Below are 46,373 nucleotides of genomic sequence, written 5' to 3'. Positions count from 1 at the left end.
GATCCAATCCGGCTTACGCTCCACCGGTGTGGCCGCATTGCGCTGCTCAATGCGCAGCAATTTCCGGCCATCTGGAAAGGTGGGAGAGGACGACTGAATGGCCATGAAGGAACTCCATAATTCAGGTGGCACTTTGGGTGCCACGATGATTCGGGTTCCTCCCCGCTCTGTATTGGACCTGAGAGTTTCCGCAGACCCTGCTGTTACAGGGTGCCGCTTGCACCGTCGGTGAGTCCGGGACCGGACTGCTTTCCAGAGTTGCCTCGCCGCGGCGGTACGTGGGCCTGAGAGATTCCTGGGGAGGATTTGCTCCTACGGCGCCTGCTGAACGTACCGGCAGGACTCTCCCGCCGCAGATCAAAAGCATGTATGACTTGTCGTGATACTGATCACACGGTAGCCCCTGACTKGACGGCACGCAAAAGTTACGTCATGTGAGTCACATATTTCCTCGCCCGGCCGGCGTCCCGCGCGCCAGTATGGGATGGCGGTGAAGCGCCCAGTGTTGCAGCAGACCGCCAAGCGCAGCTAGGGCTGCGGCTGCGGTCGTGGTTCGGCGCGCCGGGCGAAGGCCGGGGCATGCTCGGGCCGCGGACCAAAGGCAATAAACCGGGGAATGATGGTGCGGACCGCCGGAACGCGCCGGGCCACGAAGAGCGCCGCGGCTGGAACTTTTGTCCGCTTCCCGGACATGATCGGGCCGAAGATTGCCCGCTGCATCACCCTCTGGGCGGTCTGCACAATGACAGTGGGCAACCGGCGCCGTCGTTCGACTTTCTTGAGGTCTGCCGTGGTCACATGGCCCCGGAGCAGTGCGGGGGCAAGGGACTCGGCGGCGGCCGCGGCGTCCTGGATCGCGAGGTTGATTCCGACGCCGCCGGCCGGGGACATGGCATGCGCGGCGTCGCCGATGCAGAGCATGCCGTTGATGTACCACCGGTGCAGCCGGTTCAGGCGCACGTCCAGCCAGTGGAGGTCATCGAGGGAACGGATGGCGTCAACGCGGTCGGCGAGGTCCGGGCGCAGCGCCGCGACCCGGCGTCGGAATCCCTCGACGCCTTCGGCACGGATCCGGKCGTCGGTGCCTTTCGCGGCGAGGTAGCCCATTTGGTAGTAGTCATCGCGGAACAAGGCCAACAGCGCCTCGCCGGGTCCGAACGCCGGCACGAGCCCGGCCACCTCGCCCGCTTCGGAAGGATTCCGGGGCAACCGGAACCACCAGGTGTCGAAAGGCACCGGAAACTCCTTCGGCGCCAGGCCGGCCTCGGTTCGCAGCACGGAATGGCGGCCGTCCGTCGCGACGACCAGGTCCGCCAGGAGTTCGCCCGGAGTGCCGTCCGGGGTCCGGAAGCGGACTCCGCGGACACGCCCCCCGTTGCGGACCAGCCCGGTGGCGGTATGGCTCATCAGCAGGGTGAACCCCGGCTCCTCKGCCGCGGCGGCGCCGAGGAAATTCAGGAAATCCCATTGCGGCATCATGGCGATGTAGTTGTACGGCGGCGGCAGGGCATCAAAATCACCCATGGTCACGGGCGGCCCGCCGGGGACCGGAAAAGCGACATTCTTCAGGCGGCTCTGCGGCAGCCGGCGGAATTCCTGGCCGAGGCCGAGTTCGTCAATCAGCCGGATGGTGGAGGGGTGCACCGTGTCGCCGCGGAAATCCCGCAGGAAGTCCGCATGCTTCTCCAACACCGTGACCCGCACCCCGGCCCGGGCCAGGAGCAGGCCCAGCATCATCCCCGCAGGTCCGCCGCCCACCACCGCGCATCCGGTCTTCTCCATGGCCCCCACGCTACGCCTGCGAAGGGCGCCGCGGGAGTGGTTTTCGCGTCGGTTTTTGGTGTGCGCTACGGCTTCAGACCGGCGCTACGGGGATCCACGTAGCGCCGGTCCGAAACCGCAGCGGCGGCCCGGCAGGAGGGCTCAGAGGCGGGTCAACAACGTGAAATCGCAGCCACCCTGGCGGAAGTGTCCGCGATGACGCTATGAGCGCGTGGCGACGCTAGCCCCATTCGGGGGCCGGCGACAATAGAAGGCATTCCATGATGAAGCGCGCTTTGCCTATTGCCCTGTTCTATGTTTTCGGACACCGCGTCTGCTGCGGCGAAATTCCCGACTGGACCGCCCGCGTTGGCCAGAAGTGGGACACGTTTGATGTCGCGCCGTACAACCTCTACAACGTCATCTGGCGGGCTCAGCACTGGGTCTTGCAGAACTGCGACGACTAACGGGCCGATAGACAGCCTCCGCGCGTAGGAACTGCCCCGGCGCCTGTCATGGGTCCGGGGCTTTTCTTTACCCGCGAGGGCGGCCGGGGCCTATTCCGGCTCCAGGAAGTGTTCGGGGGAGGACAGCCGTGAGTACAGTGCCCAGGGTCGTAATCAGGGTGATGATGACAGCATCGCTCATGGCGCCGCCGGTGTGGTGCCCACGCGCTCCTCCACGGCGGCGTGGGGGTGTCATGGGTGCGGGAAAACTGCGGAAATATTGCGTGTAGACTCACGGCACCGCACATGGAGTGCGGAGCAGCATTCTTTGGGGGGAACGTGGCTGAGAAACTCACACATTTGGATGACCGACACGATCGGGTCGTTGAGCACTACGAAATGCCGGCGCTTATCGAGCGGATCCAGAGTGTGTTGGATGTCAACGGCGTCCTGACCGTTGCGGACTACCGGAGAGAACTCGCGGCAGCCCGCAACGATGCGCAGGAGCACTCGGCCAGCTACGACGCCTAGGGCACGTAGGCGAACGGGATATTACGGGCTCCCTGCGGACTGGTGCCATTCAGTCGGCAGGGAGCCTGCTCTAAATCCTCTAGAATCCTAGGCAAAAGGGCTCAGAGGCGGGTGTCGAAGGAGTCGCAGAAGACGTTCTCGTTGAACGTGCCCTGGAACTCCGATTTGCCCTGGATTTTCTCGATGGCAGCCCKGATGGCCTCCTGCGTGCCCGCGTGGGCGTGGATGGCCGTCTTCACCATCGGCACGTCAATGAGGTGGTTGGGCTGACTGAGCGAGACGAACACCGTGGGGACCTCGGTGGCGTACCAGGGGATCTCGGCCGCCATGGGCGTTGACCACTTGATCCGGATGGCCGCCTCCTGGGCGAAGCCTTTCACGTTGGCGAACACGAACGCGGCGTCGTACTTCTGCGCATAATCCCCCGTGGCTTCCTCGGAGATGACGGACATGAAGTTCACCCCGGTCTMGCCGGCAATCTGGCGCTGCTCGGCCGTCTTGAAGACATGGACTTCAAAGCCGGCTTTTTCGAGCTMGTCGCGGACCACGTCCAGGTAGACCAGCGGGTCGGCACGGGTGAAGTCCGCGCCGCCCGAAATGCCGTAGAGGCGGATGCGTTTGTGCGTCCGGGGCGTGATGGGCAGGTTGCCGGCCGTGTCCTTGACCAGGGTCACGGTTTTGTCGGCGATCTCCGCGGCAATCGCCCGGTGGGCCGCACTCCCAATCAGCTGCAGCGCTTCGACCGGCGGGACGAGGGTTTCCCGCGCGGCCTTGTGCAGGCCGAGCGAGGCCTTCAGTCCCAGAATCCGGCGCAGGGCGTCCTGCAGCCGCGCTTCCGTGATGACCCCGGACTTGTACCCTTCGAGCATGTACCCGAAGTCCTCGGCCGGGTTCCGGAAGAACAGGAACATGTCGCACCCGGCGGCAATGGTGGCAGGGACGAGCTCGCTGCGCTTCATGGCCTGGGTGAGGCCGATCATCTGGGACGCGTCGGTGAGGACGAGCCCGTTGAAGCCGAGCTCGCCGCGGAGAAGGTCCTGCAGGAGCTCCGGCGCCAGGGTCGCGGGCAGGATGTCCTCCGCCGCCAGCCCGGGGTGGAAATGCCGTGACAAGTCCGGCGCACCGATGTGGCCGACCATGATCGACTGCACCCCGTGTCCGATCATCTCCCGGTACACGTGCCCGTAGGTACGGTTCCACTCCTCGTAGCCGAAGGTGTTGTAGGACGTGACCACGTGCTGGTCCCGTTCGTCCAGACCATCACCCGGGAAGTGCTTCATGGCGCACGCAGTGGGCGATTCGCTGATGCCGTCGAAGTATTCCTTGGCCCGTTCCACCACGATCTCCGGGGTGTTGCCGAAGGCGCGGGTGGAGATGACGGTGTTGCGCCAGTTGTAGTGGATGTCCACGATCGGCGCGAAGGCCCAGTTGCAGCCCAGCGCCGCTGTTTCGACGCCGGCTACCTGGCCCATTTGCCGGGCGATGCCCTTGTCCGGATGTGAGCCGGCCTGCAGGTGCGTCGACACGAACGTTCCGTCGTCGCAGCTTCCKGCTCCCCCCATTTCCGGGTTGGAGGCCACCAGCAGCGGGATGCGGGTCTTGGACTGCGCGTAGCGGATGTGTTCCTGCACGGCGGCGGCGGGACCGGGCCGGTAGCGCATGCCGCCCACGTGATACTGCTCCAGGACACCGTCGAGGTATTCCGGGGAGTAGTCGTTGTTGTGGTTGATGAACAGCTGCCCGATCTTTTCCTCGAGCGACATCGAGCCGATGGTCGAGTCCACCCACGCGACGGCGGCGGCGTCGAGGTTGAACGGAGCAGCCTTCAGGTCCACAAGGAACCGGGTGGCATCGACCTGCCGGCCGCCAAGGCCCGCTACAGCTTTGTCAACGATCTGCTGCACTGGCAGGGCGATGTCCACTACTACACTCGCTTCGTCGGGTTGGAGTTCTTCGAGGGTTTCCAGTTGGGAGTCCAGCAATGAGAGCGGCATGAAGTGGCCCGGGCGTGCGGCCATGCGGCTGCCGAGCAGTTCCCGGGTTCCGTGCAGGTGCACGAACACCACGGAGGAGTCGCCGTGGCGGATGATGTCGCGGTAGGCGCGTTTGAGCGCGCTGCACGCGATGACCAAGCCGGAATCTGACGCCGCGAAGCGCCTGCCGACCTCGGCCAGCCACGGTGCCCGGTCGGCGTCGTCCAGCGGGGTGCCCGAGGCCATCTTGTCGATGTTGGACTGCGGGTGCAGCGAGTCGCCGTCGAGGAATTCGGCTCCAAGCCGGTCAGCGATGGCGGTACCGATGGTGCTCTTGCCGCAACTGGTCACGCCCATCACCACAATGTGGCGGGGGGCGGAACCGGCGGGGTTCAGCTCACTAGTCATGGCCCGATCACCAGTCATGAACGGTGCCGTMGACGAGACGGTTGTAGGGCAGGTAGGCCTGCTGGTACGGGAACGCGGCGGCGGCCTCTTCGTTGAATTCGACGCCGATGCCGGGCTTGTCGCCCGGGTGCAGGTAGCCGTCCACGAACGTCATGGACTGCTCGAAGACCTCGTTGGTCTTGTCCGAGTGCTGCATGTATTCCTGGATGCCGTAATTGTGGATGGCCAGCCCGACGTGCAGCTGCGCGGCGAACCCAACCGGGGAGATGTCGGTGGGGCCGTGGAAGCCGGACTTGATCTGGTACTGCGCGGCGAAGTCCATAACCTTCTTCAGCGGCGAGATCCCGCCGAAGTGCGTGGACGCGGCCCGCACGTAGTCGATCAGCTGTTCCTTGATGATGGTCTGGTAGTCGTACACGGTGTTGAAGATTTCCCCGATCGCCAGCGGGGTGGTGGTGTGCTGGCGGACCAGGCGCAGCGCTTCCTGGTTCTCGGCCGGGGTGCAGTCCTCGAGCCAGAACAGGTCATAGGGCTCCAGGGCCTTGCCGAGCTTGGCGGCCTGGATCGGGGTCATCCGGTGGTGCCCGTCGTGCAGCAGCGGGATTTCCGGGCCGAACTCGTTGCGCACGGCCTCGAACACGGTCGGCAGGTGGCGCAGGTAGGCGCGGGTGTCCCAGTCCTCCTCCTGCGGKAACGCGCCGCGGCCGGCGGGCTCGTAGTCATACCGCTCCCCCGAGGCCTGGGCCTGCGCGGCGACCCCGTAGACAGCCTTGATCCCGGGGATCGCGGTCTGGATCCGGATGGACTTGTACCCGAGCTCCAGGTGCTCCCGGACCGAGTCGAAGAGCGAGGGGATGTCCGCGCCGGAGGCGTGGCCGTAGGCGCGCAGCCCGTTCCGGGACGMCCCGCCCAGCAGCTGGTAGACCGGCATCCCGGCCAGCTTGCCCTTGATGTCCCACAGGGCCATGTCGACGGCGGCGATCGCGGCCATGGTGACCGGCCCGCGGCGCCAGTAGGAGCTCCGGTACAGGAACTGCCAGGTGTCCTCGATCCGGTGCGGGTCCTTGCCGATCAGCAGCTGCGCGACGTGCTCCTTCAGGTACGCGGCCACGGCAAGCTCGCGGCCGTTGAGCGTCGCGTCGCCGATGCCGGTCACCCCGTCCTCCGTGGTGATCCGCAAGGTCACGAAGTTCCGGGAKGGGCTGGTCACGRAGACTTCAGCGGCAATGATTTTCACAACAGGTCCTTATCTGGGTGGTGGGGTGGCTTAGTTGCTGGGTGCCAGCGGCGCGGCATCGGCGGTAACGGTGCTGGCATCGGCGGAAACTGTGCCGTCGGCGTCGTTCCGGGAGGTTCCGACGGCGATTCCGCCGGCGCTGCCGGCACCGGCGGTGCGGCGGGCCTGGATTTCGGTGAGGATCCGGGCGTGCATGGTGTCGGTGAGCGTGTACTTGGCCATCACGAGCACGGCCAGGATGGTCATGATGGCAGGCAGTGCGCCGGCGGCCAGCTGGATGCCGAAGACGGCGTCGGGGGTCTGGACGGCGCCGGATTTGTAGCCGCCCAGGGCCAGAGCATAGGCCGCGAGCGCTCCCCCGACGGCCTGGCCGGTCTTGCGGGTGAAGGAGAACAGGGCGTAGGTGATGCCCTCAGTCCGGACGCCGGTCTTCCATTCGCCGTATTCGACGGTGTCGGCTTCGAGGGCCCACACCACGATGTTGACCGCGAGGACGCCCACGAGGCTGATGACCAGGCCACTGAAACCGATCCACACCTGGCTTGCCGGGGTGAAGAAGACGATGGCGCCCCCAATGACCGTGACCAGCGACGAGAAGATGTAGACGCGCTTCTTGCCGAGGTTCCGKACCAGCTTGGGCATGAACCCGGCCAGCACGAAGGTGAGGACGAGTTGGATGATGGAGAGCGCGGGGTACAGGTCCAGCCGGCCCAGGACATCACGGAGGTAGTAGAGCTGGACCGAGGTGAGGGCCAGGTAGCCGGTCAGGAAGAAGAAGGAGCTCAGGCACAGCATCAGCAGCGGCCGGTTGCCCTTGAGCGTTTCCATGCTCTGTTTGAACGTGACGTTGGGGACGGCGCGGTGGACGCGCTCCTTCGTGGTCAGGACGGTAAATAAGTACAGGGCGGCACCGATGACGACGAAGACAAGGGTGATGGTGGTGAACGTTGCCTGCAGGTTGGCGCCCGGCTTGATCAAAGGGGCCACGAAGATGCCCAGGGCGGAGCCGACCAGCATCCCGCCGATCATCCGGGCCGAGCCCAGCTTGGCGCGCTCCGTGGGGTCCTGGGTCATGGCGCCGGCCAGCGAACCGTAGGGAATGTTGACCAGGCTGTAGGCCAGGCCCAGGGCCGCGTAGGTGACGTAGGCGTAGAGCAGAGTGCCGGATTCGCCGAGCGCGGGGATGGAGAAGGTCGCCACACTCAGCAGCAGCAGCGGGATGGAGCCGAACATGATGAACGGGCGGAACTTGCCGAACCGCTTGCTGTAGGTCCGGTCCACCACGCGGCCGGCGAAGACGTCGGCAAAGGCGTCGAAGATCCGCACTACCAGCAGCAGGGTACCGGCCGCCGCGGCCGAAATCCCTGCGACGTCCGTGTAGTACACGAGGAGGAACATCGTGGCGGTGGTGAATGCGAGGTTGTTGGCAGCATCGCCGGCGCCATAGCMGACGATGCTGAGCTTGCTCAGCTTTTTCATGAATGGGCTCCTTTACCCGTTGCCGGACCTGGGGTCCGGCGAAAAAATGTGCGGTAAGGCCTAGGCCTCGAAAGTGGTGTTCTTGGTGCCGGCCAGTGCCGTCCACCGCTGGCGCAGGGCATAGGCGGCGGGCTTGGGCCGCCTGTCCCGGGTGAAGACGCCCTTCTTGTTGCCGTCCACGCGCATGATGCCATTGGAGGTCTGGAAGTCCGCGAAGTTCCAGACCTGCTCGCCCACCATGGCGTCCACGCGGTCGAAGACCCGGTGGTACATGGCCAGGAACGCGGCCTGGTATTCCTCGCTCCAGGGCTGCTCATAGATCGAGTGGAAACCGGGCATGGTGTCCGGTCCGTACTCGGTCATGATCATGGGCTTGCCGTACTTGGCGTCCCACGCGCGCAGTTCCTTCTCGAGAGACTGCTCGGCAGTTTCGAGGTCGCCGTTGTTGAGGTACCAGCCGTAGTAGCGGTTGAGCAGGATGACGTCGAACAGGTCMCCGAGCAGTTCCTTGTCCGGGGTGTCGAACATGACGTTGACGTAGCCGACCGGGCGGGTGGGGTCCAGCTGGCGGGTCAGTTCCGCGAGGGGCGCGAAGTATTCGCGGGCGCCCTCTTCCGAKCCGTTGGGTTCGTTGGCGATCGACCAGATGACCAYGGACGGGTGGTTCTTGTCGCGGGCGACGAGCTCGGAAATCGCCTGCCGGTGGTTGGCGGCGGTGTTGGCGTCCACACCGCCCTCGACGTAGGTCTTCTTCGCAATACCGCCGAAGACGGCGCCGAAGCCCAGATKCAGCCCGACGGCGGCGGTTTCGTCGATCACCACGATCCCGTGCCGGTCCGCGAACTCCATGACTTCCTCGGCGTAGGGGTAGTGCGAGGTCCGGAAGGAGTTGGCGCCCACCCAGTCCAGGAGCTGGAAGTCGTTGACCATCTGGGCGTTGCTGTGGCCCTTGCCGATGGCCACGTGGTCCTCGTGCATACCGAAGCCGGTGAAGTAGAAGGGCTCGCCGTTGATGAGGAATTCCTTGCCGCGGACTTCCACGGTGCGGACCCCGACGGGCAGGGTGTAGCTGTCCAGCAGCCGGCCGCCGTCGCGGATCTCGGCGGTGAGGCTGTAGAGGTAGGCGGCGCCGGGCTTCCAGAGCACGACGTCGGCGATCGTCAGGGTGCCGCGGGGGCCGTCGGCGCGGGCAACCTCCGCGCCGTCGGCGTCCCGGAGGGAAACGGTGACCGTTTCACTGCCGGTTCCGCCGGCGGTGGCGATGGTGTAGTCGACGCTGCCGGCCGATCCCTCGAAGCCGGTGACCACGGTGATGTCATCGACCGTCACCGCGGGGGTGCTGAACAGCCAGACGCTGCGGTGCAGTCCGGCGTAGTTGTAGAAGTCGTGGAGGTAGCTCTGCTGGCGGCGGCCGTCCTCGGTGACGGTGATGGTGCCCGGCGGGATCGTGGCCTGGGTGAGCTCGTTGTTGACTGAGATGGTGAGGCGGAAGACCTGCCCGGGTGTCACGTGCTCGGTGATGTCCGCGCTGAACGGCATGTAGCCGCCGGTGTGCTGGGCCACCAGGGTGTCATCGACCCACACCATGCCCTCGTGGGTTGCGGAGTMGAGGCGGACGTGGATGCGCTCCCCGGCCCAGCCGCGCGGCACGCGCACGTCCCGCTGGTACCAGACGTAGCCGACGTGGTCCCTGATGGCTTTGTCCGGGAAGACGTCGTTGTAGCTGGCCGGGACGCCCATTTCCAGGTCCGAGTCCAGCGGCGCCTGGAACCATTCGTCCCGGTGGCCGGAGCGGTCAAAGTCCACCTTGAAGCGGTACAGGCCGTCGAGATTGACGATCTCGCGGGTTTCACTGGCCTGGGGCTTGAGCATCGTGGGGAATCCTTACGCGTCGTTGCGGGGCGGGCCTTCCGGTACGGCCGGCGATGCCGGTTGCCACCCGGTGGCCTCTTCGTCTGGATGTAATCCTAGTCACTTGGCAATCTTTTGGCAAGCGGTTGCCATAAATTTCTACTAGACCCGATCCGCCCCGTCCGGCACAGCACTGCCCKGGAACCGGCAAGGGCCGGCGTCCGGGCAGCAGTGCCTGGACAAGGTCTCCTTTACTCCGGGACAGCCGGCCCGGAAAAGGTTCCCCGGAGATTCTCGACGAGCTCGGCAACGGGACCGCCGGCGGGTGCCACAGTGTCCACGAGCTCCGGGGACAGCAGCGCGAGCAGGGCACGGGTGCTCTCCGCGCCGCCTAGCGCGCTGGCCGCGACCATCTCCGCCGCGAGCGGGTCCTGGAACCGGGCCGCCGAGGCGCTGAAATCCATCCAGGCGGCGATMATGCGGGCAGCCGCCGCGCCGGAACGGCCCCGGGCACGCTCGGCCAGCAGTACGGGAACCGCGCGCATGCGCAGCTTGGTGCTTCCGTCCATCGCGATCTGGGCCAGGTGGTGAGCAATCCGGCCGTTGCCGAAGCGCTCCAGCAACGCGGCGCGGTACGCGGGAATCTGCAGGTCGGGGCCGTGCAGGTTGGCTTCGGCCTCGTCCCAGAACCGTTCCACGGCCTGCCGGMAGAGCTCGTCCTGCAGGGCCTCGGCCACGGTGGCGTGGCCGCGCAGCTGCCCGGCGTAGGCCAGTAGCGAGTGCGCGCCGTTGAGGAGCCAGAGCTTGCGGTTTTCGTACGGCTCGATGTCGTCCACGAACACGGCGCCGGCGTCCTGCCAGCGCGKGCGCCCGGCGGGGAAGTCGCCGCTGAGGACCCAGTTGCGGAACGGCTCKGCCACCACGGGCGAGGTGTCCCGGTAGCCGCAGGCGGTCTCGACGGCGGCGATGTCGGCCTCCGTGGTCCGCGGCGTGATCCGGTCCACCGAGGTGCTGACAAAGCTAACGTTGGCCTCGATCCAGGCGGCGAGCCCGGCGTCCCAGGCGGCAGCCAGGCCGGTGACGGCCCGGCGGGCGACGGTGCCGTTGCTGGCGAGGTTGTCGCAGCAGACCACGGCAAGGGGTCCGGCCCCGGCGGCCCGGCGGCCGGCGAGGGCGAAGACCAGCCGGCCCAGCGGCGTCGCGGGGCTGCCGGTCCCCCGCGCGAGCACAGCCAGGTCCGCCTCGACGTCGGGGGCCCGGAGGTCCAGCCGGCCGTCGGGGCCAAGCCGGTAGGCGGCCTCGGTGATGGTCAGGGTGATGATGGCGGTGGCGGGTGCGGACACGAGTTMGGCGAGCCGGCCGACGTCGGCCCCGTCCACGGCGGCAACGATGCTGCCGATCACTTCGAAGGAATCCGCCGCGTCGCCGCGTTCCACGAGCGTGAACAGGCCGTCCTGCTCCGCCAGCGCCAGGGCCGCGTCCGGGCGTCGGCCGGTGAAGGAGGCGATCCCCCATTCCGCGGCGTCGCCGGCCCGGTGTGTGTACCACGCCTGGTGTGAGCGGTGGAAGGCGCCGAGGCCCAGGTGCACGATCCGCACCGGGGCCTTGGCCAAGGGACGAAGGCTGCGGTTCAGCCGCGGCAGGTCCGCCGCTGCTTCCCCGGTAACCGCCGTGGCCGCCGAATCTGCCAATCCGGCGGGGCCAGCGGMGCCGGCATTTTCTGTCATGGTCATAGCTTGAAAACCCTTCGCGGGGAGCCGTCGACGAGGTCGACGATGATGTCGTGGGCGCGGTCCTCGCTGATCCGGTGTTCCGCCACGAGGCGGGCCAGGAAGGAGGCCTCGATCCGGCGGGAAGCATTGTGCCGGGCGGGGATGGAGCAGAAGGCGCGGGTGTCGTCGATGAACCCCGAGGACCGGGAGAATCCCGCCGTTTCGGTCACGGCGGACCGGAACCGCAGCATGGCGTCCGGTGCGTCCAGGAACCACCAGGGCGCACCGAGGTACACCGAGGGGTAGAACCCGGCCAGGGGGGCTAGTTCGCGCGAGTAGACCGTCTCGTCCATGGTGAAGAGCACCAGGTGGAAGTCCTTGTTRTTGCCGAAGTCCTGCAGCACGGGCCGGATGGACTCGGTGTAGTCGATCGCGAAGGGGATGTCGTGCCCGGTGTCCGCGCCGTACTTGTTGAAGGTCTCCGTGTGGTGGTTGCGGAAGGACCCCGGGTGGATGGTCATGACCAGGCCGTCCTCCACGGACATCCGAGCCATCTGGTACATCATGTGGGCTTCGAAATCTTCGCGCTCGGCGGGGGTGGCTTCGCCGGAGCGGGCCCGCTCGAAGAGCCGTTCCGCGTCTGCGGCGTCCAGCTTGAGAGTGCGCGGGGTGCGCACGCCGTGGTCGGCCGACACAGCGCCGTGCTCCACAAAGTAACGACGCCGGTTCTCGAGGGCGGTGAGGTAGCCGGCAAAGCCGCTGCCGCCGTCGCCCGCTGCCCCGATGAGGCGTTCAACGTTGCCGCCCCAGGCGGGGTTGGCCGGGTTCAGGTAGGCGTCGGGCCGGAAGGTCGGGAGCACGCGGCCGTGGAAGGTGGCATCCCCGGCCAGGGCCTTGTGGGCCGCTAGGTMATCCAGGGGATCATCCGTAGTGGCCAGGACCTCGATGTTGAAGTCCTTGAACAGCTGGCGGGGGCGGAAATCTGCTTCCTGGAGCCGGGCGGAGATGGCGTCGTAGGAGGCATCGGCGGTGGCGGCGCTGATCTCGCGGTCCAGGCCAAAAACGCTGTGGAACTGATCGCGGAGCCAGTAGCCCGAGGCGGTGCCCTCGAAGAGCGGCCAGGCCTCGCAGAACGCACGCCACACGGCGCGCGATTCCGGCGCCGCCGCGGACGGGTCTGCCTGGGCGCCGGCCTGCGCGCGCAGCTGTTCGAGCGGCACGCCGCTGGCGTGGATCAGGCGGGTGACGTAGTGGTCCGGGCTGACCAGCAACGCCGCCGGATCGGGGAAGGGTGTGTTCTGCTCGAGCACGGCGGCATCGACGTGTCCGTGCGGGGAGATGATCGGAAGGTCCTGGACCCGGCCCAGGAGATCGCGGGCGATGCTTCGCGTTCCGGGATCCGCGGGCAGGAGCCGGTCTGGGTGGGCAGAAATCGACTGTGACATAGCTCAATGGTCGTCCCGCACTTGGCGCTTGTCAACCGGTTGCCAAAAATTGCCAAACAATTGCATGGGGCGTTTTCCGCGCCCTGGAGGGATTTTCGCGCCGGCACGGGACATCCGCCACCGGGATCCCGTGCCGCGGATGTCCCAGAGTGCAGCGGAATGCAGAAAGGGCAGCGGATTGCGAGGCGTCGGCGCCTACTTGGCCGCGATCAGCCTGCCGCTGGAGCCGCGCAGCACGAGCTCGGTTTCCACCCGCAGTGTCTCCGGGGTTTCCCCGCCGGTGCCGGCGAGGTGGTCCAGGAGGATCGTTGCCGCGCCGGACCCGCATTCGCCCAGCGGGGACCGCACGGTGGTCAGGGGCGGGGTGGTGAAATCCGCCCCGAAGATATCGTCAAAGCCCACGATGCTGATCTGGTCCGGGACCATGAGGCCGGCGGCTTGGAGTTCCTGCATMAGGCCGATGGCCAGGAGGTCGTTGTACGTCAGCACCGCCGTCGCACCGCTGGCCAGGACCTCGCGCGCGGACTGCCGGCCGCCGTCGACCGTTGGCTTGCTGGATTCGAGCCGCACGGCTTCCAGCCGGGACCATTCACAGGCGGAACGGACTCCGTCCCAGCGCCGCGCGGACATCCAGGACTGGGACGGCCCGGCCACATAGGCAACTTTCTTGTGCCCGTTCGCGGCCAGGCTGCGGACGGCCTCGCTGATCCCCTTATTGACGTCCGGGACGACGCACGGCACGCCGTCGACCTCGMGGTTGATCACCACCACGGGCTTGTCGCGGGCGAGCGCGCGGATGTCGTCGTCGTCCATCCGCGGGCTGGCGAGGATGAGCCCGTCCACGGTGGGCATCATCCGCCGGGCGGTGGTCAGTTCGGTGGCGGCGGACTCGGCCGAATCCGCGAGGACCAGGGTGTAGTCGCKGGCAGTGGCAGTGGCCCCGGCGCCGCGGATGATGTCGAAGAACGTGGGGTTCGTGATGTCGGCGACGATCAGGCCGAACGTGCTGGTCCGCCCCGTGGGCAGGGCACGCGCGAAGGGGTTCACGTGGTAGTCGAGCTCGGCCGCGGCGTCCTCGATGAGTTTCTGCGTCTTGGCGCTGACTCGCCCCGGCTTGCTGAGGGCCCGCGACACCGTGGACGGGTTGACCCCGGCGACCCTGGCGATGTCGTAGATGGTGGCGCTGGATTTCCCGTCGCGGGCATGCTTCTTGACCGGTGCTGGTGTTGCGGCAACGTCGGGCTTCGCGGGTTCAGTCACCGCCCCATCCTACCGATGAAACCGGGCCCAAGCAGCTCGCAGCAGGGGCCGTTTTGAGCCCGCAGAACGGCCCCTGCTGCGAGTCAGTTGGGCTGGGTGCACTAGACGCGCTCGGAGAACTTCCCCTCCCCGGCGATCCGCTTGTTGAGCTCGGTGAGGAACTCGTCCTCGTCGAAGTCCAGGCCCACTTCGCGGCCCGTCCAGCTGGAGAGGTGGATGGCGTTCGCCAGCCGGACACCCTTGATGCCGTCCGACCCCGGCGCCAGCAGCGGGGTGCCGTCCAGGATGTTGGCGGCGAAGTTTTCCAGGACACCCGCGTGCTGGGCGCCCCAGACGGACTCAAACTCGATGACCTCGGTGCTGTAGTACGCCCCAGGGTTGAGCTCCCCCATGAAGAGCTTCCGGACGTCATCCATGTCCATGCCGTCACTGAGTTCGCGCTCCGGCTTGTGCAGGCGGGTCACGGTGGCCGTTTTCGAGTTTTCGACCACGATCTTGCCCTGGTCTCCCAGGATTTCGAAGCGGTCGGTGCCCACGAGGTCGTGTGTTGCCGTGACGAAGACGCCGGTGGCGCCGTTGCCGTAGTCCACCACTGCGGTCACTTCGTCCTCGACGGCGATGTCACGGCGGAAGCCGTAGGCAACCTTGGAGTAGACAGACTTCGGCACGCCACAGATCCACTGCCACAGATCCAACTGGTGCGGCGCCTGGTTGACCAGCACGCCGCCGCCTTCGCCGCCCCAGGTTGCCCGCCATTCGCTTGAGTTGTAGTAGCCCTGCGGCCGCCACCAGTTCGTGATGATCCAGTTGGTTCGGCGGATCGCGCCGATTTCGCCGTTGTCGACGATTTCCTTGAGCTTCTGGTACAGCGGGTTGTTGCGCTGGTTGAACATGATCGCGAAGGACAGTTCCGGCTTGCCGGCGGCAAACTCGTTGAGCGCCTTGACCTGCTTGGTGTAGACGCCGGCGGGCTTCTCCACGAGGGCATGAATGCCGCGCCTGAGCGTCTCGATGCCCATCTCCGGGTGCAGGAAGTGCGGCACGCACGTGACGKCGGCGTCGACGTCACCGCTGTCCAGCATGGCGAGGTAGTCCTCGTAGAACGGAACGTCCGGGTGTGTCGCCGCAGCAAGTTCCTTCTTCGCCGGATCAATGTCGCAGATGKCGCCKACCACCATGTTCGGGACCAGTCCGTCCGCGATGAACTTMGCGTACATGCCACCCTGCTGGCCCAGGCCGATGATGCCGAGGCGTACTTTCTTACCCATGTGGGGGTTCTCCCTAATCTAGAAAAGGTTCGAGTGGCCCATGGCCACGAGGTTGTCGTAGGAGGTCTGGAGCGCGTCCCACACGGTGCGGCCGTACAGTTCGTCCTGCTCCACGAGCAGGTAACGGGCGCCGGCGGCCTGCGCGGCCGGGATGATCGCGGGGAAGTCCAGGTTGCCCTCGCCCACTTCGGMGAACTGGACCACGTCCTTGAAATCGGCCATGAAGCCCTTGAAGTCCCCGGTTTCCAGGAAGCCGAAGGCACGCTCGGGCAGCTGGCCGATCCTGTAATCCTTCAAGTGCACCATGGCCGTGCGGCCGGCGTACTTTTCCAAGGTGCGGACCGGGTCCAGGCCGCCGCGCTGGACCCAGTGGACATCGATTTCCAAGCCCATGGCCKGTGAGTTGGCGGCGATGATGTCCAGCATGTAGGTGCCGTCAAACTTCGCGAACTCGATGTGGTGGTTGTGGTAATACAGGCCGATCCCGTGCCCGGCCAGTCGCTCGGCGTACTCGTTGGCCTGCCTGGCGAAGTCCACCACGGCGCCGATCGACTTCATGGCCGGGAACGGCAGCATGCCGATCCGCAGGAGCTTGGCGTCAAGACGCTGCGCGTCCTCGACAATCTTGTCGAAGTGGTCCTTCAGGGAATCGGCGGGCATGCCCTTGGGGGTTTCCATGGCCACCGAGAGGGCGGCCACGTCCATGCCGAGCTCGGTCTGCGCGCGGTCCAGTTCCGCCACGTTCTCCGGCGTCATGGGGATCTGGGAGACCTCGACGGCGTTGTAGCCGATTGCGTTGACCTTCCGGAGCGTCTCGAACGCCCCGAGTTCGGCAAAGCTGTCCTTCAGCATCATCGCCTGCACGCCAATTCTGGCTGTTGTTGTCACGCCTGTTCCTCCATTGCCTGCCGGATCCTCGAGGAGAATCCGGCCGTTGTGTTCGTTTGCTGTTGTGTCCGTTTGCCGTGGTCTTTGCCTGAAGCGGCCCTTCAGGCGGGGACGCCCGCTTGTTCGTGCTGCATCCGCTGCGTTTCGAGCAGGCGGTACCGGTCCGCGCGGCGCTGTTCCTGGCGGTCCGGGTCCGGGACCGGGGACGCGAGCAGCAGCCGCTGGGTGTAGGGGTGGTCGGGGTCGGTGGTGACGACGTCGGCCGGGCCTTGTTCGACGATCTCGCCGCGGTACATCACGGCGACGCGGTGACTGATGTGCCGGACGACGTCGAGGTCGTGCGAGACGAAGAGGTAGGACACGCCGGTGTCCTTCTGGATCTGCAGGAACAGGTCCAGCACCCGGGCCTGCGTGGAGAGGTCCAGCGCGCTGACGGGTTCGTCGCAGACAATGAGCTTMGGCGAGAGTGCCAGGGCCCGGGCGATCGCGACGCGCTGGCGCTGCCCGCCGCTGAATTCGCGCGGCAGCCGGTTGATGGCATCGGACGGCAGGCCCACCTGGTMCAGGAGTTCCTTCACGCGCTTCTTGGCCGGCGCGGCTTCCATGCCCTGCACGCCMAGTGGTTCGGCGAGGATGTCGCCGATATCCAGTGCGGGGTTCAGCGAGGTGTACGGATCCTGGAAGACMACCTGTAGCTCCCGGCTCAGGACCCGCCGGTCCTTGCGGGTGGCAYGGCTGATGTCCTTGCCTTCGAAGCTGATCTTCCCGGCGGTCACCGGGGCCAGCCCAAGGATGGCGCGGCCCAGGGTGGTCTTGCCGGACCCGGACTCCCCCACCAGTCCCAGGGTTTCGCCCCGGCCGATGGAAATGTTGATGTCCGTCAGGGCCCGGAAGGGCTTGGCCCGGAACTTCTTGCTGGGGTACTCCACCACGAGCTGCTTTACGGTGAGCAGCGGCGCGCTCTCCACGGTGCTCATGCGACGGGCTCCTTCTGCAGGGTGGAAACGAGCGTGGACATGGGTTCCTTGCCTTCGAGCATCGACGCCAAAAGCGTTTGTGTATAGGGTTCCTGCKGATTGCGGAGGATGTCGCGGACGGATCCTTCCTCCACGAGCCGGCCGTTCTGCATGACGGCCACGCGGTCGCAGAGGTCCGCCACCACACCGAAGTTGTGGGTCACCAGGATGACGCCGATGTTCAGGCGCTGCTGGAGTTCGCGCAGCAGGTCCAGGACGTCCGCCTGCACCGTGACATCCAGGGCCGTGGTGGGCTCATCGGCGATCACGAGGTCCGGTTCGCAGCTGATGGCTCCGGCGATCAGCACGCGCTGGGCCATGCCGCCCGAGACTTCGTGCGGGTAGGCGTTGAAGGTCCGGTCCGGGTTGGCGATGCCGACGTCCGTGAGCAGTTTCAGGGCCCGTTTCCTGGCCTCGGCCTTGGAGATCCCGAGGACGCGCACCATGGGCGTCACCAGCTGGTAGCCGATGGTGAAGGCAGGGTCCAGGTTGCTCATGGGCTCCTGCGGAATGTAGGAAACCCGTTTGCCGCGCAGCTTGGACAGCCGCTCCTGGCTGACCCGTTCCTCGCCCGGGGCAACGGTGTAGTTGCCGTCGAACTGGATGGAGCCGCCCACAATGCGGGCGTTGTCCGGCAGCAGCCCCAGGATGGAGAAGGCGGTCTGGGACTTGCCCGAGCCCGATTCGCCCACAATGCCCAGGATCTCGCCGCGGTCCACGTGGAAGGAGACGTCGTCAACGACTTTCTTGATGGAACCGTCTGCCTGGGGATACCCGACGCCGAGATTGGTCACCTTGACCAGGTGGTGCTCGGTTCCGGCGACGACGGCGGCCACCGGCTTCCGGGACGGCCGCGCGMCGGAGGGTGCCGCCGTCGTGCCTTCCAGCGCGACCTTCTTCTTGCGGTGCTTGATCTTCTCGCCGTCTTCCAGGGCATCGCGGAGGGCGTTGCCGAGCAGGACCAGGCCGCCGATGGTCAGCGCCATGGCCAGTGCCGGCCAGAAGAGCAGGGTCGGGTTCAGGTAGACGTTCTTGAAGCCTTCGGAGAGCATGACGCCCCAGGTCGCCCTGGTGGGGTCGCCCAGGCCCAGGAACTCCAGGCCGGACTGGATGGCGATGGCCACGCCGGCGATCGCCGCGGTCTGGATGATGATGGGGGCCCGGACCACGGAGAAGATGTGGCGGGCGATGATGCTGAGGTCGGACAGCCCGGAGACCCGTGCGGCGTCAACATAGAGCTCGTTGCGCACCGACTGGACGGCTGTGCGGGTCAGCCGGAAATAGGACGGGCTGATCAGGACGCCGAAGGCAATCATGGACATCCACACCGAGGGGCCGAAGGCAGCACGGATGGTCAGTAGGACGATGAGGCCGGGAAGGCTCATGAGGATGCCGACCACCCAGTTGGAGGCTGCCTCGAACTTCCCGGCGTAGTAGCCGGCGATCAGGCCGGCCGGCAGCCCGATTGCAATGGCCACGCCCGCGCAGAGCAGGGCGGAAAGCAGCGTCAGCTGCGCGCCAAACAGAAGCCGGCTCCAGACATCGCGCCCGGCGCTGTCCGTTCCGAKGATGTTCACGGAGTCCGGAGCCGCGAGGGTCTTGGCAATATTGGCGTAGTTCTGGTCAAAGGGCGCCAGGACCGGCGCCAGGATGGCCAGTAGCGCGATCGCCGTCAGGATCGCGATGGCAGCGATCCCGAGCGGGTTCCTCGACAGGCGGCGAATGACGGTGGAGCGGACGACTGTGCCGCTCTGGCCTGCGCCGCTCTGGCCTGTGCCGCTCTGGCCTGTGCCGGTCTGACCTGCGCCTGTCTGACCTGCGCCTGTCTGACCTGGCGAGGCGGCCGGTACCGGGGCGGTGGCAGCCGCAGTTTCTAAAGAATCGCTCATGACGCACGCACCTTCGGGTTGAGCCAGCCGTTAAGAATGTCCACCAGCAGGTTCACCACGATGACGACGACCACCGTGTACATCACGACGCCCATCACCACCGGAAGATCCGACTGGCCGGTGGCGGCGACCGCCAGCGGGCCCATGCCGGGCAGGGCGAAGATCTGCTCAATGATCACGACGCCGCCCAGCATGCCGATCAGCTGGAGGCTCAGCACGGTGAGTCCGGCGGGGGCGGCACTGCGCAGGACGTGCTTGAAGAGAATCTCGCGTTCGCTGATGCCCCGGCTGCGCAGGGTGCGGACGTAGTCCCGCTCGAGTTGTTTGATGACGGCGCTGCGGATCTGCTGCGCGCCTCCGGTGACGCCGTTGATCAGCAGGGCGATCACCGGAAGCGCCATGGAATAAATCCACGCGTCGGGTCCGGAGTCCGGGGAGATGGTGCTGGTGGCCGGAAAGAGACCCAGCTGGATGGCCAGGAGGGTGACCAGGATGACGCCGATCACGAACCCCGGAACGGAGTCGCCGATGATGGCGCCAACCTGGACCACCCGGTCCACCCAGCCACGCTTGACGGCAGCAAGGACGCCAATGAGGGCGGCGCAGATTGCGATCAGGATCATTGCGGCGAAGACCATGGTCATGGTCACCGGGATCCGGCTGGCCAGGGAGTTGGCCACCGGTTCCGAGCTGAACCAGGAGGTTCCGAGGTTTCCGCTCAAGGCATCGGCCACCCAGGCGAGGTAGCGGGCCACCAGGGGCTGGTCCAGTCCGAGCTCGTGTTCTTTCATCGCCACCTGCTCAGCGGTGGCTTGGTCGCCCAGGATGTTCCTGGCGATGCTCCCGCTGGAGATGTAGAGCAGGAAGAAGGTGAGCGCCGAGACAACAACCAGCACCACCAGCCCGCTGCCCAGCCTTTTCGCAATGAACCTGATCATGGCGTCCTACTTGGCGGGTGAGTAGTTGTAGATGGACGGAACGGCCTGCTGGATCTGCGGGGTCACGTTCACCTTGGCGTTGTGGTAGTACATCTGGTTGACCCGGAACAGCGGCGCGAACCAGGCCTGCTCGACCACATACTTATTGACGTCCTGGGCCAGCTTGCCGGCATCGGCGCCCCCGTTGCGCACGGCGTCGATCTTGGCGTCGAGTTCCGGCGTCGCATTCTTGAACGGGTTGTAGAGCGCCTTGGTGGAGATGATCTGGTTGATGGCAACCGTCGGCTCACCCTGGAAGAGCGAGAAGTACATGGTGGTGTACTTCTGTCCAGCCACATCGGACGTGAAGGTGTTGGTCAGTGCKGCGCCAATCTTCAGAGTGATACCGACGTCTKCCAGCTGCTGCTGGACCACGGAAATCTGGGTCTGGAAATCGGGGATGCTCGGGACTTCCAGAGTGAGGCCGTTTTCATAGCCCGCGTCCTTGAGGAGCTGCTTGGCCTTGACGGGATCGTAGGTGTAGTAGTTCTCCAGCTCCGGGGTCCAGGCCCCGCTGGCCTTGCCAAACGGCTGCGAGGTCGGCGTGCCTTGTCCCAGCATGACCTGGTCGAGGATGGTCTTGCGGTCGAAGGCGTAGTTGATGGCCTGGCGGACCCTGACGTCCTTCAGCGCCGGGTTCTTGGCACCGTCACGGTCCATCAGGAGCAGCCCCTGCCAGTMAACCTCGTTGGCGGCTAGCTGCATCTTGGCGCCCTCGGCCTGCTTGCCGGTCTTGGGGTCCAGGAGGGTGGCGTCCACCTGGCCGGAGACCAGGGCGTTGGTGCGGGCGGTGAGATMGGTCAGGATCTTGAAGGTCAGCTTGGAGTACTTCTGCAGATCCTTGTTCCAGTAATCCTTGCGGGCCGTGAAGACCGTCTGGGAATCCTTGACGGATGCGGCCTTGTCCATCACGTAGGGGCCGGAGCCGACCGGTTCGGTCTTGATGCCCTCGGTGCCAAGCGCCTTGGGGCTGCCCATCAGGCCGGCGGCCTGGCTGAGGAAGTATTCCAGGGCCGGGTCCGGGGTGGTGAGGTTGATGTCAATGGTGTCGGCGTCTACAACCGTCACATCCTGAACGGAGGACAGCTGCGCCATCTGCGGGCCGTTGGCCGTCTTGAAGTGGTCAATGTTGGCTTTGGCCGCCTCGGCGTCGAACTTGGCGCCGTCGCTGAAGGTGACGTCCGTGCGCAGGTCCACCGTCAGTTTGGTGTTGGTCGCGTTGTATTTCCAGTCCGTCGCCAGCATGGGGCTGAGCTTTCCGTCCGGTTCCCGCAGGATCAGGGTGTCATAGACCGCCTGGTACGGCTGGAGAAGGTKGCCCACGTGCGCCTGGGCGGGATCCCAGGAGCGGACGTCCTGGATGRTACCCAGCGTCAGGGACGTGGCGGGGGTGCCGGCGGCCGCGCCGCCTGCTGCAGCGCCGCCGCCACAGGCTGTGAGCGCGAGGGACGCGCTGAGGATGAGGGCAGCGGCTGCTGCCTTGGGACCGAACTTCATTGTTGGCTCCTATCGCTTGACGTGGTCCGTTTCACCGGACGCTTGCAGCGGCGCTGTGGCCTGGACCACAGTGCCGCTTGTGGGTTCAGCGTACGTTGGGTTGCCATATCTGGCAACCGGTTGTCATAACTTTTCTGCTTTGTTGCTTTGCGACGCGTTTGAAGGCGCAGCACGACGGCGGAATGGCGCCACTCAGGGGGACGCGTGGCGCTCCGGCGCTCTTGTAGACCGGCGACTCTTGGTAGGAGCCCGCGGCACGCGCCGGGGGCACTCCGCGCGTCCTCTCCTTAGGAGACTTTGGCCTCGGAGCCAGGGTAGGACTGCCGGTACAGTTCCTTCACGATCCGCAGCGACTTGGCCCCTTCGGCGGCGTTAATCCAGAACGGGCCCGGTTGTGCCAGTCCGGCATAGAAGTCCGCGATCAGCAAGGCATGCGAGACACCCCAGTAGGAGCGGCCGCTCGAGCCGATGGCGCGTTCGCGCACCACCTCGCTGCGCCCGTCGTCGTACGTGACCGTCAGGTCACCGCGCAGGCTCAGTGCTGCCTTTTMGGTGCTGATGTMCAGGGTGACGGGCGCGTTKACCGTGTTGGCGAGGGTGGCGTAGAAGACGCTGCGCGCGCCGTTGCTGTGGTGGGCGGCGAACTCCGCAGTGTCCTCCACCTCAATGGCTTCTGCCAGCGCGCGGGTCGAGGCGCTGCCGGAGAGCGACACGATGTCCCCCACCAGCCATTGCAGCAGGTCAACGGTGTGGATGGCCTGGTTCATCATGAGGCCTCCCCCGCCACCGCCCCAGCTTCCGCGCCAGGGCCGGCTGAGGTAGTAGTCGGCGTCGCGGTGCCACATGACCGTGGCCGAGGCCCCCCGCACGTTGCCCAGCTCACCCGAATCCAGCAGCCGCCGCATTTCCTGCACCGGGGCGTTGTAGCGRTTTTGGAAGCACAGGCCAATCCGGGCCGTGCTGTCCGCGGCAGCGGCCAGCAGCCGCTCGCCCTCGGGMAGGGTGTGCGCCAGGGGTTTTTCGAGCACCACGTGGATGCCGCGGCGCAGGCAGTCGATGGCGATCCCAGCATGCTCGTGGTGCGGGGTGGTGATGTGCACGACGTCMGGGGCGGCCGTCTCCAGCATGTCGCGGTAGTMCTCGAACGCCGGGACCCCGTGAGCCGCCTGCGCMGCGGCGMGGCGCTCAGGATCCGTGTCACAGACGGCCACCAGTTCGGCGTCGTCCATCCCGGCAAGCGCGTCAAAGTGAACGATCGACACGTCGCCGCAGCCGATGATTGCCGCCTTTGGCATCCGTAGCTCCCTCATTCGTCTAGTGCTTCATCCATTTGCTGATTCATTCGTTGGGTGCTGCTGCGGTCCTGCTAGATGAGGTCGATGTGGTTCGTCGCGGCCAGCCCGGCGAAGGCGCGGGCCGCGGAACCGAAGGCAACCGGGCCGGAGAACCCGCCCAGTTCATGGGCGCTGGCCAGGTGCGGCTCCAAGGAGGCGAAGCCGCGGTAGCCGTCGGCCTTCAGGGCCTCGATGGTTTCCTTCAATTCGCCGTCGCCCTGCCCGGCCGGGACCACTTGGCCGCTTCCCGCCAGCGCATCCTTGACCTGGAAGTATTCCAGGTAGGGGCGCAGCATGGCGTAGCCGTCGGTGAACGGCTTGACGCCCACCTGGACGAAGTTCGCGCTGTCCCAGGCGAGGCGCAGGGACGGCGAATCGACGGACTTCATGATGTCCAGCACCCGCTCGGGCGCATCGCCGTAAATGCCCTTTTCGTTCTCATGCAGAAGCACGACGCCGGCCTCCGCGGCGAGCGCCGCCAGCGCCGCCATGCGGGTCATGAMGTCCTCGCGGATCTCTTCCTGACTCTGCCCCGCGGCCCGGTAGAAGGAGAAGATGCGGATGTACTTGGTGTCCAGCGTCTTGGCGGCCTCAATGACCCGGCGCAGCCGCTGCACTTCATGCTCAACCGGAAGGGACACCTCCACCTTGCCGATGGGGCTGGCGACGGCGGAGACCTTCAGGCCCTTGGCGTCCAGAACTGCCTTGAGTTCGGCGAGCTGCTCCGCCGAAAGCTCGGAAACGTTGGTTCCCCAGGCGCTGCGCACCTCAATGTGCTTGGCGCCGATCGCCAACAGCACTGCCGCCTGGACCTCGGGATTGGGGTCAACCTCGTCGCCAAAGCCGGAAAGGGTGAAGGTGGTTGATGCTGACGCTGTTGTCAATTCGGGCTCCCGCTTCAAGTGCCCCGCCGCCGGGGCAGGGTGAGTCAGTTCACAGTGATGGTCTCGCTGCGAGTCTAACGGGACTGCCAATTATTGACAACCGATTGCCAAAAGTTTGCAACTGTGCCATTCTTTGTTCACGGCGCCCCTGTGGCACGGCTCACTCGGCACGGTTACTCAGCAAGGCGCGCAGTGATCCGCTCCTGGTGGTTTCCGGCAGATTTCCCTGTGTGTTCAAAACGTAATGCTCGGAAAACCGAACATCACTGCCAGAGACACTTGCTCAGAGAGGAGCCCCGTGTCGACGCATCCGGACCAGGCCGAGCGGCCCGCAACCATCCATGACATTGCAGCGCTCTGCGGCGTGGCGGCCTCCACCGTTTCCCGGGCGCTCTCGACGCCGGACCGGGTCAACGTCCGGACCCGCGCGCGGATMGAGGAAGCGGCCGCCATGCTMAACTACACGCCCAACAGCCAGGCCAAGGCACTCAGTTCCGGCCGCACCGGCGCCGTAKGGGTCCTGGTGCCCGACATCACCAACCCCTTCTACTTCGATCTCATCCGCGGCACGCAGCTCCAGCTCAAGGCCGCCGGCTACACCCAGCTGTTGGTGGACACGGAGGAATCCGATGAGGTGGAAGCCAGCGCCATGGAGCAGCTCCGCAAGGGTGCAGACGGAATCATCGTGGCCGCCTCCCGGCTCAGCGACGAGGTCCTCCTGGCGGCGGCGGCGAAGATCCCGGTGGTTGCGGTCAACCGTGACGTTCCCGGGGTGCCCGCGGTCATCATCGACACCCCCTCCGCGACCAGCCAGGCACTGGACCACCTGATCTCGCTGGGGCACACCCGGGTGGCCTATGTGGCAGGTCCGGTGTCGTCGCAGTCCAGCGAACGGCGGTGGGCGGCACTGTCCGAGGCGGCCGAGGCGCGCAGCGTGGAAGTCCATCGGCTCGGGCCCTTCGCCCCGACCACACTGTCCGGCGCCGCCGCCGCGGATGCCGCCGTGCACAGCCGGGTCAGCGCCTGCATCGCTTTCAACGACCTCATTGCCATCGGGATGCTCCAGCGGCTGCGCGAGCGCGGGATCCGAGTCCCGGAGGACATGAGCATTGTGGGGTGCGACGACATCTTCGGCGCGGACTTCTGCAATCCKCCGCTGACCACCATGGCCTCCCCGATCGAGCAGGCCGGCCGGGTGGCCGTGTCCATGCTGCTGGCCCGGTTGAATCCCCTGGCCKGCGGAGCCCGGCGCAGCCGCTCGGTCATGCCCACCCACTTGACGGTGCGCGGTTCCACCGGTCCGGCGCCCCAAGATCGATAAGCAAGGCCGGCGATCACCGGGGCCGGAGCCGCGCGGCATTCGTGGTTTTCGCACCGGTTCCGGATGCGTGAACTGATTCCGGCAGTGCGCACCGTGGATCCGCGTGGCGGTTGTCCGAAAGCGCAGCGGCGGTCCGGCAAAGCCGCGCAATTCCGACCGGGGCGACGCCTGACCCGCCGGCCCGGCTGCAACAGTTGAGCGTGGTTGACACCGCTGACTAGGCTGTGAGGCATGCGTGAACTCCAGGCGAAGATCATCGAAGAAATGGGCGTGCAGCCCCGGATCGACCCGGCCGGGGAGGTGCGCAAACGCGTGACGTTCCTGAAGGAATACCTGACGGCCACCCACACCAAGGGGTTTGTCCTGGGCATCTCGGGCGGCCTGGACTCCTCCCTGGCCGGGCGGCTGGCCCAGCTGGCGGTCGAGGAGCTTGAGTCCGAGGGCGTCGAGGCGAATTTCGTGGCCGTCCGGMTCCCCTACGGCGTCCAGCACGACGAGGACGATGCCCAGGCGGCCCTGGACTTCGTGCGCGCCAAGACCGAGTGGACGTTCAATATTTCGGCTGCGGTGGACGGGTTCGAGGACGAGTTCGAGAAGACGGTCGGCACCGGGATTTCCGACTTCCACAAGGGCAACACCAAGGCCCGGACCCGGATGATCGCCCAGTATGCCMTGGCCGGCGAGCACAATTACCTTGTGATCGGCACGGACCACGGTGCCGAATCCGTCACCGGATTCTTCACCAAGTACGGCGACGGCGGCGCCGACATCCTGCCGCTATTCGGGCTCAACAAACGCCAGAACCGCGCGCTGCTGGCCGAACTCGGCGCGCCGGCCCGGATCTGGGAAAAAATCCCGACGGCGGACCTTCTGGACGGGACGCCCGGCCGCACGGACGAGGATGAACTCGGCCTGAGCTACGACCTCATCGATGACTACCTCGAGGGCCGCGAAGTGCCGGATGCCGTTGCCGAGCGGATCGAGGGGATGTACCTGCGGACCCGCCACAAGCGCACGGTTCCGGTCACGATTTTCGACACCTGGTGGAAATAGCCGGTACCCCGAAGGGCTGATGCGGCGCCGGCAGGCACCTGCCGGCGCCGCAATATCCGGTCTGCCTTATTCCGGCCCCCTACTTCCGGACTTCGACGGTGCCCACCATGCCCATGAAGTCATGCAGGGCGCAGATGTACTTGAACTCGCCGGCCGAATGGAAGGTCACAGTGAAGTGGCTGTCCGGCGGCATCAGCCCGGAGCTCAGGTCCCCGCCGGTGAAGTGGCCGGGGTCGCCGAGCGGTGCGAAGATGTTGGCCGGTTCCTTGCCGAACGTGACGGTGTGCGGGGCTCCCATGCCGTTGTTCACGAATGTCACGCTTTCACCGACCTTGATGCTGATTTCCTGGTGCACAAACCGCATGACCATGGAGGTCCCGTTGTCCGTGCCGGCGATGACCGTGTGGTTGTTGGCTTGGTCGCGGGCCGCGTCCCAGGACTTGTGTCCGTCGCGCAGGATGCGCTGTTCCTGCTTCTTGGCGTGGCGGTCGTACTGCGACTGCGTGTACGGGTAGTCAGTTCCTGCGTCCCGGACATGGACCATGCCTTTCATGGCCATCCCGTGCACCAAGCAGTAGTAAGTGAATTCACCGGTGTGCGGGAATTTCAGTGTGTACTTCGCGGCTTCCTTAAATCCGCTGTTGGACACGTTGGACATGACTCCGGAGCTGAAATATGACTGCCCGTCGTAGACGTTGCTGCCCTGTTTAGAGATCTCTTGCGGATCCGTGGGGTTGAACGGCTGTGTGGATTCCAGTGATTGGCCGGCGGCCAGGAACGTKACGGTGTGGATCTCGGCGGAGTTGGCCTTCCACGTCACCTTGTCGCCGGCGTTGATGTAAATATGCTCGGGCAGGAATGCCATGCCTTGAATCGCCTGGTCTTCGGATTCGGACCCGACCTGCACGGTCCACGTTCTTGACGGCTTGCTGCCGGTCGCTTGGGCGGCGCCGCTGACTGCCAGAGGCAGCACCAGTGCCATCCCGGCAGCTATCAGGAGGCGCACAAGGCGCGGCATTGCATGTATTGCGGGGTGAGGAGCCATACGACTCACTCCTTTGGGGKAATTCCAAATGTACGGCCGGGGACCGGCCTGGTGTTCTTCACGGCCCACGTCGACCACGGCGCCGGCCGGCGCCGGCGGAAGGCGCGTCCGCCGGACCCTTCCTCCCCGGGGACCCCGTGGCGGGGTCGTGGAGTACGGCCGCCGGACCGTGCCCGCTGGCCGGGCACTGGCGATCATATCGGTGCGGGTAACCTCAGCTCACAGAGCGACAGCTGAAGTCTCCGGATGCAGTTACCATCGTGCTCCGCGGCCCTTGTTTTGTCGAGGCGTCCAGGCCGGACCACAGAGCACAGCGACACTCCGATTGCGACGCTCCGATGGGTCTTAGCGGGTGCCTTGCAGCTGCGTCGAGATACGGTGGGCCTCGTCCATGAGCAGCCGCCCCAGCTGCGGGCGACGGTCTTCCCGGAAGCGCGGCTCGATGCCAGTCAGGGAGAGCGCCCACGCGGGGCAACCCCGCTGGTCGAAGACGGCCGCGCCCATCCCCCAGCTTCCTTCCAGGATCAGCCCCGGGTTGACCGAATAGCCGGTCTGCCGCGTCGCTTCGAGGTTCTCGCGGACAAGCGCTTCCGTGTGCCCGGCCGCGAAGCTGCCCGCGTGGGCGGGCCAGTCCGCGAGCAGCTCCTCCTGCTCTTCCGCCGGCAGGAAGGCCATGATGGCGGTGCCCGCAGAGGCAACGCCGAGCGGAAACCGCACGCCCTCGTGCAGCACGAAGGAACGGACGGGGAAACTTCCCTCCTCGCGGAGCAGGCAGACCGTTTCGTTGCCGCGGCGGATGGAAAAGAAGGCGCTTTCGCCGGTCTCCTCGGCGAGCCGCCGGAGGCTGGGCCGGGCGATGTCCTCGAGCGGGAAACGGGCCGAGGCCACGGACCCCAGCAGCAAGATCTCCGGACCCAGCACCCAGTTGCCGCCCTGCGGGTCCTGGTCCAGCAGCCCCTCGGAGGCCAGCGACGAAAGCAKCCGGTGCACGGTGGGCCGGGTGAGCCCGGATTCCCTGACGAGTTCCACGAGCGGGGAGCCTTCCGGCTTTCGTCCGACAATGCGCAGCAGCGACGCGACGCGGCTGACGACTTGTGCGCCTTGGACAGGTAATGAAGACATGTTTTTTCCTCGGATTTTGCGTTAGACCCACTCAAACCATCCATATTGTGGACGCTCACCAGTCTACCGTCCATACTGTAAAAACGGCACAGGTTAGGCTGAAATCGTCCATTGACAGGCCCCATTTCCGCACCGTAGGCTCCAACAGCAGAGGAACAGTCCACAAAGTGGATTGCGTMAAAGGCTCAATGAGGAGATGCGATGTCAAAGCTGAAATCCGGAGCGGCCGCCGCGCTGCAAGACGTACTGCGGGACGGCATGACGCTCGCCGTCGGAGGCTTTGGCCTCAGCGGCATCCCGGCTGACCTGATCGAGGCGGTGCGCGATACCGGCGTCAAGAACCTCACCGTGGTGTCCAACAACATGGGCGTGGACGGCAAGGGCCTCGGCATCCTGATCGAAGCCGGACAGGTCCGCAAGGTCATCGCCTCCTACGTCGGGGAAAACAAACTMTTCGCCGAGCAGTACCTGGCCGGCAAGCTGGAGGTGGAGTTCACCCCGCAGGGCACACTTGCGGAGCGCCTCCGTGCCGGCGGCGCCGGCATCCCGGCTTTCTACACGAAGACCGGCGTCGGGACCCTTGTCGCCGACGGCAAGCCGCTGGCAGAGTTCGACGGCGAGACGTATGTCCAGGAACGCGCCATCAAGGCCGACGTCGCGCTCGTGCACACGCACACCGCCGACACCGACGGCAACCTGATCTACCGCTACACCGCCCAGAACTTCAATCCGGTGGTGGCCACGGCCGGCACCGTGACGGTCGCRGAGGCCGAGGTGATCGTGGAGCCCGGCCGGCTGGACCCGAACCACATCGTCACCCCCGGCGTGTTCGTCCAGCGTCTCGTCCAGGCCAGCGGCCGGGTCAAGGACATTGAACAGCGGACCRTCCGCCCACGCACTGTGGCTGCAGCCCCCGCCGAGGCCACATCCGTTCCGGCCTKAGCGCCGCCCCTACTTTCTTCAGGAGAATCACCATGGCTTGGACCCGGAATGAAATGGCCGCGATCGCGGCCGAAGAACTGAACGACGGCGACTACGTCAACCTTGGCATCGGCATCCCCACGCTGGTGGCCAACAACCTGCCCGACGGCGTCCGCGTTGTCCTGCAGAGCRAGAACGGCCTGCTCGGCATGGGCCCGTTCCCCTATGCGGGCGACGAAGATGCGGACCTCATCAACGCCGGCAAGCAGACCGTCACCGTCCTGCCCGGCGGCAGCATCTTCGACTCCGCCACATCCTTCGGCATGATCCGCGGCGGCCACGTCAAGGTCGCGATCCTGGGCGCCATGCAGGTCTCCGGGAACGGCGACCTCGCCAACTGGACCATCCCCGGCAAGATGGTCAAGGGCATGGGAGGCGCCATGGACCTCGTCGCCGGCACCCCGCGCGTCGTGGTCCTCACCGAACACAACGCCAAGGACGGTACCGCGAAGATCGTCAAGGAATGCACCCTGCCGCTCACCGGCCTGAGCTGCGTGGACCGGATTATCAGCGACCTCGCCGTCTTCGACCTCAACAAGGGCGACGACGGCGGCCGGAAGCTCACGCTCACCCGCCTCGCCCCCGGCGTCACCGTGGCGGAAATCCGTGAAAAGACCGAGGCGGACTTCGCCGTCGATGCGTCCCTCCACGCAGCCCCCACCCTCGAAACCAGCACCCTTGAAACCAGCACCCTTGAAGGAGCCACAGCATGAGCCTGCGCGAACAGTTCGGAAAAGATATCCTGCTCACCGGCTGGGGCCACAGCCGCTTCGRCAAACTCACGGACGAGACCCTGGAGTCCCTCATCGTCCAGGTCGCCACCGAGGCGATCGGCAACGCCGGGATCGAGCCGGGCCAGATCGACGAAATCTACCTCGGCCAGTTCAACTCCGGCATGATGCCGCTGGCGTTCCCGTCCTCGCTGGCCCTGCAGGTCTCGGAGCAGCTGGCCAACGTCCCCTCCACCCGGGTCGAAAACGCCTGTGCTTCCGGCTCGGCCGCGTTCCAGCAGGGCACCAAGTCGCTGCTGGCCGGTACCGCCAAGACGGTGCTCGTGATCGGCGCCGAAAAGATGACCCAGGYCGGGGCCGACGTCGTGGGCTCGGCCCTGCTCGGCGCGGACTACGACATGGCCGGCAAGGCCTCCACCACCGGCTTCACCGGACTCTTCGCCGAGGTCGCCAAGCACTACGAGAAGCGCTACGGCGCCAGCATGGGGAACCTCGGCGACGTCCTGGGCACCATCGCGGCGAAGAACCACCGCAACGGCGTGGACAACCCCTACGCCCAGCTCCGCAAGGACCTCGGCGAGGAGTTCTGCCGCACCGTCTCGGACAAGAACCCGATGGTGGCCGACCCGTTGCGGCGCACCGACTGCTCCCCCGTGTCCGACGGCGCCGCCGCCGTCGTCCTCAGCGTTGCCCCGACCKGGGGCGCCACCGCGCCGGTGCGGCTCGCCGGCTTCGGCCAGGCGAACGACTTCTTCCCGGCCGAGCGCCGGGACCCCACTGAGTTCGCCGCCACCCGGGTTTCCTGGCAGCGCGCCCTGGGGATGGCCGGCGTCGGCCTGGAGGACCTCGACTTCGCGGAAGTCCACGACTGTTTCACCATCGCCGAACTGCTGATGTACGAGGCCATGGGACTGACCGAACGCGGCCAGGGCGCCCGGGCCCTTGAGGAAGGCTGGGTCTTCAAKGACGGCAAGCTCCCGGTCAACGTCTCGGGCGGCCTCAAGGCCAAGGGCCACCCGGTCGGCGCCACCGGCGTATCGCAGCACGTCATCGCCGCCATGCAGCTCACCGGCACGGCCGGCGCCATGCAGCTGGCCAGCCCGCGTCGGGCCGCGGTGCAGAACATGGGCGGCGTCGGCATCGCCAACTACGTCAGCGTCCTCGAAGCCGTCTAAAAAGAACCAACGCAGGGTCAKAAACCGCCGGCCCGGAAGGACCATATCTGACCCCGCGTTGCTTGTGGCGGGGGCGCCGGGGGCAGGAATCCGCGGGAAGGGGCGGCCGCTGGTCACCGCTGTMTTTGATGCCGCGGTTCCCATAGGATTTCAGAGGGCCAAATGCATTCCCGGCGACCGCCGGACCACAAGGAGGTGGCGGATGCCGACAGGACCACCCAGTGCGTCAAGCAAGTTCCGCGCGCCCGAGCCTGTTGGCCAGTGGGTTCACCGCGCGCGGCTGACCGAGATGCTCCACTCGGACCGGAAACGGCGGCTCGCGTTGATCCACGCCCCGGCCGGTTTTGGCAAGTCGACCCTTGCCGCCCAGTGGATGGAAAGCCTCGCGTCCCAGGGCCTCGTCACCGTCTGGTTGTCCTTGGACCGGGACGACAACAACACCATCTGGTTCCTTTCCCATCTGCTCCAGGCAATCCGCAAAGCCGGGCCCGGACTCGAGGAGGAGCTGCAGCAATTGCTGGAGGAGCGCCCCGACGACGCTGAGCACTACGTGGTTCCCGCTCTCATCAACGCCATCGATGAGGGCGGCGAGGACATTGTGATCACCCTGGATGACTGGCACCTGGTCACGGAGCCCAGAACCAGGGCGGTAGTGGAACGCCTGCTCGATGCCGGCGGCTCACATCTGTCCTTCATCATCACCAGCMGCACCCGCTCGGGCCTGCCACTGGGCCGGCTCATGGTGCGGGACCAGCTGCTCGAAGTGGACGCTGTCGCGCTGAGGTTCGATGAAAACGAATCTCAGGACTTCCTGGTCGGCGTCAACCGGCTCGATCTGGATGCGGGAGACGTGGCCAGCCTCCACYGGACGACTGAGGGCTGGATCGCCGCGCTGCAACTGGTCTCCTTGTCACTCAGGGACCACCGCGAGGCCTCAGAACTGATCGAACGGCTCTCCGGCAGGCACGCCTCGATCGGTGAGTATMTGGCCGAAAACGTCCTCGACACCCTCGACCCCGAAACGCTGGATTTCCTGCTGATGACGTCGGTTCCGGAACGGCTGTGCGCGGGGCTGGCGTCCGCCCTCTCGGGAGTGGAACTGGGCCAGGCGATGCTGGAGAAGATCCAGGCGCAGGATCTTTTCCTGCAGCCCCTCGACGAGGACGGCACGTGGTACCGCTATCACCACCTGTTTGAGGACTACCTKCGCCGACGTCTGGAGCGTGATTACCCGGGACGGACCAAGGAACTGAACCTGATCGCTGCCCGCTGGTATTCAGAAAACGGATTCCCCAGCGACGCGGTGGACCATGCTCTCGCCGCCGGGGACGTTGAGCTCGCGGTGGAGATCGTCGAATTCCGCGCCATGTGGCTGGTGGAACACTCCAGCATGTCGACCCTGTTGGCTCTCGTCGGCAAGATCCCGGCTGACCATGTGGCCGGGCAAGCCCGGCTCCAGACGGCGATAGCCTGGGCCCATACACTGCTTCACCAATCCGCAGCCGCCCAGAGTGCTTTGGACCGGGCCGAAGCCGTGATGCCCGCCGATGCGACCCTGACCGAACACGACCGCTTTGAACTGGGCGTCGAAGGGCTCGTTGTGCAGAGCTGCATCGACATGTATGGCGACAGAGTAAACCACGTGGACGAACTGGACGAGAAGTGCTTCGCCCAGGCGGATCTGCTCCGGCCCTGGATCGTCTCAGTGGCAGCGAACGTCTCCACGTTCAAGAAGATCCACGACGGCGATTACCCTCTCGCGTTGGAACAACAGCGCTGGGCCGCGAAGTTCCACGGCCTCACCTCGGGGCCCTTCAGTGGCGTGTACGGACAGTGTTTCGCGGGGCTTGCCGCCTACGCCCTGCTCGATCTGGACAGCGTGGACCAGCACTTCACCGCGGCTGTGGAACTCGGCCGGCGCAAGGCCGGGCGATACTCGCATGCGGCGCGGCTGGCGGGAGCGATGATGGGCCAGCTCCTGTATGAACGCGGCGAACTCGACAAGGCCGAGAAATTACTGGAGGAAACCCGCGAGCTGGGCTCCGAAGGCGGGGTGGTGGACTTCATGTTGTCCACATACGGGACGCTGGCAAGAATAAAGGCACTTCGGGGGGACACTCCGCGGGCCCGGGAAATACTCGATGAAGGCGATCTGGTGGCCGACAGCCTCGGCCTGGACCGGCTCCAACTGGTCATGAATCTGGAACGCGTGCAGTTGGGAATCAGCCCCCGGACCATCGACGCCGAACCCCACGATGCCGTGCTGGGCGCGGCAGTTGCCCAAGAATCGGCGGACACCACCGGGCCACGGCTGGAAGGGCTGGCCGAGGCCAGGCACCAGATCCAACAGGCCACGCAGCTGCGGGCCGCCATGGCTGAGGCCGAGCACGAGGGACCGGACTTCCCCGGCAGACTGGACACCGTGAACGGTGCCCGCCGTTTGCTGTCACGGGCCGCAGCGTATTTGGGGCCGAGGGCAGAACTTAATGCCCGTATCCTGCTGGCGGCCGCCCTCGAACAGGCGGGGAACCGTGACGAAGCCGAATCGACGCTCCGGCCTGCCCTGGAGACGTGTTCCCGGCTGGGCCTGGTCCGGCCCGTCCTCGATGGCGGCTCAGGCTGCATGGAGCTGGTGCGCGCCACCTCGGCCAGGCTGCGGCGGGAGCCCGCCCCGGAGGTGGGGAGCCACGAGTTACCGCGTTTCCTCAGTATCCTCATCCGGCTGGATTCCCAGGCCAAGACCAACCGCGATGCCCGGTGGTCTGCCGAGGCCGCATMTCCCCCCACCGGCGCGGGCACCACCGTTCCGGAACCGGGCTTGTCGCAGCGCGAACAGATGATCCTGCGTMTTGTCGAGAAGGAAAGGTCCAACCGCGAAATCGCCCAGGAGCTGCATCTGGGCATCAACACCGTCAAGTGGTATCTCAAGAGCCTGTTCAACACTCTCGGCGTCAGTGACCGAAGGGCTTGCGTCGTAGAGGCCCGACGGCGGCACCTGCTCCCGCCGAAGTAACCCGAGGTCAGTTACCCCAGGGTTTCCAGTCTGGCCAGCACGCCCTCCGGCGAAGCGGCGCTGGGGATCCCGGCCAGGTAGAAGTCCCCGGCCGGGAGTTCCACGTCTGCCCCCAGCCAGAACCCCGCAGGAATATAGGCACCCACCGCGGCGTCCCCTTGCAGACGCGCCTGATCGTCGTCGAGCTGCCCCAGCGTCCAACGGTAGTTGCCGGCCAGGTTGGCAATCGGAGTGTAGGTCTCCAGCGAAACGTGCACGCCGCGGGAGGCGCCGGCAGGGGTTCGGTTGTCGAGTAAGAGTCCCGCGACGGGCAGCGCCGCKAACGCCCGCAGCCAGTCACTGACATACATGGAGGCATTCTCGGCGTTGTCGGCGTCGAGGTCGCCGGTATCGTCCGCGCCCGAGAAGTGGTGTGTGCCCCTGAGCCACATCATCGGCGACGGGATGCGCAGCACCACAGGCTGGCGGGCTGTCTTGGCGAACACGGTAACGAACTCCAGCACCGCCCGGTTGAGGTCATCGTCGCCCAGCAAAGTCCTCAGCGCGAACCCTGTCCGGGATCTGGCCGCCATGCCGGTCTCGAGGCTGGTGTTGCCGGCGGTCAAATGACCGTACAGCCGGTMCAGGTCCAGGAGCGCCACGTCCGGCCGGAGCAGCCCCTGTGCCTGGGCGAAGAAAGACGCATACGCCGTGGCGTTGTCCCACGGGACGGGCCGGCCACGAAGAATCACGGAAGCTGCGTACTCGTGGTGGTCGAAAACCACGGCTTTCGGCCGCCCCGACGGAGGGGAGGCAACAACGTTGGCGAGGCTGGTGGCAGTGGAAGTGGTCATGACGTCTTTCTCCATACTTTGGCTGATAAAGRCCCTCAGCGCCGCACCGTCCTGGCTGGGGAGGATGCGGCGCTGAAGGCTTCTGGGGTTGCTGTGTCGCAGCCCGGGACGTGCCGTAACGGGCTAGGACTTACGGTGGACAACTTCCCCGTGCTTCTGCTCGAGCTCGMGGATTCGGTCCTCCAGGGCGCTGATCTTGACTTCCCTGCGGTMCGGAAGCATGATCAGCGGCAGCTTGTCGATGGTCGCCTTGACCCGTTCCGGTCCGTTATTCGTGAAGTGCGTGGCGGTGAGTTCCTCTGTGTCGTCGCCCCAGGAACCGTAGTAGAGCAGGTCCTTCGGGGGCTCGGTTTTCACGTAACCCTCAAGGAACTCCTTGTACGGCTTGCCGCGCRCGATCCGGGCCTGCCGTGAGTCGTGGCGCAACCGGGTGGTTGCCTCCTGGTCCACCACKAACGTTTCAGGATCCMAGACGACGCCGTAGATGCTGGTGGCGACCTTCGGTGAAATGCGGCCGAGTTCCAGATCCTTGGCCACCGCTTCCGGATCACGTTCCAGAACGTCGCCGTACCCCCCGCCGGAGCCCTGGGCAATCATGTACATCTCGCCATCCTTGGCGACGTCGAACTGCAGCCCCATATGGGAAGTGGTGTACTTACCGCCCTCATAGGGCTGCTCGTTCATGATCCGCTCCATGGACAAATCGAATTTGCTGGAGTCCTTGCGGATCACGTCGTAGATGTTGATGCCCTTCACCATGGCCAGCGGTGTCGTGCTGCAGCCGTAGCCGCCGAACATTCCMGTGATGGACGAGAACTTGGATCCCGAGGTAACGGTCATGAAGCCCCACATCGGCGTTCCCTCCGCGGCAACGATCATCTCGTAGCCCATGCCGCCGCTGTTCTTGCCGAAGCCCTGGTTGTCGCGGACGATCCGCTTGCTGACCAACTGCATGAAAGKAACTTCCTCTTCCATGACTTCCTGTTCGGCAGTGTCAGCCATGGCACAGAACAACGGTGAGACGGCGTCTTCACCGTCGCGGAATGCCTTGGCACCGCCGCCCATGCCGTTGAGGTCGGCACACAGGTTTCCTACCTGGTCGCCGTGTTGGGTCAGGCCTCCCCACAGGAAGGTGTTGATCTGGTTGAACCACGGAGCCAGGACATTGGAGAACTTCTCCGGGTTGGAGAACTGCATCTTGGCGAAAGCTGTCTGCAGGGCCGAGAACCCGCGGAACGACGCCTGCAGCGATTGCCCCATCGGAGCATCGTAACCAGCGTCTGCCCACGTGTGTTCATCCGAGATGATGTCGATAGGAGACATCGCCGAGGTGCAGCGGGGCAGGTCGGGCCACCAGAACGCYAGGATTGCCTGCATCATCATCGATTTGACCGAGCACAGCGGGGAGTTAATGGCCCGGTTGAGGATTTCGGGACCCGTGCCCCTCAGGTCCACCGTCATTTTGTMACCCTTGACCGTCACCTTGCAGGCGAACTTGATCAGGATGTTCTCCTTGAGCGTGGAGTCCATGAACTGGTTAAAGGACACGGTTCCGTCCGGCAGTTCGCTGATGCGGCGCTTGACTTCCTGCTCCACGTCTTCAACGGTGACCCGCAGGGCAGCGACAAAGGTCTCCACTCCCACTTCGTCGATGATGCTGTCGACGCGTTCCTGGATGCGCTGGACGGCGCCGATCTTGACCTTGAGGTCAGCCAGTTGCAGCTTGGGGTCGCGAACCGAGTGCTGCAGGAATGTCAGCAGGTCCCGGCGCAGATTGCCCTTCTCAACGATCTTGAACGGGGACATCCGGAGTCCGTCGTCGAACGGGGTCTCGGAACCTGACGGCATTCCGCCGGGCTCGCAGGCCCCGTTCTCGCCTTCGTGGATGGTCGCGGCGACCCAGGCGATGATCTTTCCCTCGCGGAAGATCGGMATGATCATGGACTGGTCCGTGTTGTGGACGTTTCCGTACCGGGCATCGTTGTGGATGAACCCATCGCCGKGGTTGATCCCTACCGTCGGCTCGTCCTTCCAGTACTTCATGATGTAGCGGATCGGGTGATGCAGGATCGCCGAGAACGCKATCACGCCGTGGCAGGACAGGTAGGTGACGTCCCCTTCGGCGGTGTAGATCGCCGTTGTCAGGTCCCCCCATTTGGCGCCGGGAGCGGCACCCATGGCCTCGCACATTTCGTAGCCCTCATCCAGGGCGCCGGCCAGTCGCTTGCGGATGCGGTCCACCTTGATGGGGTCCACGCCCTTGGAGATGCACTCTTCCTCGTAGGCGGAGCGTGATGTGATCTGGTGGCTTCGCATGATGGCCGGGTCCGGGCCGAGAAACAGGGTTGTTTCGTCCATGAATTGGTCCACCCACTGCTGCTCCTGGGCAGTCAGCGGCTGGGAAGTGTCTCCGGCTGTATCTCCGGCTGTATGTCCGGCGGGGCCGGAGGTGCTGGGTTCATTTGCTGTAAGCGTCATTGCTGTCGAGCTCCTTCAATGGGACTAGCTGGAAGGTCTGGATGGGATCCGTGAGGCACGGGATCAGTCTTTGAGGAACCACACGGCCCCCTGGGATGTCGGTTCCAGGCGCCATCCCGGTTCCACGAGATACGTGGTGTTTTCCGTGGTGACGATGGCCGGGCCGTGGATGACGTGTTGGTGGTGGAGGGCCTCTGCGTCGTACACCGGGGTGTCGACAGCTCCGTCGATCTTCACGAAGTGGACCTGCCGGGTGCCGACCGGGCTGGGCATGGTCCTGTCATGTCCGGAGTCGATCGAATCGAACTTGACCACGTCCCCGTCCACATAGGACGACACCCGCACGGTCTGGGCCCGGATGCCGGCCTCGGGAGCCTGGCTGCCGGCACCGTAGCGCTTGCCATAGATGTCCGAGAACGTCCGGATMAGGTGAAGCACGTCGGCGACGCCGTCCACACGGTTGATGTCGAAAACGACGGCCGTGGTCACCAACTGGTTGCMGTAGCGCATGTCCATTTCGAGGCTGTAGCGGATATCGGCGGCGTCGTACCCCTGGCGGATGAGGTCTTCCTTGCCCTTGGCTTCCAGCTCCTGGATGACGTTGTTCAGCTCGTCGTAGCTCTTGTAGAGGCTGCGGTCCGTGGGGTTGTAAAGCACCACATGGGAGCCGCGCTCATGGATATGGAGGGGTTTCATGTTGCCGGCGCCGCAGGCCGAGAACACCGAGGAAAAGGGCGGCGCGAGGATCCTGCGGATGCCGGCGTGATCGGCGATGCCGCAGGCGTGCAGGGGTCCGTTGCCGCCATAGGCCAGCATGGTGAAGTCTTCCGGAAGGTATCCCCGGACCCGCAGCTCTTTGGCCATTCCGATCGCCATCTGCTCGTCGACCGCATTCTTGATGATCTTGGCGACCTGGATGGTATCCATGTTCAGGTCATCAGCGAGGACCTCGTCGATTGCGTAGGCGGAGCGCTTTTTGTTCAGCTTGATGTAGCCGTTGGCGTAGTTGTCCGGATCCAGGTACCCCAGGACCAGGTCAGCGTCGGTGACTGTAGGTCGGAGGCCGCCGCGGTCGTAGCACGCGGGGCCTGGATCCGAGCCGGCTGATTCCGGCCCGATCTGTACCGCGTGGTGGATGCGGTCATAACTGGCAATCGAGCCGCCTCCCGCGCMCAGCGTCAGCAGGTGGATCATGGGAACCGATACCAGCCAGCGGCCGATGGTCGGCTGGAAGTCGTAGTGCTTGACGCCGCCTTCCGGGACCAGTCCGATGTCGAAGGACGTGCCGCCCATATCAGTCGAAATCACGTTTCCCAGGCCGGTGCTGTCGGCCAGGTGCTGGGCTGCCCCGACGCCGGCGATGGGGCCGGAATGGATGGTCTGCAGGGCATCAGTCGAGTTGGACTGCGCCATGCCGCCTGAGTTGTGGATGACAAGCATGGGCTTGTCGTAACCGGACGAACGCAGGTTGTTGGACAGCTGCCCCAGCGCGTGGAACATGATCTCGTGCAGGAATGCGTCCACGATCGTCGACGTCGCACGGACGTACTCGCCCTTTCGGCCCGACACCTGGCTTCCCAACAGGACGGGGATGGCCCCGAGCTCGTGGGCCGGGTACTCGTCCAGGATGATCTCCAGGATCTGCTGCTMATGGACCGGGTTCTCGGTCGAGTTGACCAGGGAGACCACGATCGCTTCCGCACCGGCGTCCACGAGCTCGCGCACCTGGGTGCGKACATCGTCCTCCATCAGCGAAACGACCACCTTGCCGGCGGAGTTGATTCGCTCCTTCACCGAGCGGATCAGGGCGCGGGGAACGAGCGGATCAGGGCGGGTGGCATCAGGCATGTTCTGCTGCTTGGAAGGGTCCAGTCCTTCACCGTAGCCACGGCCGCGGGACAGCGGGATGGTGTCCTCGAAGCCGTGGGTGACCAGTGCCCCCACCCGCGGGCCTTTGCCTTCGATCAGGGCGTTGGTGCCGAGCGTCGTGGCATACCGAACGGAATCGACTTCCTTAAGGACGAGGTCCCGGTCCAGCCCGGCGCGCGAGCAGGCGAGGTCSAGTGCTTCATTGAAGCCTTGGGCCAGGTTGTGGTGCGTTGTGAGCGCCTTTGCTTCAACGTACTGGTCTTCCCAGGCAAAAAAGCAGTCGGTAAATGTGCCGCCGATGTCGACGGAGATTCGTTTCATGACCAGTGGTCTCCTTTATTCCAAGTACTAGCTGAACGAATGGGGGGAATGGTTGTGGGTGTTGTATGAGCCGAGGGCCGGGGTGAAATCAGCAACAGCCTCTTCGCCGGGTCCGTAATTGATGACGACCTCAGGCTTGGTGCCCCGCTTGATCCATGTTTCGCGGAGCGAGTCGATATCCCACAGCATGTCCACCGTGGGCGGGTGTCCCGGCGGTACGTACTCCGTTTCCAGCTGCGTCCCGCACCCCGGGCAGTAGAACTCGAGAATCCGGCAGAAGGTGGGGTCCGGAGCGAACGTGAATTCGTACTTCTCCGGGTCCAGGATCGACTGGTGGATTTCCGTKGGGTCCCGGTCGTAGACCAGTGTCCCCTCCTTGTAGTTKCCTCTGGCCTCGCCGAGGTCCTGGTTGCATACCCTGCAGTTCCACCGCTCGGTCTCGAGATCGATGATCAGATATTCCGTCATTGGAATTCGCATAACGTGTCTCACCTGTTCTTGCTGGTTGTGTGGGGTCACTTCTGGATGGTGTCTGTGAGCATGAGGTCGCCGGAGACCGTCACGTCGAAGACCCAGCCATGCGGCACGCGGGCAGTGAAGTARGGGCCTTCGACGATTGCCGGGCCCGCCGCTGAAGCCCCTGCCGTTTGGCTCTCCAGGTCGAAGACCTGAACCTCGTCCACTTTGTCCACAGCGGAGCGGACCTTTCGGGTGGAGGCGGCGACGGCGGGCGTCTTCGCCACTGATTCGGCCCGTCTGATTGATGCGTGCGGCAGTTGGTACCGGGCGGTCAGGGTCAGCATGGTGTTGTGCTCGCTGGTGCCGGGCTGCGGATCGGAAGCCAGGTACGGCAACTCGGAAACCAGCTGCCCCTCGGCATCTTCCAGCACCACGTTCCATTCGAGCCGGCAGTCGTMAATTTCGTGACCCTCCTGGAACATGTCCCGCGCAGCCCGGGCCAGCAGCATCGTCTTGGTTGCACCGAAGTCTTGCGCATCCATTCCCGCGACATTCGCCTCATAGGTCTGCGCAATGTCAGAAAAGCCGATTCCAAAGGCTGAGAAGACTGCCGCCATCTTGGGCACCAGGACACGACGAACGCCCGCGATCCGCGCGGCACCACAGGCGCTCATTGGTCCGGCACCACCGAATGCAGCCACCGTTGTGCCGTCCGCATCCTMGACGTCGGCGGCAAAGGACTGCGACATGCGTTCGAAGTAGGCGGCCTCCATCCGGATCAGGGCGTCATTCAGGGTGATCCCCAAAGGTTCTGCGATGACTTCGGTGATGACGGCGCGGGAGCGTTCCGCGTCAAGACTGAAACCGCCATCGAGGTACGTGTCCGGATCGAGCACCCCGAGAAGCAGATTTACGTCCGTGATGGTGGCCTGCTTGCCCCCAAAACCAAAACAAGCAGGGCCAGGGGCGGCGCCGACGCTCTCCGGGCCGACGGTGATGACGCCGTCGCGAACGGCGATGACGGAACTGCCGCCGACGCCGCTGGAGTGGACGTTGCTCATCTMGAACGACACCGGAACTCCCTGGATGGAGCCCCTGCGGTCCGTCGAGATGGTCGAGTTCTTGACCGAGCCGACGTCCGTGGTGGTGCCGCCGACGTCGATCATGAGAACGTGCGCGAGGCCATAGGCCTCCGAGAGGGCCTTGGTTCCTTCCAGCCCGCCGCGCGGGCCGGAAGAGTAAGTCTTCAACGCGACGGACTTGGCCACCCGCGACGAAGCTCCGTCATTGCGGTAGATGAGGAGCGGGTTTTTAACTTTGTGGTCCCGCAGCCGGTGCTCGGTGCTGTACAGGAACCGCTCCATGGTGGGGTGCAGGAAGGAGTTGATGATGCCGGACCACACCCGGCGCCCCTGGACGGTGTCGGGCGTGAATTCCCAGGAGAACAACATGGGTACCGAGCCCAGCAGGTGGCGGGGGAACTTCCGGAGCAGAACGCCTTTGACGGCCTTCTCCTTGTTGCGGTCAGCCATGGCGATGACAAGCCGTGCGGCGCCGTCGGTCGTCAGCCGGTTGACATGCTTCACAATTTCCTGGGCAAGCTCCTCCACGTCCTGTTCAGCGTTGATGACTGCCACCCGCGTGCCGACGAGGTCTTCAAACAGCTCAGCTGCCGCCTCGCCATTGCGGAGCTCGCCGGCCAGCGTGGGGCTGTCTGTGAGAATGCCAATCCGGGGACCCTTGCGCTCCACGAGGGCATTGGTTCCCTGGGTGGTGGAGTACCGGATGTGACGGGTTGAGTGCAGAAGCCCGGGGAGATCCTCTTCGCCGAAGATCTCCTTCGAGGCTTTGGCCATGCCGTCGAAGAGACACTGGGAGAGGTCAAAGGGCGTCGTGAGGGTCTTCGTGAACGAAAAATTCTCACCGTCCCAGACACAAATATCGGTCAGCGTCCCACCGTTGTCGATGTTAATGAGCCGTTCCATTGATACTCCTTTGTATGTTGAGGCGCGGTGACACCAGCGGCGTATTCCTCAACTTGTGACTGTGATCCAAGCCACACCGAGGACTGGTCTCAGTGTGGCTCAGCAGCCGGAGTGGCCCGCAACCACCTGACCGGGTGGACTATGCGGGGCCGGAGCGACTACCCGGGTGGGCGCGCGTGGGCATCATGAACTGCGTCAGAGTCCTTGAAGCCCTCCAAAAAGCAACGCGGGGTCAGACACGGCCGATGCCGGGCGGCTTAATGGGCTGTATCTGACCCGCGTTGCTGGTGGTGCGGGTCGGGTGCCGGGGTCAGGCGTAGTCGTTGTAGAAACCGCGGCCGCTCTTGACCCCCAGCCAGCCCTTGGCGATGTACTCCTCCAGCATCGGGGCCGACTTGTTCTCCATGCCGGCGAGCTCGCAGTAGTGGTTCTCGATGTCCAGGACGACGTCCAGGCCCACCTCGTCCATGAAGCGGAACGGCGTGGTCTCGGATTTGAAGACGTCGGCGAACAATGCGTCCACGTCCTGTGGGTCCGCGACGCCCTCGGCCACCACCAGGAGGGATTCGCGCTTGATCGCTGCCCAGATCCGGTTGAAGATGAAGCCGGTGCTCTGCCTGCGCACCCGATGCGGCATCAGCGCGTACTTGGGCAGCTCGGCCATGAGCAGTTCGATGATCCCCGGATCGGTGTGGCCGTTGGACATCAGCTCCACCGAACGCACCGCCGGCGGCATGTAGAAGTGCATGTTCAGGACCCGCTMCGGGCTGCCCACGCTGCCGATGAATTCGGAGGACGCAAACGAGGACGAGTTGCTAGCCAGCACGGCGTCGGGGGCCGCCAACTGGTCGAGGTCGGCGAAGAGGGCCTGTTTGAGGCCGAGCTTCTCCGGAACCGCTTCGACCACGAGCCACGCATCGCGGAGGGCATCCACTAGATTGTCCTTCGCGGCGAGCCGGACCGCAGGGTTGCCCCCGAGCTCCTCCACGGCGCGGTGGCGCTGCGTGGCGATGTACTCAATGGCGGCCTTGGCCACGGCCAGGTCCGTGTCGAAGACGCGCACTTCGGCGCCCTGGAGCGACAGCATCAAGGCGATGCGGCGTCCCAGGGTTCCGCCGCCGATGATCGTGATGGGCCGGTCCGCGATGTTGGCGGGGAGCGTGTAGGTCATGTCGATTCCTTTCAGGAGGCTGCTGACGGGCCAGCGGCCAAGTTGATGCGGTTCGTGCGGGTGCCCTTGGCGATCAATACAAGGGCAGGGACGGCGGCAAGCACAAGGGCCAAACCGTAGATCAGCGTGGTGTTTTTCATTCCGGCGACCGGGACCAGCAGGCCCGCCGCCACGGCCGGGACGCTGAAGCCGAGATAGCAGATGACGTAGACGCTGGAGAGCATRCCAATGCGCTCGTGCGGACCGCACAAGGGCAGCGTCATGCGCATCGCGCCGAAGTAGCCGCTGCCGAATCCGACGCCGGCGACGGCCGTRCCGCTGAAGTACAGCGGCGCGGAGCCAAGCTGAACTGCCAGCACGGTGAGCAGAATGCCCGAAATCAAGGCGATGACGCCGGTGAGCAGAGTGTTCCGGTCCGACCAGCGCCGGACCACGAGGATGGCCAGGGCACCGGGCACGAAGAGCGCGACGAGCGCCAGGCCGCCCACGAGGACCGAGCCGTCCTTCGTCATGGCGTGCGCCAGGACGGGTCCCAGCGAGAGGTAGAAGCCGGCGAGCGCCCAGGTGGCCGCCGCGACAGGCATGGTGGCGGCCATTGTCCGGCGGGCCGAGCGGGGAATCCTCGCCTCCGGAACTAGGGAGCGGACGGCGCCCGGCGCTTTGCGGCCCGCACTCGGCAGCCACACGAGGGCGGCGCCCAAGCCGAGGAGGAGCGCGGCCACGAGAAAGTACACAGCCTTGGTGGGCTCGGGCAGGAACCGGACCAGCGACGCCGAGCCGAGCGCTCCGACAGACAATCCCACCGGAGACGCCGCGCTGTTCACAAGAGATCCGCGGCCGCTCCGTCCGGCGCCCTCGAAGGCAAGCAGCGCCGCCCCGGCGGCCCCCATGGCCGCTCCCGTGGCGGTCCCCTGCAAGGCCCGGGCGGCGACGAGGACTCCCGGCCCGGAGGCAAAGGCGAAGGTCATCATGGCCGCGACCTGAAGCCCCACCGCGCCCAGCAGGACCGGACGGGTGCCCACGTGGTCCGCGAGGGATCCGACAACCAGCAGCGTCAGGAGCACCGCCACGGCGTAGACGGCAAACACGACCGTCACGGCCGCCAGGCCGAGCCCCCATTCCCGGGCGTAAAACTCGTACAACGGCGACGGAGCCGACGAGGCCCCGATGAAGACCGTCAGGAGGGCCGCGTGCAGCCAGAACGCGATACGGGTGTTCTTCAATGCTCTTCCCTACCTACTAAAAGCACAATCTGTGCATTAAGAGTCTAATATCCTCGCGGCCACCTAAAGCGCAGAATCTGCATTAAGCTGGTGTGATGATGGCTACGGCGACACCCCGGCCCGGCGGCCGCAGCGCCCGGGTGCAGCAGGCAGTACACGAAGCCGTCCGTGCCCTGCTGGAGGAGCACGGCGGGGACCGTACGGCCCTGTCGGTGCCCGTCGTGGCCGAACGCGCCGGCGTGAATTCATCGACCATCTATCGGCGCTGGGGAGATCTGCCGCGGCTCCTCGCCGCCGTTGCGTCCAACCGGATGCTGCCCGAGCAGGTGGAGGACACCGGGACCCTGGAAGGGGACATGGAGGCCTGGTTCGTGCCTTACGTCGAGGAATTCTCCTCGTCGCTGGGCCGCCAGGTGCTGCGTGACATGCTCGCCGACGGCGCGGTGACGCGGGACTACTTCGCCCTGATGCAGGGTCATGTCGAGGAGATCAGGAACCTCGCCCGGGCACGCGGAGAAACCGCGCCGGCGGCGCAGGAGATCATCGACGTCGTGGTGGCCCCGGTGATCTACCGGATCCTGTTCAACCACGAATCCGCCCCCGAACTGCGGGTCCGGGACAGGATCGCCCGGCTGCTGCGCCCCGAGCAGACCTCGGCGGACCGGGAGGACTAAACTCGGTCCCAGCCCACCCACCACCATGCGAGGAGCACCCATGCGCGCCACCATCATCCACGGTCCCGGCGACATCCGAGTCGAAGACCGCGACTACCCCACGGTCCAGCTGCCCACCGACGTCGTCGTGAAGGTCACCGCCTCCTGCGTCTGCGGCTCGGACCTGTGGCCCTACCGCGGGGTCAAGCCCACCCACAAGCCCTCCGCAATCGGACACGAGTTCATCGGCACGGTCGAAAGCGTCGGCGCGGACGTCAAAGACCTCGCCGTGGGCGACTTCGTGATCGCGCCGTTCGTGGTCAGCTGCGGCCAGTGCCCCCAGTGCCTCAACGGTGTCACGGTGGCCTGTGACCACCTGGCCGGCTGGGGCGGCAAGGATGACACCGGCTTGAGGATCGACGGCGGCCAGGGCCAGGCGGTCCGCGTGCCGCTCGCCGAATCCACGCTGGTCAAGGTTCCGGGCATTAAGGATCCGGACGATGCCCTCCGTGCCAGCCTCCTCACGCTCTCCGACGTCATGGCCACCGGCCACCACGCGGCCCTCGCCGCGAAGGCCGGCCCCGGCCGGACCGTGGTGGTGGTCGGCGACGGCGCCGTCGGACTCTGCGGCGTGCTCGCCGCCAAGCGCCTCGGCGCGGAGCGGATCATCGCGATGTCACGACACGCGGACCGGCAGGCGATCGCCCGCGAATTCGGGGCCACGGACATCGTCGCTKAACGCGGGGACGACGGCGTCGCCAAGGTCCGCGAACTACTCGGCGGCGTACTGGCCGACTCCGTGCTGGAGTGCGTGGGGACCAAGGAATCCATGGACCAGGCGCTGCACAGCGTCCGCCCCGGCGGCGCCCTCGGCTTTGTCGGCGTCCCCACCGGCGGCGCCGAGGCCCCGCTGCGCTTCCTGTTCGACACCAACATCTCGATCGMCGGCGGCATGGCCCCGGCCCGGACGTACATCCCGGAACTGCTGGCCGACGTGCTGGACGGCACCATCAACCCGGGCCGGGTGTTCGACTCGGTCATGCCCCTCGAGGAGGCACCCGAGGCCTACCGCGCCATGGACGAA

35 protein-coding genes and 1 riboswitch are annotated in these 46,373 nt (G+C 65.7%); of the genes, 10 read left to right on the top strand and 25 right to left on the bottom strand.

All coding sequences use genetic code 11. From position 1 onward, the window contains the following. Positions 1-262: 262 nt before the first annotated feature. A riboswitch (glycine riboswitch) is annotated at positions 263-360 on the bottom strand. Positions 361-528: 168 nt separating this feature from the next. Further along, complete coding sequence (locus AC1DBQ_RS04915) at positions 529-1,782, bottom strand: FAD-dependent oxidoreductase (RefSeq protein WP_476927436.1); 1,254 nt, start codon at positions 1,780-1,782, stop codon at positions 529-531. A gap of 260 nt (positions 1,783-2,042) precedes the next feature. Between AC1DBQ_RS04915 and AC1DBQ_RS04910 the strand changes: the two genes are divergently transcribed. Beyond that, positions 2,043-2,228 (top strand): hypothetical protein, encoded by a 186-nt coding sequence (locus AC1DBQ_RS04910; RefSeq protein ID WP_476927435.1) that lies wholly within the window; start codon positions 2,043-2,045, stop codon positions 2,226-2,228. Positions 2,229-2,606: 378 nt separating this feature from the next. After that, positions 2,607-2,738 carry a hypothetical protein gene (locus tag AC1DBQ_RS04905; RefSeq protein ID WP_476927434.1) on the top strand — a complete coding sequence of 44 codons (132 nt, stop codon included), beginning with the start codon at positions 2,607-2,609 and terminating at the stop codon, positions 2,736-2,738. Positions 2,739-2,839: 101 nt separating this feature from the next. Here the strand turns inward: AC1DBQ_RS04905 and AC1DBQ_RS04900 are convergent, their stop codons facing one another. The 15 genes from AC1DBQ_RS04900 to AC1DBQ_RS04830 form a co-directional block, all read right to left on the bottom strand. Beyond that, a complete protein-coding gene (locus AC1DBQ_RS04900; RefSeq protein ID WP_476927433.1) occupies positions 2,840-5,119 on the bottom strand; it encodes a gluconokinase, GntK/IdnK-type in 2,280 nt (759 codons plus the stop codon). A gap of 7 nt (positions 5,120-5,126) precedes the next feature. Next, positions 5,127-6,356 (bottom strand): D-mannonate dehydratase ManD, encoded by a 1,230-nt coding sequence (gene manD / locus AC1DBQ_RS04895; RefSeq protein ID WP_476927432.1) that lies wholly within the window; start codon positions 6,354-6,356, stop codon positions 5,127-5,129. A gap of 30 nt (positions 6,357-6,386) precedes the next feature. Continuing rightward, entirely contained in the window at positions 6,387-7,835 is a 1,449-nt protein-coding gene (uidB, locus tag AC1DBQ_RS04890) for a glucuronide transporter (RefSeq protein WP_476927431.1), read from the bottom strand. Between the two features lie 60 nt (positions 7,836-7,895). Then, positions 7,896-9,707: a beta-glucuronidase gene (uidA, locus tag AC1DBQ_RS04885; RefSeq protein ID WP_476927430.1), complete on the bottom strand. Its 1,812-nt coding sequence runs from the start codon at positions 9,705-9,707 to the stop codon at positions 7,896-7,898. 230 nt (positions 9,708-9,937) lie between these two features. Beyond that, positions 9,938-11,413 (bottom strand): mannitol dehydrogenase family protein, encoded by a 1,476-nt coding sequence (locus tag AC1DBQ_RS04880; RefSeq protein WP_476927437.1) that lies wholly within the window; start codon positions 11,411-11,413, stop codon positions 9,938-9,940. 2 nt (positions 11,414-11,415) lie between these two features. After that, positions 11,416-12,843, bottom strand: coding sequence for a glucuronate isomerase (uxaC, locus tag AC1DBQ_RS04875; protein WP_476927429.1), 1,428 nt, complete (start codon positions 12,841-12,843; stop codon positions 11,416-11,418). Between the two features lie 195 nt (positions 12,844-13,038). Beyond that, on the bottom strand, positions 13,039-14,103 hold the full coding sequence (locus tag AC1DBQ_RS04870; protein ID WP_476927428.1) for a LacI family DNA-binding transcriptional regulator: 1,065 nt from the start codon (positions 14,101-14,103) through the stop codon (positions 13,039-13,041). 101 nt (positions 14,104-14,204) lie between these two features. Continuing rightward, a complete protein-coding gene (locus AC1DBQ_RS04865) occupies positions 14,205-15,371 on the bottom strand; it encodes a Gfo/Idh/MocA family protein (protein ID WP_476927427.1) in 1,167 nt (388 codons plus the stop codon). Positions 15,372-15,389: 18 nt separating this feature from the next. Beyond that, positions 15,390-16,259 (bottom strand): sugar phosphate isomerase/epimerase family protein, encoded by an 870-nt coding sequence (locus tag AC1DBQ_RS04860; protein WP_476927426.1) that lies wholly within the window; start codon positions 16,257-16,259, stop codon positions 15,390-15,392. Positions 16,260-16,360: 101 nt separating this feature from the next. After that, entirely contained in the window at positions 16,361-17,236 is an 876-nt protein-coding gene (locus AC1DBQ_RS04855; protein WP_476927425.1) for an ATP-binding cassette domain-containing protein, read from the bottom strand. Then, positions 17,233-19,164, bottom strand: a complete 1,932-nt coding sequence (locus AC1DBQ_RS04850) for a dipeptide/oligopeptide/nickel ABC transporter permease/ATP-binding protein (protein WP_476927424.1) — start codon at positions 19,162-19,164, stop codon at positions 17,233-17,235. The genes AC1DBQ_RS04855 and AC1DBQ_RS04850 overlap by 4 nt, the downstream gene beginning before the upstream one ends. After that, the gene (locus tag AC1DBQ_RS04845) at positions 19,161-20,102 is read right to left on the bottom strand and encodes an ABC transporter permease (protein ID WP_476927423.1); all 942 of its coding nucleotides are present in this window, start codon (positions 20,100-20,102) and stop codon (positions 19,161-19,163) included. Before AC1DBQ_RS04845 ends, AC1DBQ_RS04850 begins: the two co-directional genes overlap by 4 nt. A 6-nt stretch (positions 20,103-20,108) precedes the next feature. Then, positions 20,109-21,638 carry an ABC transporter substrate-binding protein gene (locus AC1DBQ_RS04840; RefSeq protein ID WP_476927422.1) on the bottom strand — a complete coding sequence of 510 codons (1,530 nt, stop codon included), beginning with the start codon at positions 21,636-21,638 and terminating at the stop codon, positions 20,109-20,111. 287 nt (positions 21,639-21,925) lie between these two features. Further along, the gene (locus AC1DBQ_RS04835; protein WP_476927421.1) at positions 21,926-22,933 is read right to left on the bottom strand and encodes a Gfo/Idh/MocA family protein; all 1,008 of its coding nucleotides are present in this window, start codon (positions 22,931-22,933) and stop codon (positions 21,926-21,928) included. Between the two features lie 71 nt (positions 22,934-23,004). Beyond that, positions 23,005-23,856: a sugar phosphate isomerase/epimerase family protein gene (locus AC1DBQ_RS04830; protein ID WP_476927420.1), complete on the bottom strand. Its 852-nt coding sequence runs from the start codon at positions 23,854-23,856 to the stop codon at positions 23,005-23,007. Between the two features lie 298 nt (positions 23,857-24,154). Between AC1DBQ_RS04830 and AC1DBQ_RS04825 the strand changes: the two genes are divergently transcribed. Together AC1DBQ_RS04825 and nadE are read left to right on the top strand one after the other, a co-directional pair. Beyond that, on the top strand, positions 24,155-25,177 hold the full coding sequence (locus AC1DBQ_RS04825; protein ID WP_476927419.1) for a LacI family DNA-binding transcriptional regulator: 1,023 nt from the start codon (positions 24,155-24,157) through the stop codon (positions 25,175-25,177). 231 nt (positions 25,178-25,408) lie between these two features. Beyond that, complete coding sequence (gene nadE, locus AC1DBQ_RS04820) at positions 25,409-26,230, top strand: ammonia-dependent NAD(+) synthetase (RefSeq protein WP_476927418.1); 822 nt, start codon at positions 25,409-25,411, stop codon at positions 26,228-26,230. Positions 26,231-26,309: 79 nt separating this feature from the next. Here nadE and AC1DBQ_RS04815 read toward each other — a convergent pair whose 3' ends face one another. Next, a complete protein-coding gene (locus tag AC1DBQ_RS04815; RefSeq protein WP_476927417.1) occupies positions 26,310-27,275 on the bottom strand; it encodes a plastocyanin/azurin family copper-binding protein in 966 nt (321 codons plus the stop codon). Between the two features lie 345 nt (positions 27,276-27,620). Then, positions 27,621-28,397: an IclR family transcriptional regulator gene (locus tag AC1DBQ_RS04810; RefSeq protein ID WP_476927416.1), complete on the bottom strand. Its 777-nt coding sequence runs from the start codon at positions 28,395-28,397 to the stop codon at positions 27,621-27,623. Positions 28,398-28,598: 201 nt separating this feature from the next. Here AC1DBQ_RS04810 and AC1DBQ_RS04805 point away from each other — a divergent pair, with 201 nt between their 5' ends. From AC1DBQ_RS04805 to AC1DBQ_RS04790, 4 genes are all read left to right on the top strand, one after another. Next, positions 28,599-29,420, top strand: coding sequence for a CoA transferase subunit A (locus AC1DBQ_RS04805; protein WP_476927415.1), 822 nt, complete (start codon positions 28,599-28,601; stop codon positions 29,418-29,420). After that, complete coding sequence (locus AC1DBQ_RS04800; RefSeq protein ID WP_476927414.1) at positions 29,372-30,091, top strand: CoA transferase subunit B; 720 nt, start codon at positions 29,372-29,374, stop codon at positions 30,089-30,091. Before AC1DBQ_RS04805 ends, AC1DBQ_RS04800 begins: the two co-directional genes overlap by 49 nt. Further along, on the top strand, positions 30,088-31,284 hold the full coding sequence (locus tag AC1DBQ_RS04795) for an acetyl-CoA acetyltransferase (protein ID WP_476927413.1): 1,197 nt from the start codon (positions 30,088-30,090) through the stop codon (positions 31,282-31,284). The genes AC1DBQ_RS04800 and AC1DBQ_RS04795 overlap by 4 nt, the downstream gene beginning before the upstream one ends. A gap of 202 nt (positions 31,285-31,486) precedes the next feature. Further along, positions 31,487-34,297, top strand: coding sequence for a winged helix-turn-helix domain-containing protein (locus AC1DBQ_RS04790; protein WP_476927412.1), 2,811 nt, complete (start codon positions 31,487-31,489; stop codon positions 34,295-34,297). Between the two features lie 11 nt (positions 34,298-34,308). Here AC1DBQ_RS04790 and AC1DBQ_RS04785 read toward each other — a convergent pair whose 3' ends face one another. From AC1DBQ_RS04785 to AC1DBQ_RS04755, 7 genes are all read right to left on the bottom strand, one after another. After that, a complete protein-coding gene (locus tag AC1DBQ_RS04785) occupies positions 34,309-35,130 on the bottom strand; it encodes a hypothetical protein (protein WP_476927411.1) in 822 nt (273 codons plus the stop codon). Between the two features lie 123 nt (positions 35,131-35,253). Next, positions 35,254-37,608, bottom strand: coding sequence for a hydantoinase B/oxoprolinase family protein (locus AC1DBQ_RS04780; protein ID WP_476927410.1), 2,355 nt, complete (start codon positions 37,606-37,608; stop codon positions 35,254-35,256). Between the two features lie 63 nt (positions 37,609-37,671). Next, on the bottom strand, positions 37,672-39,798 hold the full coding sequence (locus tag AC1DBQ_RS04775) for a hydantoinase/oxoprolinase family protein (RefSeq protein ID WP_476927409.1): 2,127 nt from the start codon (positions 39,796-39,798) through the stop codon (positions 37,672-37,674). Between the two features lie 27 nt (positions 39,799-39,825). Continuing rightward, positions 39,826-40,266 carry an acetone carboxylase subunit gamma gene (locus AC1DBQ_RS04770; RefSeq protein ID WP_237563275.1) on the bottom strand — a complete coding sequence of 147 codons (441 nt, stop codon included), beginning with the start codon at positions 40,264-40,266 and terminating at the stop codon, positions 39,826-39,828. Positions 40,267-40,313: 47 nt separating this feature from the next. After that, positions 40,314-42,242, bottom strand: coding sequence for a hydantoinase/oxoprolinase family protein (locus AC1DBQ_RS04765; RefSeq protein ID WP_476927408.1), 1,929 nt, complete (start codon positions 42,240-42,242; stop codon positions 40,314-40,316). Positions 42,243-42,552: 310 nt separating this feature from the next. Then, positions 42,553-43,413: a 3-hydroxyacyl-CoA dehydrogenase family protein gene (locus tag AC1DBQ_RS04760; protein ID WP_476927407.1), complete on the bottom strand. Its 861-nt coding sequence runs from the start codon at positions 43,411-43,413 to the stop codon at positions 42,553-42,555. A gap of 11 nt (positions 43,414-43,424) precedes the next feature. After that, positions 43,425-44,636 (bottom strand): MFS transporter, encoded by a 1,212-nt coding sequence (locus tag AC1DBQ_RS04755; protein WP_476927406.1) that lies wholly within the window; start codon positions 44,634-44,636, stop codon positions 43,425-43,427. A gap of 95 nt (positions 44,637-44,731) precedes the next feature. Between AC1DBQ_RS04755 and AC1DBQ_RS04750 the strand changes: the two genes are divergently transcribed. Both AC1DBQ_RS04750 and AC1DBQ_RS04745 read left to right on the top strand, forming a co-directional pair. Beyond that, the gene (locus AC1DBQ_RS04750; protein WP_476927405.1) at positions 44,732-45,310 is read left to right on the top strand and encodes a TetR/AcrR family transcriptional regulator; all 579 of its coding nucleotides are present in this window, start codon (positions 44,732-44,734) and stop codon (positions 45,308-45,310) included. Positions 45,311-45,350: 40 nt separating this feature from the next. Next, a partial coding sequence (locus AC1DBQ_RS04745; RefSeq protein WP_476927404.1) for a zinc-dependent alcohol dehydrogenase family protein occupies positions 45,351-46,373 on the top strand: 1,023 nt, incomplete at its 3' end.

This window comes from Arthrobacter sp. 10T413_2 (assembly GCF_056394205.1).
The sequence above is the reverse complement of the archived record's forward strand: the minus strand, read 5'-3'. Positions and strand labels throughout refer to the sequence as shown.

Coding starts and splice junctions, on each gene's coding strand:
- AC1DBQ_RS04910 (WP_476927435.1), top strand. CDS start 2,043: ATGATGAAGCGCGCTTTGCCTATTGCCCTGTTCTATGTTTTCGGACAC.
- AC1DBQ_RS04905 (WP_476927434.1), top strand. CDS start 2,607: ATGCCGGCGCTTATCGAGCGGATCCAGAGTGTGTTGGATGTCAACGGC.
- AC1DBQ_RS04845 (WP_476927423.1), bottom strand. CDS start 20,102: ATGATCAGGTTCATTGCGAAAAGGCTGGGCAGCGGGCTGGTGGTGCTG.
- AC1DBQ_RS04750 (WP_476927405.1), top strand. CDS start 44,732: ATGATGGCTACGGCGACACCCCGGCCCGGCGGCCGCAGCGCCCGGGTG.